A 55021-nucleotide genomic window follows, 5' to 3' on the forward strand; every position below is an offset into this window, starting at 1 on the left:
GGACGCCAACCCGATACAAACAAACTGCCAGATCCTGCCTCAGCACGATTCACTGACTGTTGTTGCGTGATCTCTTCAAGCTGACCGCTCAGCTGTAATTCCATCAGTTTCAGCTTCGCCTCATCGGTAATCCTCCCTCCATTCTTTGAATCCTATTGAGGTACCAAAGCAAGGGGAGAGCTAAGGATCCACATAATAAGGAGATATATTTATTAGATGCGCTCGTACGTCCCCCCCCCCCTCTGTGAAAGGGGCAATGGAAGCGCCTGCGGTAAGATCCCCACGTCACCCAATATCGTAACAAGCGTTTTGGCTAATCCAGAGACGGTCCAAGCCAATTTTTTTGGTGTGGTAAAGGTTTCGCGAGCGTACAGAGTGCGGTGGCAATTAGAAACAAAATATCCCACATCGACAGGTGCGATGATGCCCAATTGAATCACCGATGACCTCAGCAGGATATATCAAGGTTCCTGCCTCAATGAGATCGGCAGCAACAACCCACTTCATCGTATTCTAATGGCCCCAAGGTCATGTGACATATGTACCAATGCTGTGTTCACAGAAAATGATACAAGTTGTATGCATGCTATGCACAAGGCAAGAAGAAGCAAGCAATGTTTGTATGCGTTTGCCTGAGTGAATACAATATTAATCCCCTGAAAATTAGCTCCATCAGGTGATAGCAGTTCTATCTTAGATACGTGGAATATTAGGTGGAAGCTTCTATAGCATCCTCTTCTATGCCCAATAGGAACTATTTGGGAAGTGCAATCAAGGACCTTTATGGAGCAGGGAGTCTCCATAAAGGTCCTTGTAACCCTAGCGACGTGTTTGACTTGAAAGCTGATGGGTCTGTGCAGAGATCAATGCATTCAATGATGCTACGCTTGCCCCGGGTTCCGAAAGCTTGGCCGCGTATTCAGACCGGAACGTGATGGCCATGGATACACCTTCGATGCTGATATCAACGACTTTCCATTCTGATCCGCGCAGGCGAAGGCGCCAAAGAACGACCATAGGCTTTGCGGCCTCTCTTTCGATCTGGCTTTCAACAAAAGCCCCGCCGTCCCCATCGGCTGTAGCCGTGGTGACAACCAGTTTTTGGCCATTGTATTCGTTGAAGCGTTGCGCCCATGTGTAGATGTTGAGTTCCCTGAATTGCTCGATGAAGCGTTTTTGTTCTTCTTCAGGGGCTGTGCGCCAGAAACGTCCCAGAACGAAACGGGAGACTGCCGGCATGTCAAACCATGTGTCGAATAATTTCCGGAACCGCTCTATTTTCTCGTCATAGGAGACGTCGGCCCCTACAACTTCGCTGATTCCGGTGTCGGCAATTTTCTGTACGACTTTCCGGGCACCTTCGAGATCCGGGGCAGCCTGAGCCTGTGAGAATACGAGGCCGATCGCAAGAAGAAGGCCAAAAATGGAGATGGTAAAGGGTATTCTTGATGTCATGTGTTCTGTGTTGCTCTATGGGTTCTACATACCAATTTTACTTGGGTGCAGGGGTGCTCTGCTCTGGTGTATCATTGAAATCAAATGCTTCCCCGTCCACTTCATGCCCAAGCGTCTGGTTCTTGATTTCTGCGGCTCGCCTCTGGCGATAAAGGGTCCGGTAGGACACGTACGTATCCAGAGATGTCTTTTCCACATCATCCAGGACGTCGATTAGTCCGGCACGCGTGTCGATCAGCTGCAAGCCAGTTCTGACGTAGTTGGCTTCTTCCACATTCTTGGCTGCCGTATAGAGCCGGAAGGGATCCATAATCCAGTCAACAACAAGGCCGACGGTATCACGTGGATTGGAAGGACCAAGAATGGGCAAAACCAGATAAGGGCCTTCCTCCACACCGGCGACGGCCAAAGTTTGGCCAAAATCTTCATTATGATAGGTGAAGCCCATTTCGCCGGCGACATCGTGCAGGCCTGCCAAGCCCCATGTGGAGTTGATCAGCAAGCGCATGAACGTTACCCATGCGTTGTCGAATTCTCCCTGCATCAGATCGTTTGCCAGAATCACAGGGCTTTTCAGGTTGCGCAGTCCGTTGCCGATTCTTTCCTGTACCGGGTCGGGTATAACTTCGCGGTAGGTCCAGGCAACAGGCCGTATCACGACAGTATCAACAGCCTTGTTGAAACCGTGTACGGCTCTGTTGACGGGTTCAATCGGATCGTTGGCATCTTCATCGGTATGCGTTGTGCAGGCCGACATGAAAGCGACCGAGGCAACGGCGAGAAATACCCTCATGCGTGGGAAGAACTCAGTTCTCATCAATGCATCCCCGGTTTATTATCTCTGTGTGACGTTGCCAAATCTTTGCCTTTAACTCTACTTGTTTGCTGGATGCGGAGCCATAAGCTGATATACCCGCACACGGCATGATGGAAGTTTGTTGTTGTGTGCCCGTGAACAGCTTAGTAAGGCACTTTATACTTGCACAGCGGTACCACATGGCCCCTGAAAAAGCCAGCCACATTGGGTCAGTTGTACAGATATGGAATACAGCGTGCCGGGATGGACACACGCAACTGTAATCCCTTGTAGACAAACACAGGGGCTGGACACATGGATATATAAATATATCCTTATGTTCTCTTTTGTTTCTGCGGGATGACCTGAAGATGGAGCATATTCTCGCTGGATTACGGGCTGCGGGAGAGGAAACCCGGCTTCGTCTGCTGGTGCTCTGTGCTTATGGTGACCGAACAGTCTCCGATCTTTGCCGGATTCTTGGTCAAAGTCAGCCACGTATTTCCCGTCATTTGAAAATATTGTGTGACAGCGGTCTTCTGGAACGCTTCCGCGAGGGGAGCCGTGTTTTTTGTCGTTTGGCTCCAGATGGGGTTGGTGCGCAGTTGGCTGCACAGATCATCGGTTTGTTGCCCTCCTCGGATAGCGTCCTGATGGCTGACCGTGCGCGGCTGGATCAACTGCGTGATGAACGTCGACGTATCGCAGAAGCATATTTCAGTGCCAATGCCAGTGAATGGAATGCAATTCGTACCTTGCATGTCGATGAAGCCGAGATCGAGGGTACCTTGCTTGACATAGCCCTGCAGAAGCCCTTTACGGACATGATTGATGTGGGAACCGGAACTGGCCGTATCCTGGGGTTACTGGGTCGCCATGCCCGGAGAGCTGTTGGCCTTGACCTCAGTCGGGAAATGCTTGCCTTGGCGCGTAGTGCCTTGGAGGCGGATGAAGCTCTGCGCCACTGTACGGTACGTCTAGGTGATATGTATGCCCTTCCATTTCCTGATCATGCGGCTGATCTGGTTACTGTTCATCAGGTTCTCCATTACGCAGACTCCCCATCCGCTGTCATTGCCGAATCCGCACGTGTTCTGCGCCCAGGGGGGCGTCTGGTCCTTGTTGATTTTGCCCCCCATAATCATGAGGAGTTGTGCTGTGATCACAACCACCTAAGATTGGGCTTCGCGGATCACGAGATACACGCTTGGCTTATAGCGGCAGGATTGGAGCCAGTAAGGTCTGTGTCCCTTCCCGGTACGAAAAGAGAACCCAGGATGTTGACGGTTATGATCTGGCTGGCCGCACGACCAGGCGCGGAAACTTGTTCTTTGTCTGAGTAATACAGGGTGGGGTATATTGGGAATGCATACGGCAACACAGCGTGCGCTTCAGGTCAGTTTTGAGTTTTTTCCGCCGAAAACGGAAAAAATGCAGGAGAGCCTTTGGGGCTGTGTCAAGCGACTGGCTCCTTTGGCGCCATTGTTTGTGTCAGTAACCTATGGGGCTGGGGGATCAACCCGTGAACGCACACACGATACCGTGATCCGCCTTCAGAAAGAGTGGGGCATTCCGGCGGCGGCGCATTTGACCTGTGTGCAGGCCACCCGGGACGATATTGATGCTGTTGCCCGTGATTACCGCGATGCCGGTATCCGGCATATTGTCGCCCTGCGTGGAGATCCACCCGAGGGGTCTGTGGAGTATATGCCTCATCCGGGCGGGTATCCTTTTGCTGTTGATCTGGTTGCCGGGTTGCGGCGGATTGCGGATTTTGAAATTTCCGTTGCGGCCTATCCCGAAGTCCATCCGGCTGCACGTTCAGCCCGTGATGATCTGGAGAATTTGCGCCGCAAGATTGATGCCGGTGCAACCCGGGCCATTACCCAGTACTTCTTCGATGCTGATACGTACCGGCGTTTTGTTGACCGGGCCAGGTCGGCCGGTATTTCGGTCCCTATTGTTCCAGGCATTCTTCCGGTTACCAATTTCTCCCAGGTGGTGAAGTTTTCCCGTGCCTGTGGCACTTCCATTCCGGCGTGGCTGCGGGATCGGTTCGAGGGACTGGATGAAGACCCCCGTACGCGGGAGCTTGTTGCCGCAACAACAGCGATCGAACTGTGTGAGGAATTGCAGCGTGACGGTGTTCGTCATTTCCATTTCTACACCCTGAACCGGGCCGATCTTGTTTTTGCAATTTGCCATACTTTGGGTGTCCGGCCTCCTGCCTTTTCTTCTCCCTGATTCTGTTTGCCGGAGCATGATGTGCCAATGCGTAATTTCCTGAATGCTCTTGAAGAGCGCGTTCTCCTGTGTGACGGGGCTATGGGTAGCTTGGTTCAGGCTATGCCCTTGACTGTGGAAGATGACTACGATGGCCGGGAAAATTGTACCGAGGTTTTGAACCTGACACGTCCTGACGTGGTGCGCTCAATCCACGAGCGGTATTTTGCTGCCGGTGCGGACATGGTGCAGTCCAATACTTTTGGTGCCAGTCCTGTAACCTTGGCAGAGTTTGATCTTCAGGATCGGGCAGAAGAGATAAACAGAAGGGCGGTTGAGATAGCTCGTGAGGCTGCGGAACAGTTTGCCGGTGACGGGCGCAACCGCTTTGTCCTTGGGGGGATTGGGCCTGGTACAAAGCTTCCAAGCCTTGGGCATATTGATTACGACAGTCTGGAAACGGCCTATATCGTGCAGGCCCGTGGCTTGATTGCCGGTGGCTGTGATGCGGTGTTGATTGAAACATGCCAGGACCCCCTTCAGTTCAAGGCCGCTGTGAATGGTGTGAAGGCAGCGCGGGAGGATGCGGGGCGCTACATACCAATTTTGCTGCAGGTGACCGTTGAAACTACGGGGACGCTTCTTGTCGGGACCGATATTGGTGCTGCTGCAACGGTGGCCCATGCATTGGGTGTTGATTGTCTGGGCCTGAACTGTGCGACTGGTCCTGCGGAAATGGCAGAGCATGTGCGCTGGCTGTCAGAGAATTGGCCGGGATACATATCATTGCAGCCCAATGCCGGCCTTCCCGAGTTGAGAGACGGAAAGACGTTTTATCCCCTGACACCGCCGGAACTGGCCAGCTGGCATGAACGTTTTATCAGGGAAGATGGTGTTAATATTGTTGGGTCCTGTTGTGGATCAACGCCAGCGCATACCATGGCTGTTGATACCATGTTGCGGCGTATGGGCGATGCTTCGCTGCGTCCTGCTCCTGTCCGTCGGCAGTTCCACTGGGTGCCGGCTGTTGCCTCGCTTTACAGCCGGGTTGATCTGCGTCAGGAAAATGCGTTCCTGTCGATCGGAGAGCGCTGCAACGCCAATGGATCCAAGAAGTTCCGCCAGCTCCAGGAGGCAGAGGACTGGGACGGTGCGGTGGCCATGGGCCGTGAACAGGTGCGGGAGGGATCCAATACCCTGGATGTTTGCACAGCATTTGTCGGGCGCAATGAAACAGCAGACATGTTGGCGGTTGTCAGCCGGATGCGGGGGACTGTCAACGCGCCCTTGGTGATTGATTCCACGGAAACCCCGGTGATTGAAGCGGCGTTGAAGCTGTATGGCGGCAAGGCCGTTATCAATTCCATCAACTTCGAGGATGGAGAGGGGCATGCAGCAGACCGGGTGCGGCTGGCCCGCCGATTTGGTGCCTCGGTGATTGCCCTGACCATTGATGAGGACGGCATGGCAAAAGATTGTGCCGGCAAGGTCAGGGTTGCCCGGCGTCTCTATGACTTTGCCTGTACGCGCCATGGGTTGCCAGCCTCTGACCTGATGTTTGATCCCCTGACATTTACCATTTGTACCGGAAATGATGATGACCGGCGCTTGGGGATGGAGACCCTGGATGCCATAGAGGACATTGCCCGTATCCTGCCGGAATGCCAGATTATTCTCGGTCTTTCCAATATTTCCTTTGGCTTGAAACCATTGGCACGACAGGTCCTTAATTCGGTTTTCCTGCACCATGCGGTCAAGCGTGGTATGACCGGGGCCATTGTGCACGTGTCCAAGATCATGCCGTTGCACAAACTGGCTCCGGAAGAGGTCAAGTGCGCCGAAGACCTGATCTTTGACCGTCGTGCGCCGGGCTATGATCCCCTGCATGCTTTTATTGCCCTGTTCCGTGACCGGGAGGGGGTGTCCGGCCCAACGGCTGTGGTGGCCACAACCGTGGAAGAACGGTTGCGCCAGCGTATTATCGACGGGGATCGTCAGGGGCTGGAGGTGGACCTGGAAGAGGCGATGAAGGTCCATCCGCCCCTGGACATCATCAATATCTATCTTCTGGATGGCATGAAGGAAGTCGGTGAATTGTTCGGGGCAGGCCAAATGCAGTTGCCGTTTGTCCTGCAATCTGCCGAGACCATGAAAGCTGCGGTATCATGGCTGGAACCCTTTATGGAAAAGACCGATGGCCAGAGCAGGGGAACACTGGTGCTGGCCACCGTGAAGGGCGATGTGCACGATATCGGCAAGAATCTGGTTGATATCATCCTGACCAACAATGGATACCGGGTCATCAACCTTGGCATCAAGCAGCCGGTTTCGGCCATTATTGAGGCTGCCCATGCGCATCATGCGGATGCCATAGGCATGTCTGGCCTGCTGGTCAAATCAACAGTGATCATGAAGGAAAACCTGGAAGAAATGGCCCGGCAGGGACTGTCCATCCCGGTTATGCTGGGTGGGGCAGCCTTGACACGGGCGTTTGTGGAAACAGACTGTTCCGAAGCTTATGCCGCCAACGGGAATAATGGGCTGGTAGCCTATGCGCGGGATGCGTTTGATGGCCTGGACCTGATGGCCAAGGTGGTGGAGGGGCGCTTTGCAGAGCATGTGGAGGCCGCTAGGGTCAAGCGGGCAGGGCGTCCTTCGCGATCCACTCACCCGGCTGCAGAGACCGCAAAAGTCGCTGTGCATACAATGGCGGAACGGCCGGTGGACTGGAACGAAGTCTCCCTGCGTCGGCAGGAACTGGCCGCAACGTCTACTTTGCCGGTACCGCCTTTCTGGGGTGCAGCGTTGGTGGAGCAGGTGCCGATCAAGGCTCTTGTACCTTATCTGAATGAAGTGATGTTGTATCAGTTCCAGTGGGGATTCCGCAAACAGGGACGTGACCGCGCGGAATGGCGGGCATGGACCCGGGACGAGGTGCGCCCCATCCTGCAACGGATGCTTGATATCTGTAATACCGAGACTATCTTGCACCCCAAGGCGGCCTACGGGTACTGGAAGGCAGGTAGTGAAGGGGACACCGTTATCCTTTTCCACGAAGATGGCCTGCGTGAGGCAGCCCGGTTTACATTTCCGCGCCAGCGTTTTAAGGGGGGCCTGTGTCTGGCCGATTTTGTTCGGGAGCTTGATGCCGATGGCCCCCGCGATGTCGTCGCCCTGCAGGTTGTTACGATGGGCAGTCATGTGTCTGATGTGGCGAGACACTGGTTCTCCGAAAACCGATACCAGGATTATTTGTACCTGCATGGCCTTTCAGTGGAAATGGCGGAAGCCATGGCTGAGTACGTGCACAAGCGGATAAGAGCAGAGTTGGGATTTGCTGCCGAAGATGCCCGCGATATTGCCGACCTGCTCAAGCAGGGCTACCGGGGTGCCCGCTATTCCTTTGGGTATCCGGCCTGTCCCAATATGGCCGATCAGGAGAAGCTGCTGGATTTGCTGGGTGCAGGCCGCCTGGGTCTGGAGATGAGTGAAGGGGACCAGCTGCACCCCGAGCAATCCACCAGCGCCATTGTCCTGCATCATCCCCAGGCCAAGTACTTCAAGGTCTAGTATGGATGATCCCGATGGCGTTTTAGGGCTGTTTCGATGAACAGGAACCCCTATAGTGACCGGCATGAATAGCGATCCTTTTGACCTTGCTGATGACAGCAACACTCCCTTCTCCCCTGCTGATGCGGACCAGGAGCCGGTTGCGACACCTTGGCTTGACGGACTTAACCCCGAGCAGTTGCGGGCGGTCACGACGACCGAAGGCCCGCTTCTGGTCCTGTCAGGGGCTGGTACAGGCAAAACCCGGGTGTTGACAGCCCGTCTGACACATATTGCGGGTACGCATCTGGCCCGCCCATGGCAGATTATGGCCGTCACCTTTACCAACCGTGCTGCCCGCGAAATGCGGGAAAGGGTGTCGGCCTTGCTGGGGCCGACAGCGGATCAGGTCTGGCTGGGGACTTTCCATGCCCTGTGTGTGAAGATTCTCCGTCGGCATGGGGAGCAGGTCGGGCTGCGCAGCGGCTTTTCCATACTGGACACCGATGATCAGCAGAGGGTTCTGAAAGCCTTGATGCTGGAGGCTGGTCTTGATCTCAAGAAGTGGCCGGTTCCCATGGTGATGGCCATTCTTCAGCGTTGGAAAGATCGCGGCTGGACGCCGCATGACGTCCCTGCTCTTGAGATTGGTAGTCTGGCTGGCGGGACAGGGAAGGATTTGTACCGGTCCTATCAGGCGCGCCTGATGGAACTCAATGCCTGTGATTTCGGCGATCTTTTGCTGCATGTGTTGTCGCTGTTCCGATCTTGTCCGGATATCTTGCAGGGCTATCAGCAGCAGTTCCGCTATATTCTGGTTGATGAATATCAGGATACCAACGTGGCCCAGTACCTGTGGCTGCGTCTTCTGGCGCAGGGGCACGGTAATATTTGCTGTGTTGGTGATGATGATCAGTCGATCTACTCGTGGCGCGGGGCTGAAGTCGGTAATATCCTGAAATTTGAACACGATTTTCCCGGTGCAACGGTTGTGCGCTTGGAACGTAATTATCGTTCCACTCCGGTTATCCTGGGTGCGGCTTCTGCCTTGATTCGCCATAACAGCAGTCGCCTGGGCAAGGATTTGTACGCGGCAGGTAGTACCGAACGTGGTGAGAAGATAGTGGTGTCTGCTGTGTGGGATGGCTCTGCGGAGGCGCGGACCGTTGTCAGTCAAGTAGAGGATCTGCGCCGACACGGTGAGTCCTTGTCCAGTATGGCGATACTGGTGCGGGCCGGGTTCCAGACCCGTGAATTTGAAGAACGTCTGATTGCGACAGGAACCCCCTACCGGATGGTTGGGGGGCTGCGATTCTACGAGCGTCTGGAAATTCGGGATATCTTGGCCTATTTGCGTTTGATCTGTCAGCCACAAGATGATCTGGCGTTTGAACGGATTATCAATACGCCCAAGCGTGGTTTGGGGGATGCGGCCCTTCAGGTTGTTCACCGCGTGGCCCGTGCCGGAAGCCTGTCTCTTCTGGACGCAGCCCGTTCTGTTATTGGAACCGATGAGATGAAGCCCCGTCCCCGGGCGGTTCTGGCTGATTTTATCGCCCGTCTTGATGAATGGGCGACCTTGCGGCTTTCCTTGCCTCCATCCGAGCTGGCGTCCATGGTTCTGGATGGGTCCGGGTATATGGAGATGTGGAAACGCGACAAGACCCCCGAGGCGCCGGGGCGTGTGGAGAACCTGCAGGAATTTGTCCGTGGGCTGGAGGATTATGAAGCTCTGGAGGAGTTTCTGGAGCATGTAGCCTTGGTTATGGAAAATGACAGCAAGGCCGGAACGGGAGAGAGCGTAACGCTGATGACCCTGCACGCCGCCAAGGGTCTTGAGTTCGATACGGTTTTCCTGCCGGGGTGGGAGGAAGACGTTTTTCCCAATCGTCGGGCCTTGGATGATGGTGGCCAGCAATCCTTGGAAGAAGAGCGCCGGTTGGCTTATGTCGGGTTGACCCGGGCCCGTCGGCGGGTTTTTATCAGCCATGCCTCTCAGCGTCGTATATTTCGTGATTGGCAGCAGTGCCTGCCATCGCGCTTTATCGGGGAATTGCCGCAGGAGTGTGTTGAGGAGCGCTCTGACACCGGTGCGGCGTCCATGGGCTATTACCGCCAGTCGTTTTCTTCCCGGGCTGGTTCTGGTGTGTCATTGTCTTCACGGGCGGCGTCGGCAAAACCTGCTGGTGGCTGGTCCCTTGGGAATCGTGTTTTTCACCAGAAGTTCGGACCGGGTACAATTCTCGCGGTCGAGGGGGACAAGCTGGAAGTTGCGTTCGACAAAGCAGGCGTCAAGCGTGTTCTGGCCAGTTTTGTAAATGCATCCTCGGCAGATGATGGGGGGGATGTTCCCTTCTGACGGGATCTTGCCAATGTCCGGCTCGGATGTGTTTTTCCTGCGGGTTCGCTGGATTATGATACCCTTTCCTGTCTTTTTTCATCCCTTGTATTTTCCGGAGACGAGATCGTGATTCGCCACGTTGTTCTGTTCAGCGCCAAGGATCCAGCGTACCTGCCAGCCATCAAGGAAGGGCTGGAGATTCTGGCTGGTATTCCCGGGGCTCATAATTTCGAGGTTTGCTATAATACGAAACGCGATACGCTGTCCCGTGAGATGGATGTTGTCGTCTATTGCGAGTTTGATTCCCTTGAAGATCTGGATGCCTACAAGAAGCACCCCCTTTATGAGGAATCCATTCGCCGGGTTCGCCCCTTGCGGGACCAGCGCGTAGCGGCTGATTTTGAAAGCACATATGCAACGTGTCCTGCCTAGTTGGGGCAAGGTTGGCCATGACTTTCGTGTTCTGGTCTGCTAGAAGCGGTCGGATCATTCTTCATCTGGATTTCTAAAGTTCCCATGTCCATCAAGAAAGCTGAGGATACGTGGCGTATCCGTCTGGTTGTTCCCCACACAGCACTGGAATTGTATGAAGCTGCGCTTGAGCCATACTTTGATGCGGTTCTGTGTTTTGAAATAGAAGATGGTGGACCGGATCACGGGAAATGGGTTGTTGATGCCTATTCAGATGGCCCATATGACAAGCCGGCTGTTTCTGTGTCCTTGTCTTTGGCGGCTGAGGCGGCCGGGATTGAAGAGCCTGCGGTGACAGTTGAGCATGAGCCACCACGCAACTGGCTGGCTGAGAACCTGTTGGCTTTTCCTCCGATTCAAGCGGGGCGCTTTTTTGTGCATGGCTCCCATTGGGCCGAGCCGCCACCGGAAGGAACGATTGCCCTGCAGGTTGATGCCTCTACGGCCTTTGGGTCCGGTGAGCACCAAAGCACATACGGTTGCTTGTTGGCTCTGGATCGTATGGCTGCTGCCGGGGAGGTTCTGGGCCAAGGGCAGGGACGGGCGCTGGATATGGGCTGTGGCTCCGGTATTCTTGGCTTGGCGTTAGCACGCTGCTGGGGAATTCCGGTGGTTGCGACAGATATTGATGAGGAAAGTACCCGGGTGGCCCAGCTGAATGCGGAGCGGAACCGGGTTTCCGGCCTGATGACCGTTTTTCCGGGGGATGGCTTCACAAATGCCGGTGTACAGGATCCGGCTCCTTATAACGTGATCTGTGCCAATATTCTGGCACGCCCTCTTTGTGAGATGGCCTCTGACATGGCCAAGGTTTTGGCCCCCGGTGGGCGCGTCATCTTGGCCGGGCTTCTGATCAACCAAGAAAATATGGTTCTGGATGCCTATCGGGCATCGGGCCTGTGCCTGCGCGAACGCATCGAGCTGGATCCTTGGGTGACCCTTGTTCTTGAGGCGCAGCAAAATATTCCGTCCTGAAGGTGGCGTGTTGCCATCTTTCGGGAGTGCTGTTCAGCCTCAGGATTCCGGGTGCGTCCCCCCGCGGGACACCGGGTGCTGGCGACGTGCCTGCGCTTTCCTTCGGTCAAGATACGTGCCGGCAATAATTTGCTCCACGTCTCCGCGTGACAGGCCAAGATCCATCAGCTCACGGTCACTCATGGACCTGAGGAGATCGGCCTCCCGCGTGCGGTCGCGCCAAGAGCGGAACTGCTCGATAAGGCTTCCGAAGACTGTGCTTGCGCTCATGTTAATGCTCCGAGACCGGGCAGGGGTTTCTGAAGACAACCGACATCCTGTATGACCGACACACCAAGGGGGATTCGGAAAAATCCGTCCCCGTACAGACACCAAACACCGTATCGACGACGCAAAACCGTTGCCAACTGGGATGATTCCAAACTCAGGACACTGTAATTCGGACTCTTGCAGACCAATATACGCTTCTTTCGCGATGCAGTAATGCATCCAGTGCATGGTTCTGACAATAAAGCATAGCTCTCTATTCATGAAAGAGAATCATTTTTTCTGTAAAGCCATAGGAAAAGGCATGCGATAGTATGCCGATACTGCCTGTTGGCAGACATAATTTCAGCCAACGGATTTAATAGAATGGGAGGCTTCATGAACCGGGAACAGCAGGCCAGCCGTTTGGCCCGTGTGCGTGATGCTCTTTCGAATCAAGGGATTGATGGCTTTTTGATCCCGCGACAGGATGAATATCAGGGGGAGTATGTTCCCCCTGCCAGCGAGCGTCTTGCCTGGTTGACTGGTTTCACGGGCTCTGCCGGAATTGCTGTTGTGCTGCCGGATCAGGCCGGTCTGTTTGTCGATGGCCGGTATACAATCCAGGCCCGGGAGGAAACCGATGGTGGTTTGTATCACCATTGCCATCTGACTGATTTTCCTCCGTCAAAGTGGCTGGAAAGTCATATTCGTCCGGGGCAGCTCATAGGGTTTGACCCATGGTTGCATACTGCGGGTTCTCTTGAGAAAATACGTTCTGTCCTGGAGAAGGTTGGGGCACGTCTGGTCCCTCTGGGTCCAAACCCTGTTGATGTGATCTGGGGAAATCGTCCGGCCTTGCCCGATGCACCGGCTGTTCCGCATCCGTTGAAATATGCCGGTGTTTCTGCCAGCGAAAAAATCTTGCAGATTTCTGGTCTTTTATCGGCATCCGGGGTTCATGCTGCCGTTCTGGGGGTGCCGGAAAGCGTGTGCTGGCTTTTGAATATCAGGGGGAGTGATGTTCCATGTACGCCCCTTGTCTTGTGCTATGCGCTTGTTCATGCCAATGCCACGGTGGATCTTTATATCGATCCGGTCAAGGTTACGGCGGAGGTGCGTGATCACCTTGCAGATATGGCCAGCCCGGTTTCTGTGCGTTTGCATGACAGGGCTTTGTTTGTCGACGGGTTGCGTGCGCTGTCAGGGCAAAAGGTCCGTGTTGATCGGCAGACAGGGACCGTTGCCATCACGGATATCCTTTCTTCCTCTGGCGCTGTGGTGTGTGTGGGCGATGATCCTTGCGCCTTGCCGCGAGCCTGCAAGAATAGCATTGAGCTGCGTGGGGCCCGGGCTGCCCATCACCGTGATGCCATCGCCATGATCCGTTTCCTGGGTTGGCTTGACCGAACGCTGCAAGCGGGGGAGGCGCCCGGAGAATACCAGGTTGCAGAGACGCTGCAGGGTTTTCGCCGTGATCTGGAGCATTTTCGGGGGCCAAGCTTCGAGACTATTTCTGCTGCCGGGCATCATGGTGCTATCTGTCATTACCGCGTTTCACGGGAATCAGATATTCCGGTTACATCCGGGCCATTATATCTGGTTGATAGTGGCGGTCAGTTTCTGGATGGCACAACCGATGTGACCAGAACTGTTGTCAGTGGTGTTGTGGAGCCAGAGCACCGACGCCGTTATACCCAGGTTCTGAAGGGCCATATTGCCTTGGCCACTGTGCGTTTCCCCGAAGGAACGACCGGGAGTCAGCTGGATGTGCTGGCGCGCCGCTTTTTATGGGATGATGGTCTGGATTATGATCATGGTACCGGGCATGGTGTTGGCAGTTATCTGTCTGTTCATGAAGGGCCGCAGCGTATATCCAAGCTTCCTGCCTCTGTGCCCCTGTGTCCCGGTATGATCCTGTCCAATGAACCCGGCTATTACAAGGACGGGGCGTACGGGATCCGGATCGAGATGTTGCAGGTTGTTATCGAGCTGTTTCCCCAGCCCCCTGATGCTACACGGACCATGCTGGGTTTTGAAACCCTGACCTTGGTTCCGTTGGATCATCGTCTGATTGACCATTCCTTGCTGACAGATGACGAGCGTGCATGGATTGACGCCTACCACCATCGTATTCTCAGGGATGTCGGCTCGTTTCTGAAAGAAGAGGACAGGGTGTGGCTGGAGCAGGTGACGCGGCCTCTCTGTGATCCATGCCAAGGATGATGGCCACAGGGCTTTTACCAGTTACGCAGCATGGAATCGATATCGTCTTGGGATACGCCCTTGCCATCGGCTTGCGGCCCATGGAGGAGGTGTTTGTCCGGGCGGTTGTCGTCGGGGCGGTTGCGCACATTTTCTGCCTTGGCAAGCCCTTCCTCAATTTCCCACAGCTCGACCAGTCGTTTTAGTTCGGCTTCCACGTGCATCAGAGTGTTGACCGTTGCGGATATTCTTTGCCCGGTCAGATCCTGGAAGCTGCAGGCTGTCATGATCTGAATCGATTGTTCGCCCAGCTTCTGGTACAGACCGGTATCCAGATCACCGGCGGTGTGTGCTTGGTCGATGATGGCCTGTATGGCTTCTGTTGCGGTCAAAATGGTTTGGGTCGCTTGCTCGGTTGCATCAACAACTGACTTTAATTCCGATGTTGCCGCCAGAATTTGGTCACCTTCGCCTGCTGCCGGGGTTAGCGCCGATACATGGTCGCGGGTCATTTCGATCCGTTCGACCAGTTCCTGCAATCCATCCCGTACCAGGCTGAAGTTTCCATCGTGGAGAGAGCGCGGGCGGTTTGCCTCAGGTTGTTCGGGGGTAATCGGCTTGATCAGAACACCATCTGCAGCCATGCGGTTGATTTCATCGCGTATGGCTTTGACCACAGCGCCCTGAATCTCCCGGGACATGGCCGTAACGGCTGCGGCAAGATTCCCAAACTCGCGCCCCAGGACTGCTTCTGGCTCGTCTGACTGCTTGGTCATCAGAACTCCACCTGCATTGTCGTGCATGCACAAAGCGAGCCATGGACCAGAAGCTTGCACGCTGTGGTCCACGCCAAGGCCCTGATGATCGGGCAGGGGGTGCCGGGGGTCAAGGCAGGCAAAGTGACTAGGGTATGTGCCCGGGTTGTGCCCGGGCGGGGCCGGGAACGCGGGGCGTTTGATCAGGGTTCCTTTGTTTTCGGTGCGTTGAACCTTGGGCACTTCGTAAAAGTGTTGCCGGCAGGCTATAGATCACCATAACGGTTGGCCTAGCTGGCTATCGTCGTTAACAGCCCGTATTTCTGTTGCGACACACAAGAGGTCGGCATAGAGAAGGTTATGTCACCAGAAACCTTTTTTCGGGCACGTCCTACGTTTTGCTTCTGACAAGAAGACGTTCAAGGGCATTCAGAAAAGCCTGCCGGTCACGGGATGAATAAGGGCGTGGTCCTCCCGTGATTTCGCCACTGTCACGCAGGTTGGTCATCAAGTCACGAACAGCCAAGGCCATACCTGCCGAGGCTGCATCCAGGATACGCCCGGATGGAGAGAGGGCCGTTGCACCTGCCTCTACACAACGGGCGGCCAGCGGGATGTCGTTTGTAATGCAGATATCGCCATTTCCAATCTCGGCGGCAATCCAGTGGTCTGCGGCATCTGGCTCTACCGGTACCACAACCTGTCGGATGTGTGCTCCCTCCAGCGAGCGGATCCACTGGTTCCCGACCAGCACCACGGCAATGCCATGACGATGTGCTGCCCGGACAGCATCTTCTTTGACCGGGCAGGCATCTGAATCAATGTAAAGCACAACGTCCTTATGCAAAAGCATCTTCCCAGCTGCCGCGTGTGGCCGCCTTTGAGTACTCTGTTGCCCGGTTTTCGAAGAAGTTGGTGTGCTCGACCCCGTTCAGGATTGCATCCAGCCAAGGCAGTGGGTTGCGGTCAATGTGGTAAGCGGGATCCAGGCCAAGCTGGGTCAGCCGCAGGTCTGCGATGTAGCGGATATAGTCCTTGATGTCGTGTGCTGTCAGGCCTTCTACCGGACCGGCTTCAAAGGCCAGATCGATGAATGCATCTTCCAGTCCTACAATGGTCTGGCACGCTTGTCTCAGGTCTTGTGCCAAGGCCGCTTGGTCAATATCCGGGTTTTCCCCCAAGAATGTCTTGTAAAGACGGATGATAGAGTTGCAGTGCAGGGTTTCATCGCGCACAGACCATGTCACAATCTGTCCCATACCCTTCATTTTGTTGAAGCGCGGGAAGTTGAGCAGGATGGCAAAGCTGGCAAACAGCTGGAGACCTTCGGTAAAAGCACCAAAGACGGCCAGTGTACGGGCAATGTCTGCGGGTGTTTCAACGCCCCACAGCTGCATATAGTCGTACTTGTCCTTCATTTCCTTGTAGTGGAGGAAGGCGGCATATTCTGTTTCGGGCATCCCGATGGTGTCCAGAAGATGGGCATACGCGGCAATATGAATGGTTTCCATATTGGAAAAGGCCGCAAGCATCATCTGCACTTCGGTTGGTTGGAACACACGCGTGTAGTTGCGCATGTAGCAGTTGTTCACCTCGATGTCAGACTGGGTGAAGAAGCGGAAAATCTGGGTCAGGAGATGTTGCTCGCCTTCACTCAGCTTATGGCGCCAGTCCTTGACATCTTCGGCCAAGGGCACTTCTTCCGGTAGCCAGTGGAGCTGTTGCTGGATCAGCCAGGCATCGTAGCACCAAGGATAGCGAAATGGCTTGTAGACGTGATTCGTGGGGGTCAGCAGTGACATGGCAATGATACCGTCCAGATAGAGTACAGAACGAGAGCGGGGCCTGGTAAGCGGTTTACTGGCAGGCCAAGCATTCCTCGTAGTTGGTTGGGGTAATGCCTGCATTGTCCTGTTCAACAGGGAGCGTGTTGCTGGCAACCCGATCACGGGCCGATACTACCTCTGCCCTTTGCAAGGACTTGGAGCGACAATAGTACAGGCTTTTGACACCTTTCTTCCACGCCAGCATGTGGATCTGGTGCAGGTCCCGCTTGTGTACGTCTGCGGGCAGGAAAATGTTCAGAGACTGGGCCTGGTCAACCAGCGGTGCCCTGTCCGCGGCATGTTCGATAATCCAGCGCTGGTCCAGCTCAAAAGCTGTCTTGAAAACATCTTTCTCGTCTTGGGTCAGGAAATCCAGGTGCTGCACGGAACCTTCATTGACTGTAATCGAGGTCCACGTTTCCTCGTCGTTGCGCCCTTTATCAGCCAGAACCTTTTCCAGGGCGCGATTGCGTACCAGGAAACTTCCGGAAAGCGTTTTGTGGGTAAAGGCGTTTGCGGCAATCGGTTCAATGCCCGGGCTGGTTCCACCGCAGATAATGGAAATGGATGCGGTCGGTGCAATCGCTGTTTTATTGGAGAAGCGCTCCATGATTCCATAATCAGCAGCATCAGGGCATGGCCCCCGCTCGGCAGCCAGGGTGCGGGATGCAGCATCAGCCTGTGTCTTGATGTGCCGGAAAATCGTTCTGTTCCAGACCTTTGCCATGACAGACTCGAACGGAATCATGTTGTTCTGAAGAAACGAATGGTATCCCATCACCCCCAGACCAACAGAGCGCTCGCGCATGGCAGAGTATTTTGCCTTGGCCATGCTGTCTGGTGCCCGATCGATAAAGTCTTGCAGTACGTTATCAAGAAAACGCATGACGTCTTCGATAAAGCGGGGCTCGTCTTTCCATTCCATATAGGTTTCAAGATTCAGGGACGACAGGCAGCACACCGCTGTGCGGTCATGTCCAAGATGATCCCGCCCCGTCGGCAAGGTAATTTCGGCGCACAAGTTGGATGTGCGTACGCTCAGCCCGGCCATTTTCTGATGTTCGGGGAGGGCACGGTTCACTGTATCGGAGTAGATAATGTATGGTTCCCCGGTTTCAACCCGGGCCAGCATGATGCGGATCCATAGGGCGCGAGCCTTGACCTGTCGCATGACCTGGCCATCCCGCGGGCTGATCAGGGCCCAGTCACCGTCTTTTTCCACAGCGTCCATAAACGCGTCAGACAGCAAAATGCCATGATGCAGGTTCAGGGCTTTGCGGTTGGGATCACCCCCTGTCGGGCGGCGCAGCTCTATAAATTCCTCGATTTCCGGATGCCAGACCGGCAGATACACCGCAGCGGAACCGCGCCGCAGTGACCCTTGGGAAATGGCCAGGGTCAGGCTGTCCATAACCCGGATAAAGGGGACAACACCCGATGTTTTTCCAACCGTTCCAACCTTTTCACCGATTGAGCGCAGGTTCCCCCAATAGCTGCCAATTCCTCCCCCCCGAGCAGCCAGCCATACATTTTCAGTCCATAGGTCAACGATACCAGCAAGGGAATCGTCCGCTTCGTTCAGGAAGCAGGATATGGGAAGACCGCGGCTTGATCCGCCATTGGACAGAACCGGCGTTGCCGGCATGAACCACAGCTTGGAAATATAATCATACAGACGGCAGGCATGCTCGTCGTTGTCCGCGTAGGCACTGGCGACCCGGGCAAAAAGATCTTGATAGCTTTCGTCAGGGAGCAGGTAACGATCCGCAAGAACTGCTTTTCCAAAATTGGTCAGCAGGTCATCGTGCGCGGTATTGATCTGGATCTGAGGGGGGGGGGCAAGCTGTACGGCATTAAGCACGACGATATCTCCCGGGGGGTCTTTGCAGGACATGGTCAGGGCACTGAACAGTGCGGTGATGGCAAAGTGGTGCCTTTTTCAGGCATGCGGCGGCTCTTTTCAGCTCCTTATCCATGGGGTCCAGATACATTCAAGCAGTGCGACGTCAACCGGATGAGAGCAGCCCACTACGGACACCGTAGCCCCCGTCTTTACGGTAGGCCCTGTTTGGCAGCGTGATTACCATCGCGTCTATATATAGTAAATGTATTTTGATTTGCGTCAATATCTTGCGTTTTTCGGCAAATCGTGGCAGGGGGGCTTGCGCCGTCGGGGGCACACCATATCGACCTTTTTTGCTTGGGGCAATCTGCAAGAAAAAGGCATGCCTGCTATCTTGTGCGTCCCCCCTGACAGGAGTGCAGAATTCTTTGCTGCAGAATACTATTCTTGCGATAGTTTTTGTGGCTGACCTCATGCGTGCATTCGGTCTCTTCTTACTTCCTTTCTTTGTTTTTTCGACAATTCAGGTGCTGCAGTGCGGTTGGGTTGGTAGAGCCTACGAATGGTGTGACCTGTTAAATTTTACAGGTTGCACGACGTTCTTTTTGTTGGCTCCCATCCTGATGAACATAGCTAATGCAATGTAATATAATAATATTTTATCAAGCGTTCACATATTGCTTATACTTTGGCTGTATAATGTTTGCAACCATAGGCTTTCTTTTTCTTTGCCATCATACCGATAACTCTGTATCACGGTGCATGAAGGGAAAACCGGTGCGGGCGAGGACACCGGTCCCGAACGTAACAGTGTGGGGTAATAAAGAGATGTATGAAGACGTCCTGACGCTGACAAAAGACCATGCTTCCGAAGTTCCGGATCACCATCAGAGAAACGTCCGGGTCGATGAGAGTCCCGCTCCAGTTGTGCTGGAAGAGCAGATCGGGCATTTGCTTCGTAAAGCCAATCAGCGGGCTACGGCCATTTTCCAGTCCCAGCTGGGAAGTGCGGAATTCACATTACCGCAGTTCTCTGCTCTAGTTAAGTTGCTGGAAAAAGGCACTGTTTCCCAGAACTCCCTTGGCCGCCTGATCGGTATGGATGCTGCAACCATGCAGGGTGTGGTGAGGCGGCTTAGTGAAAGAGGCATGATAGAGCGTTGCGCTGACGAGCGGGACCGCAGGCGCGTCAAGTTGACGGCCACGTCGGATGGGCGTCGGATGGTTTCTTCTGCTGTACAGGCTGTTGCCAGGGCTGCAGAACAGACGCTGGCCCCGCTGACGCCGCGGGAACAACAGACTTTCCTGCGTCTTCTGCGTCGACTGACCTGATCTTTTTTCTTGATTGTGTATCATTATGCAGCCGGACATGTCATGTCCGGCTGCAGTGTTTTCAAGCTCCGCAATACGGTGTTCAGCACAGTGCATCAATATCCACGGGTGTCAGGAATCCGGGAATGATTGTAACTGGAACGGGCAGGGATGTTGCTGTAGCAGCCTGTATCAGAGGGGCCATCCCCTCCCCATGTGGCTTGGATGCCGTGACCATAATGGTAATGTCCCGGTATTCGTCCAGGACAGACAGAACCTCTTGCAGTGGATCACCTTCCCGCAGGATCAGTTGGGAAAAGACTCCGCTGATCCGGTGTATCTCAGCGGCTGCTCGTTGCAGACGTTCTTCGGCCTGTTGTACGGAATCATCACGCATTCTGGAGCCGACCAAGATCCAGTCCGTTTGTTCAGAGGAAGGAGCAATGCTCAGCAGGGTTATACGGGCTGATTCATTATAGGCCCTCCAGGCGACATAGCGTATGACGGCCTGAATCTCCGGCGTTTCGTCAATCAGTACCAAGAAACCACGTAGACCATTTTCGCCCCTTATGGTGCATGCTGATGGATCTGAAGGCTGGGGAGGATCCGAGGCGAGCCGAGGAGTGGGGGCTACCCCCATCAGGCGCTTTATCAATGCCAGAAACGAGGTCATGGGTTTGTCCCCTTAGAGGGAGGCTCAACGGCCAAGATTCTATCGCAGGGACATGCCTGTTGGTCTCATGATGTCCTGTGACGGGCAGATTGCAACCTGTGATCCCTGATTATGCAGAAACAGGGCCATGCAGCCAAATGGCCCTGTTCCGAAATTGGGGTTATGGGCCACTGCGTCGGGTCTTGCCGCCCCTTTGCACCCAGTTCAGAATCCCTCCTTCCATACGGAACAGGTCCTGTGAGAATCCTGCTGCGGCCAGAATGCCAGAAGCGACGCCGCACCGTTGTCCGCTGCGGCAGTGGAGAACCAGTTTTTTACCGGTTGTATCCGGAACGTCTGAGGGGTCAAAGCGGCTGAGGGGTATTAAAATAGAGCCCGGGATGTGTTCCGCGTGATATTCGTGCTCTTCCCGCACATCGATCAGGATGGCCTCCCCGCGTTCCAGCCACATCATGATGGTTTCCGGGGTTTCAATCTGGATACGGGGTTTGTTGTTGTCTTCTGTGTGTGAAGCGTGCATGGCGGATTTCCACAAGACATGAAACGGATCTGTATTCATACTACCCTGATGCTGTAAGTGCATCTCTATGTTCATATTTGCAGGGAGCGGGGTTTTGAGTCGTGTGCCATGTCATGAACTGGATTGTCGTGGTATGTCCTGCCCGCTGCCTGTCTTGAGGACTCTTCGTGCTATCGCAGATCTTCATCCTGGCGAGAGCTTGAGGGTTATTTGTGATGACCGCATTGATGAACGTGACTTTCGCGCACTGTGTCAGAAAGCTGGCGTGATGCTGGTATCTAGTGATAAAGGCACGGGACAGCTGATCATGCTGATCAGCTGTCCCGATTCTGCCAACGGAGGAATAACCGGCTGCTGCTAGTCAACCATCGCCTTGTATGCATGCCATGATGCATGTGCAATCAGGGGCAGGGTCACAATAAGGCCAATAAAGAACGTGCCGATTCCGACGCCTGTAATCAGGACAATGGCCGCAGCCCAGCCAAACATGGCGTGTTTGTTGCCGTATACGGCGCGGACGCTGGTAATCATGGCGGCGTAGGCAGATATGTTGCGGTCAATCACCATAGGCAGGCTGATTGCCGATATGGCAAAAACACCGGCGGCGATAAAGCCGCCAATCAGGGTGCCCAGTGCCAGAAAGGGGGGTGCCTGCGGCGATGCCAGCAGTGAACCGATGAAGTTGCTCATATTTGGCGGCGCACTGCTGAAAAAGATCGCAAACAGCACCAGTGACACAACAAACCACAGCATCATGGCAACCATCAAGGTCATGCCAATCATGCCAAGTTGCATGGAATTGCGTTTATAGACCCTGAGAGTATCCGAAAACGTCACAGGCTGGTTTTCAGCGTGCAAGCGGCTGATTTCATAAAGACCAACGGCGGCAAACGGGGCAATCAGCATGAAGCCGGCAACCAGCGGGACCAGAAGGGACTCCATACCAACGGAAAAAAGACCGGAAGCCATAAGCCAGGCAATAACGGAAAAAATAGCCCCGTAGCCCAAGCTGATTGTGGGGGCTGTCATCAGGTCATCCCATCCTCGGGCCAGCCAGCGCGTTGTCTGGTCAACGCTGACACTGCGTATTCCCGGCCACGAGGTGCTTCCATACCATAGGCTGGCGGCTGCCTCGGGAGAGACGGCTTGTTCTGGATGCGCATTGCGATGGTATTCTTCGGACGTCTCTGTTGACATGACCAGTCTCCGCGTCTTGGATCCACATGCACTGTACTATACGGGGAAGGAAGTTCATCCGGAAGGCTGTTTGATAATAAGGTTTTTATCTATGACAGTAAATGATGGTCATATATGTGTTATGACGAATGAGTGTGTAGATGCATTGACAATAATACATCTTCCAGATTGATGATGAAGTGTATAAAGTCCCCTCCGATCATTTCAATATATGATCATTTTGTGTTGATTCAGGGGGATCGGTAAGGGGGAAGTATGATCGATATAACAGGGGTTGCTGTTGATATAGCGCAGAAGCGTTCTTCACGTTTGTTCTGGCGGAACGTTCTTCTTGGGGTATTTCTTACGGTTCTGGCCTTGGGCTTTTATGTTGGCATTATCGTCAAGATAGGACTTGTTGGCCTCTAGGGGTATTGCCATGAAGGGCAGAACCGTTTTCCGGTCTATGATCCCGGTGCCTGGAAGCCTACGCTCCGAAACGCGGTACTGGGTTTTGCTGTCGCTGTCTTCTCTTGCTCTTGCCGGTGGGCTTGCCCTGTTGCTTGCCCTGTCGCGTACGCCGGGTGTGCAGGAGTATTTGCCAGTTCATTTTTTCCGGGCGGCACTGGTTACGCACGTTATTTTCAGTGTTGTCATATGGTATTTGGGTATGGCGGCATCTGTATGTACCTATCTTGTTGCAGCGCGTAGCAGTCCCTACTTTTCAGAAGAACGGACTGATCTCTTCCGTTTTGCCCCGTCCTTGGCGACCGGGGGAATGGTGCTCCTTCTGGTTCCATTTTCTCTTGGCCTTGGGGAGCCATCCCTGAACAATTATGTGCCGGTTATTGGCCACCCGGTTTTCGGGCTTGGTCTGGTGTTGCTTGGCATTGCATTCAGTGCTCCTTTTTATCGTATTTTGATGTGGCCCGATGGCCGGGATTCCGGAGCTTGTTTGTTCTGCGCCCGTGGGTTGGCGGCAGTATGGTTTCTGGCGCTGTTATGTTGTGTTCTTGCCGCGCTGACCATGCCGTCCGGGCTTCAGTCCGTTCCTTTCAACGAAACCTTGTTCTGGGGAACGGGTCATCTGTTGCAGTTCCTGAATTTCCTGATGATGGTGCTGATCTGGCAGGATGTTGGGCGTCGCCTGCACGGGGAATATCCGCTGTCTTCCGGTTTGCTGCGCACCATTGTTGTTCTTGTCGTATCTGTGGCCTTGCTTGGTCCGTTTCTTTATTTGTTTCTGGATCCACGTGATGCGCGTTTGTTCTCGCACTTTACCCTGCTGTATCAGCTGGGGTTGATTGGTCAGCCCTTTCTTGCTGTCGCAGGGCTTGTGGGCGCCCTGTTGTGCAGGGGGTTGAAGCCAGGAACGGTGCAGGGAGCAGGGCTTGGATTATCGTGTTTGCTGTTTGTGGTTGGTGGTTTGTTTGGCTATGCCCTGGGAGGAGGGGACACGCGCACGCCGGCTCATTATCACCTTGTGATTGGTGGAGTGATGCTGGCCCTGATGGTTTTTCTCGCCACGGTGTTGTTGCCATGGCTGGGTTATTCCTTGGCTCGTATGCGCTCCGTCCTGAGATGTCTGGGGCTGTATGGAGCCGGGCAGCTCTTGCACGCCGGAGGGTTGTTTGTTGCCGGTAGTTCCGGTGTTGCGCGCAAGACCGCCGGGGGAAGCCAAGGGCTGGATACGCCTCTCGAGATCGTGTCGATGCTGGCAATGGGTTGTGGAGCCTTTATTGCTGTTATCGGGGGTGCATCCTTTGTCTGGATTATTGGATCCCGGTTACTGGGGCGGCCATCTGTCTTGTCTGAATCCTTGACGGAGAGTGAAGGCAGGTATTTGGCAAAAACCTGAGCGGTCTGTTTTGGGGTGATGATCCAAGGGGTTTGGAGGGAAGGGGAGTCCTATGAATTTTTCTGGTTATCTGGAGCTGTGCAAGCCCAGAATTGGTGTCATGATTGCGCTGACTGCAGCCGTCGGGTATGCGGCCGTTGCCGAAAGCTTGGATCCGGCTGCCTTGGTGGTTCTGGTCTTGGCCATGCTTCTCGGGTCGGCGGGTTCGTCCGTCTTCAATCATTTCTATGATCGTGACATTGATCGCCGGATGAAGCGCACGGCCGGTCGTCCTTTGGCTGCTGGCCTGATCAGCAAGCCGGTACATGCCTTGTGGTTTTCGGGGCTTCTTCTTATGGCGGGCCTGTGGCTGGCCTTGGGTGCTTTTAACTGGGCCGTGGCGTTGCACCTTTTTTTGGGGGCGTTTATTTATGCCATTGTCTATACGGTCTGGCTCAAGCGTCGCACATGGCTGAATATTGTTATTGGCGGAGCTGCGGGCAGTTTTGCTGTTCTGGCGGGTGCCGCGGCCTTTGATCCCGGTGTTTGGTTGTTGCCCGTACTTATGGCGACTACCTTGTTTCTCTGGACGCCCTCCCACTTCTGGGCCTTGGCTATCCTGCTCAAGGATGATTATGCAGGTGTTGGTGTTCCCATGTTGCCGGTTCTGGTTGGGGAGGCCCGTTGTTCACGGTGGATTCTGGGCAACACCATTCTTCTTGTTATTTCTGCAGGAGTTCCTTGGGTGATGGGACTTCTTGGGCCGGTGTATGGTGCTGTCTCGACAGGGGCTGCGTTGCTGTTCCTTTGGCAGAATATACAGCTGGTTCGTGCCCCGGGTCGATCAGAGGCACGGCAGGTCTTCCTGGGATCGATGCAGTATCTGTCCCTTGTCTTCTTGGCTGTTGTTCTGGACCGACACCTGCCAGTCTTATGGTAGGGATCAGGGTTTGCGCGGTTTGGCGCGTACGGCCCCATAGCCGCAGTCGCACTTCTGCCCTGGTGTCATCAGCTTGAGTGTCAGCGGTGCTCCCTGCTGGTCGGCTCCGGGGTGTTCCCACCGGAACAGGGCGCCGCATTTTTGACATACCTTCTCATCGGGGGCTGTCCGTGGTGTCTTTGATCCCCGTAATCCGAGTGCTTTTGCGGTGGGGGTGGCAGGCCGACCCGGCAAGGGAAGGCCCGGACCTTCGCCGCGTCGAACCGGTGGCGGCAAGGGACGATCCTGACGGGGAGGGAGTGTCATTCCGGTGGCTCCGGTGGTGGTGGCATGGGGATGGCATCTTCAACAATGTCGACGTAGCCGACCTCTATGGCGTGTTCCAGTGCGACAAGGCCTTCACGTGCTTCTTCATACATGGTGCGCAGGCGCCCGATATCCCGGATGCCTGTCTCCGAGGCGCGTTGCCAATCCATGGTTGTGACAGCAAGCAGATAGCTGGCCCGCAGGCGTGCAACGGAAACAGCGACGCGAAAAAAGGAGTCCCTTGTAAAGCGGGGAACCTTTTCGTGAATAATTTCGCGGTTTGCCGATCTGATGGAGATCTCGACCTCGTCCAGGAACCTGCGCCGTTGCTGCAGGCCTTCGGTGTCATCAGTCAGGAAAACAGAGGGGCGGGTCATGGCAGCACGCTTCAAAGCCCGTTGGTGACACAGGCTAACACAGTCACGGGTTGCCAGGAATAGTTCTGTCCTGGCCTTCTATGGACAGGTCTCCATGAAGGGCACCCAAGCTTTCGCAGGCGAGGTAGTGTTGGAGAACAGCTGGATTGCGGGCGGTGATAGCAGGCTTCCAGCGTGATGCGGATTGACCGGCAACGTGGCGGGTAAAGTGCATGGCTTGGTCCCATTCCATGGACAGGGATGCGATCAGGGTTGCCGTTACGCCAACGTCGGTGCCGATTTGCCCTATCTGTTCGGCTGTTTTCCGGTTGCGACTCGCCATTGACAAGGCGCGGTAGAAGCCGGCGCATTCAGCAAAGGCCACGGAGATTTGCATGATGCTTTCATCGGCTCCGGTCTCGGGGGATCCCGAGGCGGGGCGTGGTGGCAGACAGAGCATCAGGGCAACAACCAAGATGCCTGGATACAGAAACGTTGGTGTTGTATGTGGCGAATCTGCCATACGCAGAATCCTGCTGTGCCCCTGTTGCGCCACAACAGCCAGAGTCAGTTGTATGTGTGCGCATCTCTCCCACCACTCTTACCCCGGGGGTGCCCGGCGTCCACATGCATGCATGTGATCACGCATTTTTCTGTCGATAGTCCTGTGCAGGAACATCGGAAGAGTGTGTATCATGCTGATTCTAAGGCATTTATGTTGTGGCTTGAATGACCGATCATGCGTTTCTGGCGAGACGAAACTGGCTTGCTCCAAACCGGATGGGGTTGGAACAGACAAGATCCCCGGACTTTTGGCGATGTCCGGGGATCTTGTGATATCTGGTGCCCCCAGCAGGACTTGAACCCGCGACCCCCTGATTACAAATCAGGTGCTCTACCAGCTGAGCTATAGGGGCATGATCTGGCTGCGGCACTAAATAAACTGCTGCTCGCCAGAGGGAAACCCCTTTTTTGTGTCTGACAGTATGTTTTTTATACTGTTCTTGCTGTTTGTGTCCGGAAAAGCTCGTACAAGGCCACGGCAGCAGCATTGGAAACGTTCAGACTCTCGACGGCCCCGCTCATCGGCAGGGCTGTGAGAATGTCGCAGTTTTCGCGGGTCAGCCGACGCAGGCCGCTTCCCTCTGATCCAAGTGTCAGCGCTACTTTTCCGGATAGCCGTGCTTCTGGAAGGGTGGAGGGGGCATCTGCGGTCAATCCAGCAATCCAGAAACCGCCGTCCTTGAGAACAGACATTGCCCGTACCAGGTTGGAAACGCGTATCAGGGGCATGCGTTCCAAGGCGCCGGATGCGGATTTGGCCAGTGTTCCTGTTTCTTCCGGTGAATGCCGGTCCTGTATGATAACGGCCAATGCTCCGAAAGCGGCGGCTGACCGGATGATCGCTCCGACATTGTGTGGGTCTGTCACCTGATCCAAGATCAGCACGGTTGCTGAATCCATGTTGTGGGCTCTGGCAACAACATCTTCGGGGCCTATGGCGGGCAAGGCTCTGACCTGCAGGGCAAGGCCCTGGTGCACGCTGCCAGGTGGCAGAAGCAGATCCAGTTCTTCCCGGTCCATAATCGTAGCGGGAATCTGGCGGAGTGTCTGCCTGGCGGTTGTGTCCAGTGTGTCCAGTGCATCCCGTGTAGCCATCAGCTGTACACACGGGCGATCCGGGTTGAGCAGTGCCGCTTCCACGGGGTGCTTTCCGTACAGCCAGATGCCTGTTCCCGCATCGGGATGCCGGGTACGCTCTTCGCGCTGGTGGCCTGCTGCACGGGAGCGTGGGGTGTCGCGTCGTCCGGAGGTTTGGGAACGCGGCTTGCGGGACATGGGGGACTCCTGAAAAGTAAGGGTGCCGGAATAGGTTGGCGTGCAGAGTAGGGCTTATTTTCCCGTTGACAAGGGGGGCTGTGTCCTAGTAAACCCGGGCCTCCCGCCGATGCGGGTTATCGCGGTACCCATGGAGGGGTGGCCGAGTGGTTAATGGCAGCAGACTGTAAATCTGCCGACGGATGTCTACGTAGGTTCGAATCCTACCCCCTCCACCATACAGCAGCGTCATACAGATTTTTACGCTGCCTGTATCATAGGGTACATGTGTGCGGGTGTAGCTTAATGGTAAAGCTCCAGCCTTCCAAGCTGGCTACGTGGGTTCGATTCCCATCACCCGCTCCAATGCACTGAACATTCTCTGGTGTTGTGCCGGGGGCGGCCTTGGCGCACGTCAACCCCCTAACAGGTAGCATTCAGAAGGCATGTGCTGAAATGAGCAAGGCAAAATTTGAGCGGACGAAGCCGCACTGCAACGTTGGCACGATTGGCCACGTTGACCATGGGAAGACGTCATTGACGGCGGCGATCACGAAGGTTCTGGCCGAGACAGGTGGTGCTACGTTTTCTGCGTATGACCAGATTGACAAGGCTCCCGAAGAACGCGCCCGCGGTATTACGATCTCGACGGCCCACGTTGAGTATGAAACGACAAACCGCCATTACGCACACGTTGACTGCCCGGGTCACGCTGACTATGTGAAGAACATGATCACCGGTGCCGCGCAGATGGATGGTGCCATTCTGGTTGTTTCTGCCGCGGATGGCCCGATGCCGCAGACCCGCGAACACATTCTGCTGGCTCGCCAGGTTGGTGTTCCGGCCCTGGTTGTGTTCCTGAACAAGGTTGACCAGGTTGACGATCCAGAGCTTCTGGAGCTGGTTGAGCTGGAAATCCGCGAGCTTCTGTCCTCGTATGACTTCCCCGGGGATGATATTCCTATCATCAAGGGTTCCGCGTTGGCCGTTCTGGAAGACAGTGACCCGAAGATCGGCAAGGAAGCAATTCTGGAGCTGATGCGTGCTGTTGATGAATACATCCCGCAGCCGGATCGTCCGAAAGATCTGCCGTTCCTGATGCCGATCGAAGACGTGTTCACGATTTCGGGTCGTGGTACTGTTGCAACCGGTCGTGTGGAGCGCGGTATCCTGAAGGTCAACGACGAAGTCGAGATCATTGGCCTGAAAGATACCACCAAGACCACCTGTACCGGTGTGGAAATGTTCCGCAAGCTTCTGGATCAGGGTGAGGCCGGTGACAACATCGGTGCGCTGCTGCGTGGCGTAAAGCGTGACGACGTGGTGCGTGGCCAGGTTCTGGCCAAGCCAGGTTCGATTACGCCGCATACCGATTTTGAATCGGAATGCTATATCCTGTCCAAGGATGAAGGCGGCCGTCATACGCCGTTCTTCTCCAATTACCGTCCGCAGTTCTACTTCCGTACTACCGACGTGACCGGAACAATCGAGCTGCCGGAAGGTACCGAGATGGTCATGCCCGGAGACAATATCCGTATCAGCGTTCGCCTGATTGCCCCCATTGCCATGGATGAAGGTCTCCGCTTCGCCATCCGTGAAGGCGGCAGAACCGTCGGCGCCGGCGTCGTCTCCAAAATTAACAAGTAACAATCCAAAATCGAAGTCGTTCCGGAAGGTTTGAATGAAATCTTCCGGAAAAGGCTTGATCTTTCCGGGGTGTCCGGTTATACCCTGCCGCTCCGGTCATTTCGGAGAAAAGCCAAGGCAAAATTTGCAGTGTAATGCGCATCTTGTGCTTTTTGGTTCGGTCTAGGCGTCCTGAAGGGGTGTAGCTCAACTGGTAGAGCACCGGTCTCCAAAACCGGGGGTTGCAGGTTCGATCCCTGTCGCCCCTGCCAAGGATTTCTGAAAGACCGTGCCCGGCCAATGCCGGGCGCTGTCGTATCGTGTTGGTGTCTGTGTGTGGTTCCTGCACAAGTTGGTCCGGAGCCTCCTTGTTGTGTCGTTTCCTGTGTTTGATGTTGTGCAGTTTTCCGGTGGGTGTTGAGTAGAGCCATGGCAAAAACCAATCTTGGTCAGTTTGTGCGGCAGGTCCGCCAAGAGGTTGCGCGTGTTGTGTGGCCAACCCGCAAGGAGGCCGCGGTATCTACCGTCATGGTCTTTGTGATGGTTGTTCTCGCAGCGCTTTTTTTCTTGATGGTGGACCAGGTTCTTGCTTGGGGCGTGAAGCTGATTTTTGGCCTGGGAGGCTGATCTATGGAAGCGCGTTGGTACGTTCTGCACGTTTATTCCGGGTTTGAGAACAAGGTTGCCCAGTCCATTCGCGAGCAGGCTGTTCGCAAGGGGCTGGATGTGCAGTTTGAGGAAATTATGGTGCCGACCGAGGAAGTGGTGGAAATCCGCCGTGGCTCCAAGGTTCATGCTGATCGCAAGTTTTTCCCCGGTTATGTTCTTCTCAAGATGCAGATGACGGACGAGAGTTGGCATTTGGTGAAGGATACGCCGAAGGTCACTGGGTTTCTGGGTGGTCGCGGGCGTCCTGTTCCGATTACTCAGCAAGAGGCTGAGCGCATTATCAATCAGGTGCGTGAAGGTGTTGAGCATCCAAAATCTTCTGTTACGTTCGAGGTGGGTGAGCAAATTCGTGTTGCGGATGGCCCGTTTGCCTCGTTCAATGGAATGGTTGAGGAAGTTGACGAAGAGCGCGCCCGTCTGAAGGTTTCTGTGTCTATCTTCGGTCGTGCAACGCCCGTGGATCTTGAGTTCTCCCAAGTCGAAAAGGTCTAGGGGGGTATTTCTGCTTCTGCGGCTATGCTTTGCGCTGAGCAGTGGTTTTTGTGTGGAAGGCCTGTGCCGGGCTGTACCACAGCCTTTCTTTGTGATGAGGTAAAAAATGGCAAAAAAAGTAGTTGGTTATGTCAAGCTGCAGGTGCCGGCGGGCAAGGCTAATCCGTCTCCGCCGATTGGTCCGGCGCTTGGTCAGCGTGGCCTGAATATCATGGAGTTCTGTAAAGGCTTCAACGCTGCAACCCAAGGGATTGAGCCGGGTACGCCAATTCCGGTTGTCATCACAGCCTATGGTGATCGTACGTTCTCTTTTGTTCTCAAGACGCCGCCTGTCAGCTACTTCTTGAAGAAGGAAGCTAGTGTCGCCAAGGGATCTACAACGCCGGGTCGCGGTGCCAGCGTTGGTCGGGTCACATCGGCGCAGATTCACAAGATTGCTCAGGTCAAGATGGTTGACCTTAACTGCGATACAGTTGAATCGGCCGCTGAGATGATCAGGGGTTCTGCCCGTTCCATGGGTCTGGTGGTTGAGGAGTAAGGGACGATGGCAAAGCTTGGCAAGCGTCTGTCCGCAGCTTATGAAAGCGTTAATCGCGAGAAGCTGTACACATTGGTTGAGGCAGTTGGTCTTGTGAAGGAAGGCTCCCGGGCCAAGTTCGACGAGACGATCGAGGTTGCGGTTAATCTGGGTGTTGATCCCCGGCACGCTGACCAGATGGTTCGTGGTGTCGTAGAGTTGCCGCACGGAACAGGCAAGGCTGTTCGGGTTGCTGTGTTTGCAAAGGCCGGCAAGGCTGATGAAGCAAAGGCTGCCGGGGCTGATATTGTCGGTGCCGAAGAGCTTCTGGAAACAATCCAGCAGGGCAAGATCGACTTTGATCGCTGCATTGCATCACCTGACATGATGGGTCTGGTTGGGCGTGTTGCAAAAATCCTTGGTCCTCGTGGTCTGATGCCCAACCCAAAGCTGGGTACCGTGACGGTTGATGTCGTCTCTGCTGTCAAGGCAGCCAAGGCAGGTCAGGTTCAGTTCCGTGTCGAAAAAGCCGGTATTGTTCACGCAGGTATTGGTAAGGCTTCCTTTGATGAGGGTAAGCTGGTAGAGAATGTCCGGGCCTTTGTTGATGCTCTTCAGAAGGCGAAGCCGTCTGGGGCGAAGGGGTCCTATATGCAGAAAGTTTCGCTCAGCTCCACCATGGGGCCGGGTGTTAAGGTCAGCATTCCTTCCATTGCGGGGTAATGCTGTTGTCTGTCAGGGCGGTTTTTATGCCGCCTTGGCGGAAGCTCTGGTTGATCCGGGGTTTATGACCTGTCCAAGACTACGGGTACCTTGCGTGGGCAAGGTTCTAAGAGGGGAGCGCCCCGCCTGTACAGACGGGAGTTGAAGAGTTTGTCAGTCGGTTTTCCTGATGCCTGTGTGTCAGAGTTCCGTTGTCGAGTTTCAGCTTCCGGGGCAGATGATACCCTCCGTACTTTTTGTATTGGAGGACGTCGCAACCAATCCTGTCCGGTATGTTTGCCGGGTCAGGGTGAAGAAGCGGAGACGCACCGTGAACCGTGAACAGAAACAGGAGTTGGTGTCCGAACTCCACGGTCTGTTCGGAGAAGTATCCACCGTTGTGGTTGCCCATTATTCCGGGCTGACCGTGGCGGATCTGGAATCTCTTCGTAAACAGATGCGCGCAGTAGGCGCCAGTTTCCGTGTAACCAAGAATCGGCTCACGCGTATTGCTCTTGAGGGTACGAAGTTTGATGGCCTTTCCAGCCTTCTTACCGGACCGACCGGCATGGCCGTGTCGGCTGACCCGGTAGCTGCTGCGAAGGCCATGGTCGAGTTTGCCAAGACGAATCCAAAGTTGATTATTCTTGGCGGTGTCATGGATGGAAATGCCCTGAACGTCGATGGCGTCAAGGCCTTGGCATCCTTGCCCAGCCTCGATGAACTTCGTGCCAAGCTGGTTGGCATGCTGCAAACTCCGGCCACGCGTGTGGCGACCGTGCTGTCTCAGCCCGGCGCCATCGTGGCTCGCGTTCTCAATGCCTATGCAACCAAGGGCGAAGTCGCCTGAGTCGTTATTTTTCCCGTGGTAAGCGGGGAAAGAAAACCATTTGCCGGGCTGTCTGATGTCTGTTTAGTCCGGCTGACATACGGAGTAAGAAAATGGCTGATGTTGCCAATAAGCTTGTTGCTGAACTGTCCTCTCTGACTGTTCTTGAAGCCGCTGAGTTGTGCAAGATGCTGGAAGAGAAGTGGGGCGTTTCCGCTGCCGCTCCGGTGGCTGTCGCAGCTGCTGCCCCTGGCGCTGCTGCCCCGGCCGCTGAAGAAAAGACAGAATTTGATGTTGTTCTCGCTTCCGTCGATCAGAGCGTAAAGATTGCCGTAATCAAGGAAGTTCGCGTTATAGATCCCAAATTGGATCTGAAACAAGCGAAGGAGATCGTTGAAAGCGCGCCGAAAGTTGTGAAGGCAGCTGTTTCCAAGGAAGAGGCTCAAAAGATCAAGGAGCAGTTGGAGAAAGTTGGCGCTAAGGCTGAGCTGAAGTAATTTCCGTTCTGCTGTCCCAGTTTTGCCGGGGGTCACAAATGCGACCCCCGGCACGCTGTCGTTCTTATATCCTGAATTGCAGGATGAGGCGTGTGGTGTTAGAAAAGCGGAGCTTGCTGCGTGGCAGCGTATTTTAATAGTTCAGGGTTCCTCCCCAGAATCTGGCTGTTCTAGGTTTTGCGGAGGTCAGTCCGGACGCCGTATGACAGGGCACATGCGGGCAGTAGGACTGAGCCACCTTGTATTTGGGAATGGCGGTTTGGTGCATGCTCTGGCGCCTTCTGCCACGGCCTTCTTCTGTAGATTTCAGGAGTGGGCCGCGTTCAGTCTGCAAGATCTTCAAAGATCCACGCGGGCATGTCACAGACTAAGGAGCGACAATGGCTAGGTCCTTTACAGGTCGGAAACGGGTACGTAAGAGTTTTGGGCGCATCCGCACGGTGGCCCCCATGCCGAACCTGATTGAGGTTCAGAAAAACTCCTACGATCAGTTCCTTCAGACAGGAATCCCTGCGGATAAAAGAACCCCTTCGGGTTTGCAGGAAGTGTTCAAGTCAGTTTTTCCGATCAAGGATTTTGCCGGGAAGGGCGAGCTTGAGTTTGTCCGTTATGAGCTGGAAGATCCCAAGTATGACGTTGACGAGTGCCAGCAGCGTGGAATGACCTTTGCGGCTCCGCTGAAGGTAACGCTTCGTTTGGTCGTCTGGGACATTGATGAAGATACGGGTGCCCGTTCTGTTCGCGATATCAAGGAGCAGGATGTGTACATGGGGGATATGCCCCTGATGACCCGTAATGGTACCTTTATTGTGAATGGTACCGAGCGTGTTATCGTTTCCCAGATGCACCGTTCTCCTGGTGTGTTTTTTGATCATGACAAGGGCAAGACCCATTCGTCGGGCAAATACCTCTTTGCCGCGCGCGTGATTCCCTACCGTGGCTCGTGGCTGGATTTTGAGTTTGATGCAAAGGACATGGTCTATGTCCGTATCGACCGTCGCCGCAAGCTGCCGGTCAGCACCCTGTTGTATGCGCTTGATTCCAAGGCTGCAGAGGCTTTGCGTGTGGAGCGCGCCCGTGCCCGCCAGCCACTGGATCCTGCTGAGCTGACCGGGCTGTGTGCCGAAGATATTCTGAACTATTTCTACGACCGTATCGTCTATACGGCCGATGCTCGTGGGTGGAAGACGGCTTTTGTTCCCGAACGTCTGAAGGGCGTGAAGCTTCCCTATGATTTGATTGATGCTGCTACGGGTGAGCTGAAAGCGGAAGCCGGTACCAAGGTTAGCCCACGTCTTGGCAAGAAGCTGATCGATGATGGACTTTCGGAGATGCGTGTCCCTGTCGAGGACCTCGTCGGGCGCTATGTTGCCGAAGACATCATTAATCCGGCGACAGGGGAAGTGTTCCTTGAAGCGGGTCAGGAAATTACCGAGTCAAGCTTGGCGGAGCTTGACAGGAACGGTATTGACGAGTTGCCAACCCTGCATATTGATCATGTTCAGGTTGGGCCGTATATCCGTAATACGTTGTTCGCGGACAAGAATGCCTGCCGTGAAGAAGCGCTAATCGATATTTACCGTGTTATGCGCCCGGGTGAGCCGCCAACACTTGAGGCAGCTGAACTGCTGTTCCGTGGCTTGTTCTTCGATCCGGAGCGTTACGACCTTTCGGCCGTTGGTCGCGTGAAGATGAACTCCCGCTTGAGTCTGTCGATGGATGAGGCGCCGGATACGGTTCGTGTTCTCCGTCGGGATGACATCCTGCGTATTATCAAGGTTCTGGTAGAGTTGAAGGACGGGCGTGGGGAGATCGATGATATCGATCACTTGGGTAACCGTCGTGTTCGCTCTGTCGGCGAATTGATGGAAAACCAGTACCGTGTTGGCTTGCTGCGTATGGAGCGCGCAATCCGCGAGCGTATGTCCAGCGTGGATATTGATACGGTCATGCCTCATGATCTTGTCAATGCCAAGCCTGCTGCTGCTGCTGTGCGCGAGTTCTTTGGGTCTTCCCAGCTTTCGCAGTTCATGGACCAGACCAACCCACTGTCGGAAGTGACGCACAAGCGGCGTTTGTCGGCCTTGGGTCCAGGTGGTCTGACGCGTGAGCGTGCCGGGTTCGAGGTTCGAGACGTTCACCCGACCCACTACGGTCGTATCTGCCCGATTGAAACGCCGGAAGGGCCGAACATTGGTCTGATCAACAGCTTGGCAACGTATGCTCGTGTCAATCAGTACGGGTTTATCGAGGCTCCTTATCGCAAGGTTGTCGACGGGCGTGTGACCGATGAAGTCATCTACATGTCCGCAATGGAAGAGGGTCGCTACACAGTGGCCCAGGCTAATGCCGAACTGGATGCAGAGGGTCGTTTTGTCGGCGATCTGGTGTCCTGTCGGGCGGCTAGTGACTACGTTATGGTGCCGCCTTCGGACATTGACTATGCCGACGTGTCGCCCAAGCAGCTGGTCTCTGTGGCTGCAGCCCTGATTCCGTTCCTGGAAAATGACGATGCCAACCGCGCCCTCATGGGATCGAACATGCAGCGCCAGGCTGTGCCTCTGATCCGTGCCGAAGCACCTTTTGTCGGTACTGGTATGGAAGGTGTCGTGGCCCGTGATTCCGGGGCGGCCATTTCAGCTGGCCGGACCGGTATTGTCCAGCAGGTTGACGCAACGCGTATCGTGATTCGGGCAACCGAAGATGTAGATGCGGCGCGTTCTGGTGTGGATATCTATCGTTTGGCCAAGTTCCAGCGTTCAAACCAGAGCACTTGTATTACCCAGCGTCCTTTGGTCAAGGTGGGTGATATCGTCCGCAAGGGTGATATTATTGCCGATGGTCCATCGACGGACTTGGGTGAACTGGCTCTTGGACGTAACGTGCTGGTCGCCTTCATGCCATGGAATGGCTTCAACTATGAAGATTCGATCCTGATTTCTGAACGGATCGTGCGCGATGACGTGTTCACCTCGATTCATATCGAAGAATTTGAAGTCATGGCACGTGATACCAAGCTGGGTCAGGAAGAAATCAGCCGCGACATTCCCAATGTTGGTGAGGATGCCCTGCGCAATCTTGATGAAGCCGGCATTGTTTACATCGGTGCTGAGGTCAAGGCCGGGGATATTCTGGTCGGCAAGGTAACGCCAAAGGGCGAAAGCCCCGTGACACCGGAAGAAAAGCTTCTGCGTGCCATTTTCGGTGAGAAGGCTTCTGATGTCCGTGATACATCGCTGCGCTTGCCGCCGGGTGTTCAGGGTACTGTGGTCGAAGTGCGTGTTTTCAACCGCCGCGGTGTGGAAAAAGACGAGCGTACCTTGGCGATTGAGCGTGCCGAGATCGAGGCCTTGGCCAAGGATCGTGATGACGAACGGGCTATCCTGGACGGTTCTTTCAGCAATCGCCTGAAGGAGAAGCTGCTGGGGCAGAAGGCTGTGGCCGGCCCACGTGGTTTCCGTGTTGGAGCCGTGCTGTCAGATGAAGTGCTGAAGGAATATACTCCGGGGCAGTGGCGTCAGTTTGCTCTTGAAGCGGATGATGTCATGGCCGAGATCGAGGGGATGAAGAAGACCCACGAGGAGGCTATTGCCCAGCTTCAGGCTCGCTTTGAAAGCAAGGTGGAGAAGCTGCAGCGTGGTGACGAGCTGCCTCCGGGCGTTTTGAAGATGGTCAAGGTTTTCGTGGCTGTGAAGCGCAAGTTGCAGCCCGGAGACAAGATGGCCGGACGCCATGGGAACAAGGGTGTTATCTCCCGCATTGTTCCGATTGAGGACATGCCCTACCTTGCTGATGGAACGCAGGTGGATATCGTGCTCAATCCGTTGGGCGTGCCTTCCCGTATGAACGTCGGACAGATTCTGGAGACCCATCTGGGCTGGGCCTGCCGTGGTCTTGGCAAGCAGGTTGGTGAGTATCTGGATGCCGTGCGGTATAACAACCGGACCATGGATGATCTGCGTGACAAGCTGAAAGCTGTCTATGGGCCAGAAGCCTACAAAGCCGAGGTGGCCGATCTGGGTGACGAGGAAGTGCGTGAGCTGGCTTCCAACCTGAGAAATGGCATCCCCATTGCCACGCCTGTGTTCGATGGTGCGCGTGAAAGCGACATCGCTGAGCATCTGGCCATGGCCGGCCTGCAGACATCTGGTCAAGTGATGCTGTATGATGGCCGGACGGGTGAACCGTTCGACCGGGAAGTTACTGTGGGCTATATCTACATGCTCAAGCTTCACCACTTGGTTGATGACAAGATACACGCCCGTTCCATCGGCCCCTATTCGCTTGTGACCCAGCAGCCTCTGGGCGGTAAGGCCCAGTTTGGTGGACAGCGCTTCGGGGAAATGGAAGTGTGGGCCTTGGAGGCGTATGGGGCAGCCTATACCCTGCAGGAAATGTTGACGGTCAAGTCGGACGATGTTTCCGGTCGTACGAAGGTCTATGAGGCGATCGTGCGCGGTGACGATACGTTCGAGGCAGGTATCCCTGAATCGTTCAACGTTCTGGTGAAAGAGATGCGGTCGTTGGGTCTGGATGTGGAGCTTTTGCAGAGCGACAGCTAGGCAATCCCTGTCCATATCGAACAGCCCCTGACGTAACCATTTTTAAAGGAAGAGCGCGGACAGCGGGATGAAAACCAAAGAGCGGTTTCATCCCTTCCCGCGACAGGAGAGCAGGCATGAATGACCTCATGAAGATCTTCGGTCAGGCCAGCGGCAGCCAGTCGTTTGACCAGATCAAGATTTCCATCGCCAGCCCTGAGAAGATCCGTTCCTGGTCTTTTGGCGAGATCAAAAAGCCGGAAACGATAAACTATCGTACCTTCAAGCCAGAGCGTGACGGGCTTTTCTGCGCCCGCACCTTTGGGCCGGTGAAGGACTATGAGTGCTTGTGCGGCAAGTACAAGCGCATGAAGTTCCGCGGCATTATCTGCGAAAAGTGCGGTGTTGAAGTCACCCTTTCCAAAGTCCGCCGCGAGCGTATGGGCCATATCGAGCTTGCTGCTCCCGTGGCTCATATCTGGTTTCTGAAGTCGTTGCCCAGCCGCATCGGTTTGTTGCTGGACATGACGCTGAAGGATCTGGAACGCCTTCTGTATTTTGAAAACTACTTGGTTATCGAACCTGGGCTGACCCCTCTGAAGCAGTATGAGCTGCTGACAGAAGAGCAGTACCAGCGTGCCCAGGAAGAATATGGCGAGGACAGCTTTACGGCCGGAATTGGTGCCGAGGCGATTCGCGATATGCTGATGGCCTTGGATCTTGAGGAGCTCAAGGTTCAGATTCGCACTGAGATGCGTGAGACGTCTTCGGAAGCCAAGCGCAAGAAGTTGGTCAAGCGCTTGAAGCTTGTTGAGGCTTTCCTGGAATCCAGCTGTCGTCCGGAGTGGATGATTCTGGAAGTTATTCCAGTTATCCCGCCTGAATTGCGCCCGCTGGTGCCTCTTGACGGTGGTCGTTTCGCCACGTCGGACCTCAATGATCTGTACCGGCGTGTGATCAACCGTAACAACCGCCTCAAGCGTTTGATCGAATTGCGTTGTCCGGAAATCATTATCCGCAACGAAAAGCGTATGCTGCAGGAATCTGTAGATGCCCTGTTCGACAACGGTCGTCGTGGTCGTGCGATTACCGGGGCCAACAAGCGTCCGCTGAAGTCTTTGGCTGACATGCTCAAGGGCAAGCAGGGTCGCTTCCGTCAGAACCTGCTTGGCAAGCGCGTCGATTATTCCGGTCGTTCGGTCATCGTGGTTGGTCCGGAGTTGAAGCTGCACCAGTGCGGTTTGCCGAAGAAGATGGCGCTGGAACTCTTCAAGCCCTTTATTTACTCCAAGCTTGAACTGTACGGTTTGGCCACGACCATCAAGGCGGCCAAGCGTATGGTCGAGAAGGAGCGTCCCGAGGTTTGGGATATTCTGGAAGAGGTCATCCGCGAGCATCCCGTGATGCTCAACCGTGCTCCGACATTGCACCGCCTGGGGATCCAGGCGTTTGAGCCGGTTCTGGTTGAAGGTAAGGCGATTAACCTGCATCCGTTGGTGTGTACGGCATTCAACGCCGACTTTGACGGTGACCAGATGGCCGTACACGTTCCGCTGTCCCTTGAGGCACAGCTGGAAGCCCGTGTGTTGATGATGTCAACCAACAACATCCTTAGCCCGGCGAACGGAAAGCCCATTATTGTGCCAACCCAGGACATGGTTCTTGGGCTGTACTACATGAGTCTCGAACGCGAAGGCGAGAAGGGCGGTGTCGCCAAGGTCATGGTTGGTGGCGTTGAGCATGAGCGCTGGACTACGTTCGGCGATCTGGCTGAAATCGAGCATGCCTTGAATGCCGGCACTGTTTCTCTGCATGCCCGGGTGAAGGCCCGGTTGAAAACCGTGGATGCAGAAGGTCAGCCTGTTGTGCGTACGGTGGTTACAACCCCGGGCCGGATGATCTTGGCCAGTGTATTGCCGCACCACGCCAAGGTGCCTTTCGAACTGATCAACCGCTTGCTGCGCAAGAAGGATATCCAGGACGTTATTGATACGGTTTACCGTCACTGCGGTCAGAAAGAGACCGTGATTTTCTGTGATCGCATCATGGCTCTGGGCTTCCGTCAGGCTGCAAAGGCCGGTATTTCCTTCGGCAAGGACGACATGGTCATCCCAGCCACCAAGGAAAAGCTGGTGCTGGAGACCGAGACCCAGGTCAAGGAGTTCGAGCAGCAGTACCAGGAAGGCCTGATTACCCAGGGCGAAAAGTACAACAAGGTTGTTGATGCTTGGTCGCAGTGTACGGATCGTGTTGCCGACGAGATGATGAAGGAAATCTCGCGCATCGAGCCGGGCAAGCCGATCAACTCAGTTTACATGATGGCACACTCCGGTGCGCGTGGATCAGCTGCCCAGATGAAGCAGCTGGCCGGGATGCGTGGCCTTATGGCCAAGCCGGACGGTTCTATCATCGAGACGCCTATTCTGTCGAACTTCAAGGAAGGTTTGACGGTTCTTGAGTACTTCAACTCTACTCACGGTGCCCGTAAGGGGCTGGCGGATACCGCTCTGAAAACAGCAAATTCCGGATATCTGACCCGCCGTCTGGTCGATGTGGCCCAGGATGCCATCATCACCGAAGAAGACTGCGGAACAGAGCGCGGCTTAACCGCTGTTCCGGTGATGGACGGTGGTGAGCTGGTTGTTTCCCTTGCTGAACGTATTCTGGGTCGGACGGCTGCGGAAGATGCGCTGAACCCTTCCACGGGTGAAGTCGTTTTCCCCAAAGGTGAGATTATTACCGAAGCCGATGTAGAGCGGATTGAGGCAGCCGGGATTGAATCCTTGCTTATTCGGTCAGTTCTGACATGCGAAACGCAGACAGGAACCTGTGCGAAGTGCTACGGTCGCGACTTGGCACGTGGAACGCCGGTAAATATCGGTGAGGCTGTTGGTGTGATTGCCGCGCAGTCCATTGGTGAGCCGGGCACGCAGTTGACCATGCGTACGTTCCACATCGGTGGTGCGGCCCAGCGTGGTGCGGAGCAGTCCAGTATCGAGGCATCGTTCGACTCCCGCGTGAAGCTGGAAAATCTTGGTATTGTCCGCAATTCCGAAGGCATCAATATCGTCTTGTCGCGCAACTGCGAAGTTGTCCTGCTGGATGCTTCGGGTCGTGAGCGCGCCCGTCATCGGGTTCCATACGGCGCAAAGCTGTATGTAACGGATGGTCAGAATGTAACCCGTGCGACCAAGATGGCCGAGTGGGATCCGTATACGCTGCCCATCATTACTGAAAAAGAAGGTACGGTTCACTTCATGGATCTCGTCGAAGGCGTGTCCATGCGTGAGCAGATGGACGAAGCGACCGGTATTTCCTCGCGTGTGGTCGTGGACTGGAAATCGCAGCCGCGTGGTGCGGATCTGCGCCCCAGAATTACTCTGCGTGATGAGGCCGGTGAGCTGATCATGCTGCCGAGCGGGGTTGAAGCACGTTATTACATGTCTGTCGACTCGATCCTTTCTGTCGAGCCGGGGCAGCGTGTCAGTGCGGGTGACGTTTTGGCTCGTATTCCGCGCGAAAGCTCCAAAACACGCGACATCACCGGTGGTCTGCCCCGGGTTGCGGAGTTGTTTGAAGCACGGAAGCCGAAAGATCACGCGATTATCGCCGAGATCGATGGTCGGGTTGAGTTCGGTAAGGACTACAAGAACAAGCGTCGTGTTCTGGTCGTTCCCATCACAGAAGATGGTCCGGGCGAGCCGATGGAATACTTGGTTCCCAAGGGTAAGCACCTGGCCGTCCAGGAAGGTGATTATGTCAAGAGAGGCGATCCGTTGATGGATGGAAACCCCGTCCCGCATGATATCTTGCGGGTCATGGGAGTTGAGGCTTTGGCTGACTATTTGATCAAGGAGATCCAGGACGTTTATCGTCTTCAGGGCGTCAAGATCAATGACAAGCACATTGAGGTCATTGTTCGTCAGATGCTCCAGAAGGTTGAAATCTCCGAGGCTGGCGACACCACCTTCCTAGTTGGTGAGCAGGTCGATCGTATCGACTTCCAGAACGAAAACGAGAAGACCATTCGTGAAGGTGGCCGTGAGGCTGTGGGTGTTCCTGTTCTTCAGGGTATCACCAAGGCATCTTTGCAGACCCACTCTTTCGTTTCTGCGGCTTCGTTCCAGGAGACGACCCGGGTTCTGACCGAAGCATCTACTTCTGGAAAGGTGGATGCTCTGGTAGGCCTGAAGGAAAATGTGATCGTCGGTCGCCTGATTCCAGCCGGAACGGGTGCTGCGATGAACAAGTACCGTCAGGTTGCGGCACGTCGCGATCGCGAGCTTGCGGCTGTCCAAGAGGCCGCAGCCGAGTCGGTACCTGTTATCTCGTCATTATCAGCGGCTGGAGTCGTTCCTCCTGCTGAGTAATTTTGTGCAGGATTTGGTATTTTGCCGTTGATTTAACATGTTTTGCCAAGATGGCCCGGGTCATGATTATTTTTGTGACCCGGGCCTTTTTCGTGCCAGTGCTCGTCAGAAATCCTGTTCAAAAGCTTTTTCTTGACGCTGGCAGGGGCTGATCATAGTATGCGCGCCTCGATTGCCCGGTTTTATCGTGTGCCATGATTATGTGGCGGTTTTTCTGAAGCCAGCCTCTTTCGTGCATAAGAGCCGAATCGCCTTCGGGTCTCTGTAGGGTGTTTTGTGCTCGTCTGTTCTATGGAACTTATCGTGGAGCAGCTTTGGGTCGGGGGTGTGTGAGCAGGCGTCTTTTGACGTCGGCCGTGCGGAATAGTGGCGCCATTCAAGGTGTCGAAAAAGGCAACGCGCAAGCGTAAGTAAAGAAGGAACGGCAATGCCGACAATCAATCAGCTGGTCCGTCAAGGCCGCCAGCCGGCTGTAAAACGGAACAAGGCCCCGGCGATGCAGGGTTGCCCACAGAAGCGTGGCGTTTGTACCCGTGTTTATACGACGACCCCAAAGAAGCCGAACTCGGCGCTTCGTAAGGTGGCGCGTCTTCGTCTGACCAATGGTTTTGAGGTGACGGCCTATATTCCTGGTGAGGGTCATAATCTTCAGGAGCACTCTGTCGTTCTGGCTCGCGGTGGGCGTGTGCCTGACTTGCCGGGTGTGCGTTACCATATCATCCGCGGTACCCTGGATACCCAGGGCGTGAAGGATCGCAAGCAGCGTCGCTCGAAGTATGGCGCGAAGCGTCCGAAGTAAGTCCTCAGGTTCCAGGGAAATATAACCCATGTCTCGTCGTCATAGAGCTGAAAAGCGCGAAATTCTGCCCGATGCGAAATTTGGTGATCTTGTAATCGCCAAGTTCATCAACTCCATCATGCTGGATGGCAAGAAGGCCGTTGCTGAGAAGATTGTCTACGGTGCTCTGGATAAGATTGGTGCCAAGTCAGGCTCTGATCCTGTGCAGCTGTTCCATGGTGCGGTTGATAATATAAAGCCTTCAGTTGAGGTGCGTTCCCGCCGTGTTGGCGGTGCGACCTACCAGGTTCCTGTGGAGGTGCGTCCTGAGCGTCGTCAGGCGCTGGCCTTCCGTTGGTTGGCAGACTTTGCGCGCAAGCGTTCTGAGTCCACGATGATTGATCGTCTTTCCGGCGAGCTTCTGGATGCTGCCAACAATCGTGGTGGCGCTGTCAAGAAGCGTGAGGATACCCATCGTATGGCAGAGGCCAACAAGGCCTTCTCTCATTACCGCTGGTAACGTGAATAGAGGGTGCAAGGTCTCATTATGAAGCGCGAAACTCCGCTTGAGAGATATCGTAATATTGGCATCATGGCGCACATTGATGCCGGTAAAACGACGACAACTGAACGTATCCTGTATTACACAGGAAAGTCGCACAAGATTGGCGAAGTCCATGAGGGTGCTGCGACCATGGACTGGATGGAGCAAGAGCAGGAGCGTGGTATTACGATTACCTCTGCTGCTACCACCTGCTTCTGGAAAGACCATCGTATCAATATTATTGATACGCCAGGCCACGTTGATTTCACGATTGAAGTTGAGCGTTCGCTGCGCGTTCTGGACGGCGCGGTGACCGTTTTTGACTCTGTGGCCGGTGTCGAGCCGCAGTCAGAAACTGTCTGGCGTCAGGCTGACAAGTACGGCGTTCCGCGCATGTGCTTTGTCAATAAAATGGACCGTATGGGCGCGAACTTCTATCGTTGTGTCGACATGATTGTTGACCGGCTGGGGGCTGTGCCTTTGGTTGTCAATCTTCCGATTGGTGCGGAGTCAGATTTCGCTGGCATTGTTGATCTCGTCAAGATGCAGGCTGTTGTCTGGAAAGGTGACGACCTTGGTGCGGCGTATGAATACGTTGATATACCGGGTGAACTCAAGGACAAGGCTGCGGAATACCGTGAAAAGCTGCTGGAGACAGCAGTTGAGGTTGATGATGCTGTGATGGAGGCGTATCTGGAGGGCAAAGAGCCTGATGAAGCTACGCTGAAAGCCTGTATTCGCAAAGGGACGATCGATCGTCGCTTTGTCCCTGTTCTGTGCGGCTCTGCTTTCAAGAACAAAGGTGTCCAGACTATGCTGGATGCTGTCATTGATTTCCTTCCTGCCCCTGTTGATGTACCGGCTATCAAGGGAGTTCTGGTTGATGGGGAAACGGAGGTTACGCGTCAGTCCTCTGATGCTGAGCCCTTCTCTGCTCTTGCATTCAAGATTATGAATGATCCGTTTGTTGGTTCGCTGACATTTGTTCGCATTTACTCCGGTATCCTTGAGTCTGGGTCGTATGTTATGAATACGGTCAAGGAAAAGCGTGAGCGTATCGGTCGCATGCTTTTGATGCATGCAAATAACCGTGAAGAAATAAAAGTCGCCTCTGCCGGGGATATCGTCGCTGTTGTTGGGTTGAAAGATACAACGACCGGCGATACGCTTTGCGACCCAGTTAAGCCGGTAATTCTGGAGCGCATGGAGTTCCCCGAGCCGGTTATCGAGGTTGCTGTTGAGCCCAAGACCAAGGCGGATATGGAGAAAATGGGGATGGCTTTGGCGCGCTTGGCTGCCGAAGACCCTTCTTTCCGTGTATCCAGTGACCAAGAATCAGGTCAGACCGTGATCAAGGGGATGGGCGAACTTCATCTCGAGATTATAGTCGATCGTATGCGTCGCGAGTTCAAGGTTGATGCAAACGTGGGTGCGCCACAGGTTGCGTATCGCGAAACAATCTCAAAGGCGTACGTTTGCGACTATACACACAAAAAACAATCTGGTGGGACAGGGCAATTTGCCAAGATCCAGTTGAGGTTTGAGCCGTTGGAGCCTGGTTCAGGGTTTGTTTTTGAAAGCGCCATTGTTGGTGGTGCTGTTCCAAGAGAATATATCCCTGGTGTGGAAAAAGGCCTGCGTTCCGCTATGGATACGGGGACAATTGTCGGTTTCCCTGTTACGGACTTCAAGGTTACGTTGACTGACGGCGGGTTCCATGACGTTGACTCCAGTGTGCTTGCCTTCGAGATTGCGGCTCGTGCTGCTTTCCGTGAAGCTATGCCAAATGCGGGGCCTCGTTTGCTTGAGCCCGTGATGAAGGTTGAGGTTGTCACCCCTGACGAGTATCTTGGCGATATAATTGGGGATCTCAACTCTCGTCGTGGTCAGATTAGTGGTATGGATCAGCGTGGCAATGCCCGTGTTATTGATGCATCTGTTCCCTTGGCGAATATGTTTGGGTATGTAAATACTCTGCGCGGGATGTCCCAAGGGCGTGCCCAGTACAGCATGGTGTTTGATAAGTACGCTGAAGTGCCCAATAACGTTTCTGAAGAAATCAAGGCCAAATTGGCTGGTTGATGAAAACGTGGCCTTACGGCCTGATGGAGTAGACAATGAGCAAGGCAAAATTTGAGCGGACGAAGCCGCACTGCAACGTTGGCACGATTGGCCACGTTGACCATGGGAAGACGTCATTGACGGCGGCGATCACGAAGGTTCTGGCCGAGACAGGTGGTGCTACGTTTTCTGCGTATGACCAGATTGACAAGGCTCCCGAAGAACGCGCCCGCGGTATTACGATCTCGACGGCCCACGTTGAGTATGAAACGACAAACCGCCATTACGCACACGTTGACTGCCCGGGTCACGCTGACTATGTGAAGAACATGATCACCGGTGCCGCGCAGATGGATGGTGCCATTCTGGTTGTTTCTGCCGCGGATGGCCCGATGCCGCAGACCCGCGAACACATTCTGCTGGCTCGCCAGGTTGGTGTTCCGGCCCTGGTTGTGTTCCTGAACAAGGTTGACCAGGTTGACGATCCAGAGCTTCTGGAGCTGGTTGAGCTGGAAATCCGCGAGCTTCTGTCCTCGTATGACTTCCCCGGGGATGATATTCCTATCATCAAGGGTTCCGCGTTGGCCGTTCTGGAAGACAGTGACCCGAAGATCGGCAAGGAAGCAATTCTGGAGCTGATGCGTGCTGTTGATGAATACATCCCGCAGCCGGATCGTCCGAAAGATCTGCCGTTCCTGATGCCGATCGAAGACGTGTTCACGATTTCGGGTCGTGGTACTGTTGCAACCGGTCGTGTGGAGCGCGGTATCCTGAAGGTCAACGACGAAGTCGAGATCATTGGCCTGAAAGATACCACCAAGACCACCTGTACCGGTGTGGAAATGTTCCGCAAGCTTCTGGATCAGGGTGAGGCCGGTGACAACATCGGTGCGCTGCTGCGTGGCGTAAAGCGTGACGACGTGGTGCGTGGCCAGGTTCTGGCCAAGCCAGGTTCGATTACGCCGCATACCGATTTTGAATCGGAATGCTATATCCTGTCCAAGGATGAAGGCGGCCGTCATACGCCGTTCTTCTCCAATTACCGTCCGCAGTTCTACTTCCGTACTACCGACGTGACCGGAACAATCGAGCTGCCGGAAGGTACCGAGATGGTCATGCCCGGAGACAATATCCGTATCAGCGTTCGCCTGATTGCCCCCATTGCCATGGATGAAGGTCTCCGCTTCGCCATCCGTGAAGGCGGCAGAACCGTCGGCGCCGGCGTCGTCTCCAAAATTAACAAGTAACAATCCAAAATCGAAGTCGTTCCACAACTTCGCTGTTTGACAAAAAAAAGGTGGGCGCCCGGATAAAGATGCGGTATAAGCCGTTCTTTCCCGGGCGCCGGGTTGTCACACCACTGAAGAAAGAGTTCGGGTCAGGCCACTATGGAAAGCCAGAATATCCGTATCCGCCTCAAGGCGTTTGATCACCGTGTGCTGGATCAAAGTGCTTATGAGATAGTTAATACCGCCAAGCGTACTGGCGCCCAGGTGCGGGGGCCCATTCCCTTGCCGACCCGGATTGAAAAATTTACTGTGAATCGTTCTCCTCATATTGACAAAAAGTCGAGAGAGCAGTTCGAGATCCGTACCTATAAGCGTGTGTTGGATATTCTCAATCCAACTCCGCAGACCGTCGACGCGCTCATGAAGCTTGATCTAGCCGCCGGTGTGGATGTCCAGATTAAGTTGTGAGCGTGATAAACAATGCAAGGAACGAAATAATGCGCTCCGGTCTTATCGCCCAGAAAGTCGGTATGACCCGGCTGTTTACCGCGGAAGGTGAGCATGTTCCGGTTACGGTGCTGAAGGTTGATGGCTGTCATGTCGTCGCTGTTCGCACGCAGGATCGGGATGGTTACACAGCGGTCCAGCTTGGTGTTGGTACTGCCAAGGTTAAAAATGTGTCCAAGGCTATGCGTGGTCATTTTGCTGCTGCAAAAGTGGAGCCGCGTAAGAAGGTTGCGGAGTTTCGAGTCAGTCCCGAGTGTCTTCTTGATTCAGGGGTTGAGTTGTCTGCTGATCATTTTGTTGTTGGTCAGCTGGTTGATGTTGTTGGCACCTCTATCGGCAAGGGCTTTGCCGGTGGAATGAAGCGTCATAATTTCCGTGGTCTTGAGGCGACGCATGGCGTCTCTGTGTCCCATAGGTCCCACGGGTCAACCGGTAATCGTCAGGATCCTGGTCGTGTGTTCAAGGGCAAGAAGATGGCGGGCCATCTCGGCGCTGAGCGCGTGACATTGCAGAACTTGAAAATTGTCTCTACGGATTCCGAGCGGGGCCTTCTTCTGGTGAGGGGCGCTGTTCCTGGTTCCGAGGGGAGTTGGGTCCTGGTTCGTGATGCGGTCAAGAAAGGAATACCTGAAGGGGCTCCCTTGCCGGCCGGTATCAAGGTTTCTTCTGGTGTCTCTTCTTCCGAGGATTCCGCCGGAAGTGAGAGCAAGGAATAGGCTGTCATGAAGCTGGACGTTATTAGCCTTGAGAATAAGGCAGTGGGAACTATAGAGTTGCCGGATGATATTTTCGGCCTTGATGTTCGTTCCGATATTTTGCAGCGCGTTGTGCGTTGGCAGCTTGCACGGCGTCAGTCTGGTACGCATCAGACCAAGACTATTTCCATGGTATCTGGGACAACTCGCAAGCCTTTCAAGCAGAAGGGGACCGGTCGTGCCCGTCAAGGGTCGGTGCGTGCTACCCAGTTTAGGGGTGGTGGTGTTGCCTTCGGTCCTGTTGTGCGATCTCATGCGCATGACCTGAACAAGAAGTTCAGGAAGCTTGGTTTGAAGACTGCTTTGTCCGCAAAAGCTCGTGAGGGTAAACTGGTTGTTGCTGACTTTGCGGGTGTAACTGGAAAGACCAAGGACTTGGCTCTTCAGGTCAAGGCTTTGGGCTGGTCGTCTGTGCTGGTTGTTGATGGTGCTGAGGTCGATGCTCTGTTTGCTCGCGCAGCTTCAAATATTCCAGGGCTGTCATTTTTGCCAACCCAGGGTGCCAATGTTTACGACATCTTGCGTCGGGATACACTTGTCCTGACTCGCGCGGCTGTTGAAAAGCTGGGGGAGCGCCTGAAATGAAGTGCCGTGCAGTCAAAGTTTCGAAAGAGCGCATGTACGACATCATAAAAAGTCCGGTTATTACCGAAAAGGCTACTATGGCGTCCGAGTACGGTCAGGTTACCTTCCGTGTGCCTTTGGATGCCTCAAAGCCTGAAATCAAGGCTTCTGTTGAGGGTGTTTTTGGTGTGAAGGTTCGGGCGGTTAATGTCTCGATCACGAAGGGCAAGCTCAAGCGTTTCCGTGGTACAATCGGGCGGCGTTCCGATGTGAAGAAGGCCATGGTCAGGCTTGTTGAAGGTCAGTCGATCGATGTGATGACGGGAGTCTGAGGTCTATGGCACTGAAAACATTCAACCCAGTTACGCCAAGTACGCGCCAGCTTGTTCTGGTGGATCGTTCCGGATTGTGGAAGGGGAAGCCTGTCAAGTCCCTGACAGAGGGTCTGACAAAGTCCGGCGGTCGTAATAATACAGGGCGTATTACTTCGTGGCAGCGCGGTGGCGGTCACAAGCGTCGTTACCGGATTGTCGATTTCAAGCGTAATGAAAAGCTCGGTATGAGCGCTACTGTTGAGCGTTTGGAGTATGATCCAAATCGTACGGCTTTTATTGCTCTCGTTACGTATGAAGACGGGAAACAGGCATATATCCTTGCTCCACAGCGTTTGAAAGCGGGTGATGTTGTTGTCGCTGCTGAGAAAGCAGACATCAAGCCCGGTAATGCTATGCCTCTGAAGAATATGCCTGTTGGCACAATTGTGCATAACGTGGAGATGAGGCAGGGCAAGGGTGGGCAGATAGCGCGCTCCGCTGGGTCCTATGTCCAGTTGGTTGGCAAAGATGCTGGGTATGCTCAGCTGCGTCTCTCGTCTGGTGAAGTGCGCTTGGTGCGTGGCGAGTGCATGGCTACCGTTGGTGCCGTGTCCAACCCTGATCATCAGAACATAAATTTGGGGAAAGCTGGCAGAAGTCGTTGGCTTGGTCGGCGTCCGCATGTGCGTGGCGTTGCAATGAACCCTGTTGATCACCCGCATGGTGGTGGTGAAGGCCGTACTTCCGGTGGTCGCCATCCGGTTACCCCGTGGGGCAAGCCTACGAAGGGTAAGAAAACCCGCAGCAACAAGGCTACTGATAGACTGATCATGCGGTCACGTCATCAGGCCAAGAAGAAGTAACGGAGAACGGACGTGGCTCGCTCTGTTTTGAAGGGACCGTTCGTCGACGGTTATATGCTGAAGAAAGCCGATGCTGTGCGCAGCTCCGGCCGGAATGAGGTGGTGAAGACTTGGTCTCGGCGCTCGACCATTCTGCCGCAGTTTGTCGGTATTACGTTTGGTGTCCACAATGGGCACAAGTTTGTCCCTGTTCTGGTGACTGAAAATATGGTTGGTCACAAGTTCGGTGAATTTGCGCCAACCCGTACTTATTACGGGCATGCTGCGGACAAGAAGGCGAAGAGGAAATAACATGGGTAAGCCTAATGCCCCGCGTGCGTTGGCAGATAATGAGGCCCGTGCCTTTGCTGCCACTATACGGACTAGTCCGCAGAAGCTGAATGTCGTTGCATCGTCTATTCGTGGGTTGAGTGCTGAGAAGGCATTGACTTCCCTGATGTTTAATGCGCGCCGTGTTTCCGGCGAGGTTCGTAGGGTTTTGCAGTCTGCAATTGCCAATGCGGAGAACAACCACCAGCTTGATGTCGACCGTCTGGTTGTGGCTGAAGCTTTTGTTGGTAAGGCGATGGTGATGAAGCGTTGGCGTGCCCGTGCTCGTGGACGTACTGGAAAGATCCTGAAGCCGTTCTCGAACCTTACAATCGTGGTGCGTGAACGCGAGGAGTCTGAATAATGGGTCAGAAAGTAAATCCGATCGGCTTGCGTCTTGGTATTAACAGGACTTGGGATAGCCGCTGGTTTGCGGAGGGTGACTATGCAGATCTTTTGCATGCTGATTTGCGCATTCGCAAGTACCTGAAGAAGCGTCTGCATCAGGCAGGCATTTCCCGTATTGTTATTGAGCGTCCTGCAAAAAAGGCGCGTATTACAATACACACAGCTCGTCCCGGTGTTGTTATCGGGAAGAAGGGGTCTGATATCGAGGTGCTCCGTAGCGATCTGTCGAAGATGACGGGAAGCGAAGTTCATCTGAATATTGTAGAGATTCGCAAGCCAGAGACAGATGCGCAGTTGATTGCGGAAAGTATTACCAGTCAGCTGGAACGGCGCGTAGCGTTTCGCCGTGCGATGAAGCGTGCGATCCAGTCCGCGATGCGTCTTGGTGTCGAGGGAATTCGTATCAACAGCTCTGGGCGTTTGGGTGGGGCTGAAATTGCTCGTACCGAATGGTATAGGGAAGGACGAGTTCCTCTTCATACCCTGAGAGCAGATCTGGACTACGGCCAAGCTACAGCATTTACTACCTACGGGGCTTGTGGTGTGAAGGTTTGGGTCTATAAGGGTGAGATTCTTGAGCACGATCCTATGGCTCAAGAGCGGCGTGCCCAGGAGCAGACGACAGCTCGTTGAGCTGTCGTCTCTGCTGTGAACTGAAGGATATATACAATGCTTTCGCCGAAACGTACAAAGTTCCGCAAGGCGCATAAAGGCAGAATCCATGGAAATGCCAAGGGTGGGTTTAGCCTGAACTTCGGACAGTTTGGTCTGAAGGCTCTCGAGCCGGAGCGTATTACGGCACGCCAGATTGAGGCTGCACGTCGTGCTGTGACCCGTGCTATGAAGCGCCAAGGTCGTGTCTGGATCAGAATTTTTCCTGACCTCCCTGTTTCTAGGAAGCCTGCCGAGGTCCGTATGGGATCAGGAAAAGGTGCCCCTGAATACTGGGTGGCTCGCGTTCATCCTGGGCGCGTTATGTTTGAGATTGATGGCGTATCGGAAGATGTGGCTCGGCTCGCTCTTGAACTGGCTGATGCAAAGCTTCCGATCAAGACGAAGTTTGTTACCCGTTTGGGTGGAGAGGCGTGATCATGAGCATTGCAAAAGAATTGCGTGACCAGTCGCCCAAGCAATTGGTTGATCATCTGGTTGGCTTGAAGAAAGAACAGTTTAATCTGCGTTTCCAGAAGGCTACTGGACAGCTTCAGAATACCTCCCGTCAGCGGCAGGTTAAAAAAGATATAGCCCGGGTTAAAACAGTGCTTCACCAACGTAAGGCTGCTGTGTAATATCGCCGGCTTGTCGCTATAAGGAGCGAAAAGTAAGACTATGCCCAAGCGTATCCTACAGGGCGTGGTGGTGAGTGATGCTATGGATAAGACCATTGTGGTTAAAGTCGAGCGTCGCTTCATGCACACGCTGTATAAAAAGTTCATCAAGCGGTCCAAAAAATATGCCGCTCATGATGAAGCCAATCACGCAAAGGTTGGTGACGTCGTTCGTATCCGCGAATGTCGTCCTGTTTCCAAGCGTAAATGCTGGGAGCTGGTTGCGGACTCTGCCGATTAAGGTCATGGGTTCCGGTTTGATTTGACTTTTAAGGATTTAAATCATGATTCAGATGCAGACCAGCCTGGATGTCGCTGATAACAGCGGCGCACGTCGGGTGCGGTGCATCAAGGTTTTGGGCGGTTCCAAGCGTAAGGCTGCCGGCGTCGGCGATGTGATCCGGGTCTCCGTAACAGGAGCAATACCCCGCGGTCGTGTCAAGAAAGGCTCTGTGGAGCTTGCCGTTGTGGTGCGCGTTGCGGCCCCCGTTCGCCGTGCGGACGGAACCATGATTCGCTTTGATCGCAATGCTGCTGTGCTTATCAATAAGCAGGGTGAGCCGGTAGGAACTCGTATTTTTGGTCCAGTTGTTCGTGAGCTGCGTGCCAAGAAGTACATGAAAATCATATCGCTTGCCCCGGAGGTGCTGTAATTATGCAGAAGATCCGCAAGGGTGACACTGTCATCGTTCTTGCTGGCAAAGATGCGGGCAAGAAGGGCGAGGTGGTTTGTGCTATTCCTTCCGAGGGTCGTGTTGTGGTCAAGGGCGTTAACGTAGTGAAACGTCACTTGCGTCCAACGCAGACGAGTCAAGGGGGTATTCTTGAGAAAGAAGCCTCTATTCACGTTTCCAACGTGGCTCATGTTGATCCCAAGGACGGAAAGGCGACGCGAGTTGGTTTTCGTGTCCTCGATGATGGCTCGAAGGTTCGCTTTTCAAAGCGATCCGGCGAAGTCATAGCGAATTGAGGAGAATGTCTATGGCTGCGCGTCTTCGTGAGCAGTATGACACGGTTATTCGTAAGGCTCTTCAGGATAGGTTTGGTTATGCCAACCCCATGGAGATTCCTAAGCTGACCAAGGTGGTCGTTAATATGGGGGTTGGCGAAGCCTCGCAGGACCGGAAAAAAATTGAAGGTGCAATTTCCGATCTCACCGCCATTTCGGGTCAGAAGCCCGTTCCTACGCGTTCGAAAAAGTCGATTGCAGGCTTTAAGCTTCGCGAAGGTATGGTGATCGGCTGCAAAGTTACTTTGCGTTCTGATCGAATGTATGAGTTTCTTGATCGCCTTATTACGATTGCCCTTCCTCGTGTCCGTGACTTCCGTGGTTTGAACGGGAAAGCCTTTGATGGTCGTGGGAATTATAATATGGGTCTGAAAGAGCAGATTATTTTCCCTGAGATCAGCTATGATCAGGTCGACAAGGTGCGTGGTATGGATATCACCATCTGCACGACCGCCAAAACTGATGACGAGGCCCGGGTTCTGCTTGAGCAGTTCCAGGTTCCGTTCGTCAAGGCGTAAGGGCGGGGAGTAGGTTTTATGGCGAAAGTTAGCTCTGTTGAGAAAAACAAAAGACGTGCGCGTATGCTAAAGCAGTATGCTGATCGTCGTGCTGCGTTGAAAGTGCTGATCTCAGGCAAGGATACCTCTCCTGAGGAGCGTATGGCTGCTGTTCTGAAGCTCAGTTCTTTGCCCCGCAACTCGTCTTCGACACGTTACCGTAATCGTTGTGAGGTTACGGGGCGCCCGCGTGGTGTTTACCGTAAATTCCGAATGGGTCGTGTTATTTTGCGCGATCTTGCGTCCCAGGGTCAAATCCCTGGCATGGTCAAGTCAAGCTGGTAAGGAGGGCAGACCATGTCAATGACTGATCCCGTGGGTGATATGATCACCCGTATCCGTAACGGTCAACGTGCAGGAAAATCGAGCGTTGTTTCTCCGGCTTCCGGTCTGCGTGCCGGGGTTCTGGAGGTTCTTGTGCGCGAGGGCTATATTCGCGGCTATGAACGCTACGTTGTTCGTCCTGGTGTTGAGGAGCTACGTGTTGAGCTCAAGTATCACGAGGGAAAGCCTGTCATTCAGGAAATAAGCCGTGTTTCGACGCCTGGTCGGCGCCGTTACTCCAAGATCAAGGATCTTCCCAAGGTCTATAACGGTCTCGGTATCTCTATTCTCTCAACCCCGCGTGGGTTGATGAGCGACCATGAGGCTCGCCTTGCCAATGTTGGCGGTGAAGTCCTGTGTCGCGTATTCTGAGGAGGGTACTTGGATGTCTCGCGTAGGAAAGTATCCGGTCGAAGTTCCTCAGGGTGTTTCTGTGACCATTGCCAATGGCGTTGTATCGGCCAAAGGAAAGCTTGGTGAGTTGAGTTTCTCTATTTCGCCAGACTTGGTGGATGCAAAGCTGCAGGACGGTAAGATTGTTGTGTCTCCTGTCGGTGATTCCAAGAATTCCCGTATGATGTGGGGAACAACCCGCGCCCGTGTTGCTAACTTGGTGAAGGGTGTTTCAGAGGGCTTCCGGAAAAATCTGGAAGTGGTCGGTGTTGGTTACAAGGTTGCTGTGCAGGGTAAAAATCTTCAGCTTGCTCTTGGTTTTTCGCATGATGTGATCTTCCCGATTCCGGATAATGTCGTAATTAAGGCCCCGCAGCCAACTCAGATCGAGATCAGTGGTATGGACAAACAAGTTGTTGGCCAAGTTGCCGCTGAGATTCGCGCGTACCGTCCGCCAGAGCCCTATAAGGGTAAGGGCGTCAAGTATGTTGACGAGCAGATTCTGCGTAAGGAAGGCAAGAAGAAGTAAAGGCGAACGGAAATGGCGAAAAATTTGTCTCTTTTCGAGCGCCGCCGCGATCGCGTGCGGTATCAGCTCAGGAAGAAGGCCGCCGGGCGTTTGCGCCTTTCGGTTTTCCGCTCATCGAAGCATATCTATGCTCAGGTTATTGATGATTCCAAGGGATGTACCCTTGTTGCTGCCTCGACCTTGGATAGAGGATTGCGTGAGCATTTGAAAACTGGTGCCGATAAAGCAGCCGCTGCTGCTGTTGGCAAACTGGTGGCCGAGCGGGCTCTTGAAGCCGGCGTTAAGGATGTCGTGTTCGATCGTGGGGGCTATGTGTTCCACGGCCGGGTGAAAGCTCTGGCGGATGCGGCGCGTGAAGGCGGACTTTCGTTCTAAAGGATAGTCGAGATGGCACGTACCCCCACTGCTGAACGCTCCTCACAGGAGCGTCGTGATCGTCGTGATCGCGATCGTGCTCCGGAGCGTGAGCGCGAAGATGAGTTCACCGACAAACTTGTATCTATTAATCGTGTTGCCAAAGTGGTCAAAGGTGGCCGTCGCTTTGGATTCGCTGCTGTCGTTGTTGTTGGTGACAGTAAAGGCCGTGTCGGGTTTGGCACGGGAAAGGCCCGTGAAGTTCCCGAGGCCATTCGCAAGGCCAGTGAAAGGGCGAAGCGCGGCTTGGTTCGCGTTCCCTTGCGTGAA

Annotated in this window: 58 protein-coding genes and 4 tRNA genes (1 of these 62 cut by a window edge); 47 read left to right on the forward strand and 15 right to left on the reverse strand. The window is 54.4% G+C overall.

The window, feature by feature from the left end; genetic code table 11:
- Window positions 1–819 precede the first annotated feature (819 nt).
- Window positions 820–1455 (reverse strand): phospholipid-binding protein MlaC, encoded by a 636-nt coding sequence (locus HEQ72_RS08840; RefSeq protein ID WP_168023147.1) that lies wholly within the window; start codon window positions 1453–1455, stop codon window positions 820–822.
- A 37-nt stretch (window positions 1456–1492) separates the two neighbouring features.
- Entirely contained in the window at window positions 1493–2272 is a 780-nt protein-coding gene (locus HEQ72_RS08845) for a VacJ family lipoprotein (protein ID WP_168020030.1), read from the reverse strand.
- A gap of 350 nt (window positions 2273–2622) precedes the next feature.
- Here HEQ72_RS08845 and HEQ72_RS08850 point away from each other — a divergent pair, with 350 nt between their 5' ends.
- From HEQ72_RS08850 to HEQ72_RS08875, 6 genes are all read left to right on the forward strand, one after another.
- Window positions 2623–3594 (forward strand): ArsR/SmtB family transcription factor, encoded by a 972-nt coding sequence (locus HEQ72_RS08850; protein ID WP_168023148.1) that lies wholly within the window; start codon window positions 2623–2625, stop codon window positions 3592–3594.
- A 22-nt stretch (window positions 3595–3616) separates the two neighbouring features.
- Window positions 3617–4495 (forward strand): methylenetetrahydrofolate reductase, encoded by an 879-nt coding sequence (gene metF / locus HEQ72_RS08855; protein WP_168023149.1) that lies wholly within the window; start codon window positions 3617–3619, stop codon window positions 4493–4495.
- Between the two features lie 27 nt (window positions 4496–4522).
- On the forward strand, window positions 4523–8044 hold the full coding sequence (gene metH, locus HEQ72_RS08860; RefSeq protein WP_168020052.1) for a methionine synthase: 3522 nt from the start codon (window positions 4523–4525) through the stop codon (window positions 8042–8044).
- Window positions 8045–8108: 64 nt separating this feature from the next.
- A complete protein-coding gene (locus HEQ72_RS08865) occupies window positions 8109–10382 on the forward strand; it encodes an ATP-dependent helicase (protein ID WP_168023188.1) in 2274 nt (757 codons plus the stop codon).
- A 108-nt stretch (window positions 10383–10490) separates the two neighbouring features.
- Window positions 10491–10796, forward strand: coding sequence for a Dabb family protein (locus HEQ72_RS08870; protein WP_168020027.1), 306 nt, complete (start codon window positions 10491–10493; stop codon window positions 10794–10796).
- An 84-nt stretch (window positions 10797–10880) separates the two neighbouring features.
- Window positions 10881–11810 carry a 50S ribosomal protein L11 methyltransferase gene (locus HEQ72_RS08875; RefSeq protein WP_168020026.1) on the forward strand — a complete coding sequence of 310 codons (930 nt, stop codon included), beginning with the start codon at window positions 10881–10883 and terminating at the stop codon, window positions 11808–11810.
- 39 nt (window positions 11811–11849) lie between these two features.
- On the opposite strand, the gene HEQ72_RS08880 is transcribed toward HEQ72_RS08875, so the two are convergent.
- A complete protein-coding gene (locus tag HEQ72_RS08880) occupies window positions 11850–12080 on the reverse strand; it encodes a DUF1127 domain-containing protein (RefSeq protein WP_168020025.1) in 231 nt (76 codons plus the stop codon).
- A gap of 363 nt (window positions 12081–12443) precedes the next feature.
- Here HEQ72_RS08880 and HEQ72_RS08885 point away from each other — a divergent pair, with 363 nt between their 5' ends.
- Window positions 12444–14282, forward strand: coding sequence for an aminopeptidase P family protein (locus tag HEQ72_RS08885; RefSeq protein ID WP_245184290.1), 1839 nt, complete (start codon window positions 12444–12446; stop codon window positions 14280–14282).
- Window positions 14283–14296: 14 nt separating this feature from the next.
- On the opposite strand, the gene HEQ72_RS08890 is transcribed toward HEQ72_RS08885, so the two are convergent.
- The 4 genes from HEQ72_RS08890 to HEQ72_RS08905 all read right to left on the reverse strand — a co-directional run bounded on the left by HEQ72_RS08890 (window position 14297) and on the right by HEQ72_RS08905 (window position 18703).
- Window positions 14297–15037, reverse strand: a complete 741-nt coding sequence (locus tag HEQ72_RS08890) for a protein phosphatase CheZ (protein ID WP_245184292.1) — start codon at window positions 15035–15037, stop codon at window positions 14297–14299.
- Between the two features lie 370 nt (window positions 15038–15407).
- Window positions 15408–15869 carry a YaiI/YqxD family protein gene (locus tag HEQ72_RS08895; protein WP_209316227.1) on the reverse strand — a complete coding sequence of 154 codons (462 nt, stop codon included), beginning with the start codon at window positions 15867–15869 and terminating at the stop codon, window positions 15408–15410.
- Window positions 15856–16818, reverse strand: a complete 963-nt coding sequence (locus HEQ72_RS08900; protein WP_168020024.1) for a ribonucleotide-diphosphate reductase subunit beta — start codon at window positions 16816–16818, stop codon at window positions 15856–15858. The genes HEQ72_RS08895 and HEQ72_RS08900 overlap by 14 nt, the downstream gene beginning before the upstream one ends.
- Window positions 16819–16873: 55 nt before the next feature.
- Window positions 16874–18703 carry a ribonucleoside-diphosphate reductase subunit alpha gene (locus HEQ72_RS08905; RefSeq protein ID WP_322099504.1) on the reverse strand — a complete coding sequence of 610 codons (1830 nt, stop codon included), beginning with the start codon at window positions 18701–18703 and terminating at the stop codon, window positions 16874–16876.
- Between the two features lie 810 nt (window positions 18704–19513).
- Between HEQ72_RS08905 and HEQ72_RS08910 the strand changes: the two genes are divergently transcribed.
- On the forward strand, window positions 19514–20017 hold the full coding sequence (locus HEQ72_RS08910) for a MarR family winged helix-turn-helix transcriptional regulator (protein WP_168020022.1): 504 nt from the start codon (window positions 19514–19516) through the stop codon (window positions 20015–20017).
- Between the two features lie 82 nt (window positions 20018–20099).
- On the opposite strand, the gene HEQ72_RS08915 is transcribed toward HEQ72_RS08910, so the two are convergent.
- Both HEQ72_RS08915 and HEQ72_RS08920 read right to left on the reverse strand, forming a co-directional pair.
- A complete protein-coding gene (locus HEQ72_RS08915; RefSeq protein ID WP_168020020.1) occupies window positions 20100–20669 on the reverse strand; it encodes a universal stress protein in 570 nt (189 codons plus the stop codon).
- A 160-nt stretch (window positions 20670–20829) separates the two neighbouring features.
- Window positions 20830–21189 (reverse strand): rhodanese-like domain-containing protein, encoded by a 360-nt coding sequence (locus tag HEQ72_RS08920; RefSeq protein WP_168020019.1) that lies wholly within the window; start codon window positions 21187–21189, stop codon window positions 20830–20832.
- 103 nt (window positions 21190–21292) lie between these two features.
- Here HEQ72_RS08920 and HEQ72_RS08925 point away from each other — a divergent pair, with 103 nt between their 5' ends.
- Window positions 21293–21550, forward strand: a complete 258-nt coding sequence (locus HEQ72_RS08925; protein WP_322099507.1) for a sulfurtransferase TusA family protein — start codon at window positions 21293–21295, stop codon at window positions 21548–21550.
- On the opposite strand, the gene HEQ72_RS08930 is transcribed toward HEQ72_RS08925, so the two are convergent.
- Complete coding sequence (locus HEQ72_RS08930) at window positions 21547–22386, reverse strand: DUF2189 domain-containing protein (RefSeq protein WP_168020017.1); 840 nt, start codon at window positions 22384–22386, stop codon at window positions 21547–21549. The two genes, HEQ72_RS08925 and HEQ72_RS08930, sit on opposite strands and share 4 nt — an antisense overlap.
- Window positions 22387–22641: 255 nt before the next feature.
- Between HEQ72_RS08930 and HEQ72_RS08935 the strand changes: the two genes are divergently transcribed.
- The 3 genes from HEQ72_RS08935 to cyoE are packed head-to-tail and all read left to right on the forward strand — an operon-like array spanning window position 22642 to window position 25142.
- Window positions 22642–22794, forward strand: coding sequence for a hypothetical protein (locus HEQ72_RS08935; protein WP_168019837.1), 153 nt, complete (start codon window positions 22642–22644; stop codon window positions 22792–22794).
- 10 nt (window positions 22795–22804) lie between these two features.
- Window positions 22805–24223 carry a cbb3-type cytochrome c oxidase subunit I gene (locus tag HEQ72_RS08940; protein WP_168023153.1) on the forward strand — a complete coding sequence of 473 codons (1419 nt, stop codon included), beginning with the start codon at window positions 22805–22807 and terminating at the stop codon, window positions 24221–24223.
- Between the two features lie 52 nt (window positions 24224–24275).
- Window positions 24276–25142, forward strand: a complete 867-nt coding sequence (gene cyoE / locus HEQ72_RS08945; protein ID WP_168020015.1) for a heme o synthase — start codon at window positions 24276–24278, stop codon at window positions 25140–25142.
- A 3-nt stretch (window positions 25143–25145) separates the two neighbouring features.
- On the opposite strand, the gene HEQ72_RS08950 is transcribed toward cyoE, so the two are convergent.
- The 5 genes from HEQ72_RS08950 to rlmB all read right to left on the reverse strand — a co-directional run bounded on the left by HEQ72_RS08950 (window position 25146) and on the right by rlmB (window position 27643).
- The gene (locus HEQ72_RS08950; RefSeq protein ID WP_168023154.1) at window positions 25146–25448 is read right to left on the reverse strand and encodes a hypothetical protein; all 303 of its coding nucleotides are present in this window, start codon (window positions 25446–25448) and stop codon (window positions 25146–25148) included.
- Window positions 25445–25825 (reverse strand): hypothetical protein, encoded by a 381-nt coding sequence (locus HEQ72_RS08955; protein WP_168023155.1) that lies wholly within the window; start codon window positions 25823–25825, stop codon window positions 25445–25447. Before HEQ72_RS08955 ends, HEQ72_RS08950 begins: the two co-directional genes overlap by 4 nt.
- Before the next feature lie 43 nt (window positions 25826–25868).
- On the reverse strand, window positions 25869–26327 hold the full coding sequence (locus tag HEQ72_RS08960; protein WP_168020012.1) for a hypothetical protein: 459 nt from the start codon (window positions 26325–26327) through the stop codon (window positions 25869–25871).
- 318 nt (window positions 26328–26645) lie between these two features.
- Window positions 26646–26721 (reverse strand) — tRNA-Thr (locus HEQ72_RS08965).
- Window positions 26722–26797: 76 nt separating this feature from the next.
- Window positions 26798–27643, reverse strand: a complete 846-nt coding sequence (gene rlmB / locus HEQ72_RS08970; protein ID WP_168023156.1) for a 23S rRNA (guanosine(2251)-2'-O)-methyltransferase RlmB — start codon at window positions 27641–27643, stop codon at window positions 26798–26800.
- A gap of 132 nt (window positions 27644–27775) precedes the next feature.
- Here rlmB and HEQ72_RS08975 point away from each other — a divergent pair.
- The 35 genes from HEQ72_RS08975 to rpsE all read left to right on the forward strand — a co-directional run.
- Window positions 27776–27861 (forward strand) — tRNA-Tyr (locus HEQ72_RS08975).
- Between the two features lie 53 nt (window positions 27862–27914).
- Window positions 27915–27988 (forward strand) — tRNA-Gly (locus tag HEQ72_RS08980).
- A gap of 90 nt (window positions 27989–28078) precedes the next feature.
- Window positions 28079–29269, forward strand: a complete 1191-nt coding sequence (gene tuf / locus HEQ72_RS08985; RefSeq protein ID WP_168019992.1) for an elongation factor Tu — start codon at window positions 28079–28081, stop codon at window positions 29267–29269.
- A gap of 175 nt (window positions 29270–29444) precedes the next feature.
- Window positions 29445–29520: transfer RNA gene (locus HEQ72_RS08990), tRNA-Trp, on the forward strand.
- 157 nt (window positions 29521–29677) lie between these two features.
- The gene (secE, locus tag HEQ72_RS08995; protein ID WP_168020008.1) at window positions 29678–29875 is read left to right on the forward strand and encodes a preprotein translocase subunit SecE; all 198 of its coding nucleotides are present in this window, start codon (window positions 29678–29680) and stop codon (window positions 29873–29875) included.
- A 3-nt stretch (window positions 29876–29878) separates the two neighbouring features.
- Window positions 29879–30409: a transcription termination/antitermination protein NusG gene (gene nusG / locus HEQ72_RS09000; protein WP_168023157.1), complete on the forward strand. Its 531-nt coding sequence runs from the start codon at window positions 29879–29881 to the stop codon at window positions 30407–30409.
- Between the two features lie 106 nt (window positions 30410–30515).
- Entirely contained in the window at window positions 30516–30947 is a 432-nt protein-coding gene (rplK, locus tag HEQ72_RS09005; RefSeq protein WP_168023158.1) for a 50S ribosomal protein L11, read from the forward strand.
- A 6-nt stretch (window positions 30948–30953) separates the two neighbouring features.
- Window positions 30954–31649 carry a 50S ribosomal protein L1 gene (rplA, locus tag HEQ72_RS09010; RefSeq protein WP_168023159.1) on the forward strand — a complete coding sequence of 232 codons (696 nt, stop codon included), beginning with the start codon at window positions 30954–30956 and terminating at the stop codon, window positions 31647–31649.
- Window positions 31650–31959: 310 nt separating this feature from the next.
- On the forward strand, window positions 31960–32478 hold the full coding sequence (gene rplJ / locus HEQ72_RS09015) for a 50S ribosomal protein L10 (protein ID WP_168023160.1): 519 nt from the start codon (window positions 31960–31962) through the stop codon (window positions 32476–32478).
- Window positions 32479–32570: 92 nt separating this feature from the next.
- Window positions 32571–32954 carry a 50S ribosomal protein L7/L12 gene (gene rplL, locus HEQ72_RS09020; RefSeq protein WP_168023161.1) on the forward strand — a complete coding sequence of 128 codons (384 nt, stop codon included), beginning with the start codon at window positions 32571–32573 and terminating at the stop codon, window positions 32952–32954.
- Window positions 32955–33334: 380 nt separating this feature from the next.
- A complete protein-coding gene (gene rpoB / locus HEQ72_RS09025; RefSeq protein ID WP_168023162.1) occupies window positions 33335–37516 on the forward strand; it encodes a DNA-directed RNA polymerase subunit beta in 4182 nt (1393 codons plus the stop codon).
- A 116-nt stretch (window positions 37517–37632) separates the two neighbouring features.
- The gene (rpoC, locus tag HEQ72_RS09030; RefSeq protein WP_168023163.1) at window positions 37633–41865 is read left to right on the forward strand and encodes a DNA-directed RNA polymerase subunit beta'; all 4233 of its coding nucleotides are present in this window, start codon (window positions 37633–37635) and stop codon (window positions 41863–41865) included.
- 427 nt (window positions 41866–42292) lie between these two features.
- On the forward strand, window positions 42293–42664 hold the full coding sequence (gene rpsL / locus HEQ72_RS09035; protein WP_066132254.1) for a 30S ribosomal protein S12: 372 nt from the start codon (window positions 42293–42295) through the stop codon (window positions 42662–42664).
- A 28-nt stretch (window positions 42665–42692) separates the two neighbouring features.
- Window positions 42693–43163: a 30S ribosomal protein S7 gene (rpsG, locus tag HEQ72_RS09040; RefSeq protein WP_066132251.1), complete on the forward strand. Its 471-nt coding sequence runs from the start codon at window positions 42693–42695 to the stop codon at window positions 43161–43163.
- A 27-nt stretch (window positions 43164–43190) separates the two neighbouring features.
- Window positions 43191–45269, forward strand: a complete 2079-nt coding sequence (gene fusA / locus HEQ72_RS09045) for an elongation factor G (RefSeq protein ID WP_168019994.1) — start codon at window positions 43191–43193, stop codon at window positions 45267–45269.
- Between the two features lie 35 nt (window positions 45270–45304).
- Window positions 45305–46495 (forward strand): elongation factor Tu, encoded by a 1191-nt coding sequence (gene tuf / locus HEQ72_RS09050; RefSeq protein WP_168019992.1) that lies wholly within the window; start codon window positions 45305–45307, stop codon window positions 46493–46495.
- A 141-nt stretch (window positions 46496–46636) separates the two neighbouring features.
- Window positions 46637–46945, forward strand: coding sequence for a 30S ribosomal protein S10 (gene rpsJ, locus HEQ72_RS09055; protein ID WP_066132242.1), 309 nt, complete (start codon window positions 46637–46639; stop codon window positions 46943–46945).
- Window positions 46946–46974: 29 nt separating this feature from the next.
- On the forward strand, window positions 46975–47700 hold the full coding sequence (rplC, locus tag HEQ72_RS09060) for a 50S ribosomal protein L3 (protein WP_168023164.1): 726 nt from the start codon (window positions 46975–46977) through the stop codon (window positions 47698–47700).
- Window positions 47701–47706: 6 nt separating this feature from the next.
- Window positions 47707–48324, forward strand: coding sequence for a 50S ribosomal protein L4 (gene rplD / locus HEQ72_RS09065; RefSeq protein WP_168023165.1), 618 nt, complete (start codon window positions 47707–47709; stop codon window positions 48322–48324).
- Window positions 48321–48635 (forward strand): 50S ribosomal protein L23, encoded by a 315-nt coding sequence (locus tag HEQ72_RS09070; protein WP_168023166.1) that lies wholly within the window; start codon window positions 48321–48323, stop codon window positions 48633–48635. The genes rplD and HEQ72_RS09070 overlap by 4 nt, the downstream gene beginning before the upstream one ends.
- A gap of 5 nt (window positions 48636–48640) precedes the next feature.
- Window positions 48641–49480 carry a 50S ribosomal protein L2 gene (gene rplB / locus HEQ72_RS09075; RefSeq protein WP_168023167.1) on the forward strand — a complete coding sequence of 280 codons (840 nt, stop codon included), beginning with the start codon at window positions 48641–48643 and terminating at the stop codon, window positions 49478–49480.
- Window positions 49481–49492: 12 nt separating this feature from the next.
- Entirely contained in the window at window positions 49493–49771 is a 279-nt protein-coding gene (gene rpsS, locus HEQ72_RS09080; protein WP_066132228.1) for a 30S ribosomal protein S19, read from the forward strand.
- Between the two features lies 1 nt (window position 49772).
- Entirely contained in the window at window positions 49773–50153 is a 381-nt protein-coding gene (gene rplV, locus HEQ72_RS09085; protein WP_168019982.1) for a 50S ribosomal protein L22, read from the forward strand.
- Window positions 50153–50830, forward strand: coding sequence for a 30S ribosomal protein S3 (rpsC, locus tag HEQ72_RS09090; RefSeq protein WP_168019979.1), 678 nt, complete (start codon window positions 50153–50155; stop codon window positions 50828–50830). Before rplV ends, rpsC begins: the two co-directional genes overlap by 1 nt.
- Window positions 50831–50866: 36 nt before the next feature.
- On the forward strand, window positions 50867–51286 hold the full coding sequence (gene rplP / locus HEQ72_RS09095; RefSeq protein WP_168019977.1) for a 50S ribosomal protein L16: 420 nt from the start codon (window positions 50867–50869) through the stop codon (window positions 51284–51286).
- Between the two features lie 2 nt (window positions 51287–51288).
- Window positions 51289–51486 carry a 50S ribosomal protein L29 gene (gene rpmC, locus HEQ72_RS09100; protein WP_168019975.1) on the forward strand — a complete coding sequence of 66 codons (198 nt, stop codon included), beginning with the start codon at window positions 51289–51291 and terminating at the stop codon, window positions 51484–51486.
- 40 nt (window positions 51487–51526) lie between these two features.
- Entirely contained in the window at window positions 51527–51766 is a 240-nt protein-coding gene (gene rpsQ, locus HEQ72_RS09105) for a 30S ribosomal protein S17 (protein ID WP_168019973.1), read from the forward strand.
- Between the two features lie 43 nt (window positions 51767–51809).
- The gene (gene rplN, locus HEQ72_RS09110) at window positions 51810–52178 is read left to right on the forward strand and encodes a 50S ribosomal protein L14 (protein ID WP_168019971.1); all 369 of its coding nucleotides are present in this window, start codon (window positions 51810–51812) and stop codon (window positions 52176–52178) included.
- 2 nt (window positions 52179–52180) lie between these two features.
- Window positions 52181–52495 carry a 50S ribosomal protein L24 gene (rplX, locus tag HEQ72_RS09115; RefSeq protein ID WP_168019969.1) on the forward strand — a complete coding sequence of 105 codons (315 nt, stop codon included), beginning with the start codon at window positions 52181–52183 and terminating at the stop codon, window positions 52493–52495.
- Window positions 52496–52506: 11 nt separating this feature from the next.
- Window positions 52507–53052 carry a 50S ribosomal protein L5 gene (gene rplE, locus HEQ72_RS09120; RefSeq protein WP_168019967.1) on the forward strand — a complete coding sequence of 182 codons (546 nt, stop codon included), beginning with the start codon at window positions 52507–52509 and terminating at the stop codon, window positions 53050–53052.
- A gap of 18 nt (window positions 53053–53070) precedes the next feature.
- Window positions 53071–53376, forward strand: a complete 306-nt coding sequence (gene rpsN / locus HEQ72_RS09125) for a 30S ribosomal protein S14 (protein WP_168023168.1) — start codon at window positions 53071–53073, stop codon at window positions 53374–53376.
- 12 nt (window positions 53377–53388) lie between these two features.
- Window positions 53389–53787 (forward strand): 30S ribosomal protein S8, encoded by a 399-nt coding sequence (rpsH, locus tag HEQ72_RS09130; RefSeq protein ID WP_168019963.1) that lies wholly within the window; start codon window positions 53389–53391, stop codon window positions 53785–53787.
- Window positions 53788–53800: 13 nt separating this feature from the next.
- Complete coding sequence (rplF, locus tag HEQ72_RS09135) at window positions 53801–54337, forward strand: 50S ribosomal protein L6 (RefSeq protein ID WP_168019961.1); 537 nt, start codon at window positions 53801–53803, stop codon at window positions 54335–54337.
- Window positions 54338–54349: 12 nt separating this feature from the next.
- A complete protein-coding gene (gene rplR, locus HEQ72_RS09140) occupies window positions 54350–54712 on the forward strand; it encodes a 50S ribosomal protein L18 (protein WP_168019960.1) in 363 nt (120 codons plus the stop codon).
- Between the two features lie 12 nt (window positions 54713–54724).
- Window positions 54725–55021, forward strand: the beginning of a protein-coding gene (gene rpsE / locus HEQ72_RS09145; RefSeq protein WP_066132189.1) for a 30S ribosomal protein S5. It continues 318 nt past the right edge of the window; only the first 297 of its 615 coding nucleotides appear in the window; its start codon is at window positions 54725–54727; its stop codon lies beyond the right edge, outside the window.

The sequence above is a fragment of the Haematospirillum sp. 15-248 genome (genome assembly GCF_012102665.1).
Taxonomy (GTDB): Bacteria; Pseudomonadota; Alphaproteobacteria; order Rhodospirillales; family Rhodospirillaceae; genus Haematospirillum.

What these genes read in the sequence shown, in the direction of transcription:
- HEQ72_RS08840 (WP_168023147.1), bottom strand. Translation starts at nt 1,455, where the DNA reads ATGACATCAAGAATACCCTTTACCATCTCCATTTTTGGCCTTCTTCTT.
- HEQ72_RS08845 (WP_168020030.1), bottom strand. Translation starts at nt 2,272, where the DNA reads ATGAGAACTGAGTTCTTCCCACGCATGAGGGTATTTCTCGCCGTTGCC.
- HEQ72_RS08850 (WP_168023148.1), top strand. Translation starts at nt 2,623, where the DNA reads ATGGAGCATATTCTCGCTGGATTACGGGCTGCGGGAGAGGAAACCCGG.
- metF (WP_168023149.1), top strand. Translation starts at nt 3,617, where the DNA reads ATGCATACGGCAACACAGCGTGCGCTTCAGGTCAGTTTTGAGTTTTTT.
- metH (WP_168020052.1), top strand. Translation starts at nt 4,523, where the DNA reads ATGCGTAATTTCCTGAATGCTCTTGAAGAGCGCGTTCTCCTGTGTGAC.
- HEQ72_RS08865 (WP_168023188.1), top strand. Translation starts at nt 8,109, where the DNA reads ATGAATAGCGATCCTTTTGACCTTGCTGATGACAGCAACACTCCCTTC.
- HEQ72_RS08875 (WP_168020026.1), top strand. Translation starts at nt 10,881, where the DNA reads ATGTCCATCAAGAAAGCTGAGGATACGTGGCGTATCCGTCTGGTTGTT.
- HEQ72_RS08880 (WP_168020025.1), bottom strand. Translation starts at nt 12,080, where the DNA reads ATGAGCGCAAGCACAGTCTTCGGAAGCCTTATCGAGCAGTTCCGCTCT.
- HEQ72_RS08885 (WP_245184290.1), top strand. Translation starts at nt 12,444, where the DNA reads ATGGGAGGCTTCATGAACCGGGAACAGCAGGCCAGCCGTTTGGCCCGT.
- HEQ72_RS08890 (WP_245184292.1), bottom strand. Translation starts at nt 15,037, where the DNA reads ATGACCAAGCAGTCAGACGAGCCAGAAGCAGTCCTGGGGCGCGAGTTT.
- HEQ72_RS08895 (WP_209316227.1), bottom strand. Translation starts at nt 15,869, where the DNA reads ATGCTTTTGCATAAGGACGTTGTGCTTTACATTGATTCAGATGCCTGC.
- HEQ72_RS08900 (WP_168020024.1), bottom strand. Translation starts at nt 16,818, where the DNA reads ATGTCACTGCTGACCCCCACGAATCACGTCTACAAGCCATTTCGCTAT.
- HEQ72_RS08910 (WP_168020022.1), top strand. Translation starts at nt 19,514, where the DNA reads ATGTATGAAGACGTCCTGACGCTGACAAAAGACCATGCTTCCGAAGTT.
- HEQ72_RS08915 (WP_168020020.1), bottom strand. Translation starts at nt 20,669, where the DNA reads ATGACCTCGTTTCTGGCATTGATAAAGCGCCTGATGGGGGTAGCCCCC.
- HEQ72_RS08920 (WP_168020019.1), bottom strand. Translation starts at nt 21,189, where the DNA reads ATGCACGCTTCACACACAGAAGACAACAACAAACCCCGTATCCAGATT.
- HEQ72_RS08930 (WP_168020017.1), bottom strand. Translation starts at nt 22,386, where the DNA reads ATGTCAACAGAGACGTCCGAAGAATACCATCGCAATGCGCATCCAGAA.
- HEQ72_RS08935 (WP_168019837.1), top strand. Translation starts at nt 22,642, where the DNA reads ATGATCGATATAACAGGGGTTGCTGTTGATATAGCGCAGAAGCGTTCT.
- HEQ72_RS08940 (WP_168023153.1), top strand. Translation starts at nt 22,805, where the DNA reads ATGAAGGGCAGAACCGTTTTCCGGTCTATGATCCCGGTGCCTGGAAGC.
- cyoE (WP_168020015.1), top strand. Translation starts at nt 24,276, where the DNA reads ATGAATTTTTCTGGTTATCTGGAGCTGTGCAAGCCCAGAATTGGTGTC.
- HEQ72_RS08950 (WP_168023154.1), bottom strand. Translation starts at nt 25,448, where the DNA reads ATGACACTCCCTCCCCGTCAGGATCGTCCCTTGCCGCCACCGGTTCGA.
- HEQ72_RS08955 (WP_168023155.1), bottom strand. Translation starts at nt 25,825, where the DNA reads ATGACCCGCCCCTCTGTTTTCCTGACTGATGACACCGAAGGCCTGCAG.
- HEQ72_RS08960 (WP_168020012.1), bottom strand. Translation starts at nt 26,327, where the DNA reads ATGGCAGATTCGCCACATACAACACCAACGTTTCTGTATCCAGGCATC.
- rlmB (WP_168023156.1), bottom strand. Translation starts at nt 27,643, where the DNA reads ATGTCCCGCAAGCCGCGTTCCCAAACCTCCGGACGACGCGACACCCCA.
- tuf (WP_168019992.1), top strand. Translation starts at nt 28,079, where the DNA reads ATGAGCAAGGCAAAATTTGAGCGGACGAAGCCGCACTGCAACGTTGGC.
- secE (WP_168020008.1), top strand. Translation starts at nt 29,678, where the DNA reads ATGGCAAAAACCAATCTTGGTCAGTTTGTGCGGCAGGTCCGCCAAGAG.
- nusG (WP_168023157.1), top strand. Translation starts at nt 29,879, where the DNA reads ATGGAAGCGCGTTGGTACGTTCTGCACGTTTATTCCGGGTTTGAGAAC.
- rplK (WP_168023158.1), top strand. Translation starts at nt 30,516, where the DNA reads ATGGCAAAAAAAGTAGTTGGTTATGTCAAGCTGCAGGTGCCGGCGGGC.
- rplA (WP_168023159.1), top strand. Translation starts at nt 30,954, where the DNA reads ATGGCAAAGCTTGGCAAGCGTCTGTCCGCAGCTTATGAAAGCGTTAAT.
- rplL (WP_168023161.1), top strand. Translation starts at nt 32,571, where the DNA reads ATGGCTGATGTTGCCAATAAGCTTGTTGCTGAACTGTCCTCTCTGACT.
- rpoB (WP_168023162.1), top strand. Translation starts at nt 33,335, where the DNA reads ATGGCTAGGTCCTTTACAGGTCGGAAACGGGTACGTAAGAGTTTTGGG.
- rpoC (WP_168023163.1), top strand. Translation starts at nt 37,633, where the DNA reads ATGAATGACCTCATGAAGATCTTCGGTCAGGCCAGCGGCAGCCAGTCG.
- rpsL (WP_066132254.1), top strand. Translation starts at nt 42,293, where the DNA reads ATGCCGACAATCAATCAGCTGGTCCGTCAAGGCCGCCAGCCGGCTGTA.
- rpsG (WP_066132251.1), top strand. Translation starts at nt 42,693, where the DNA reads ATGTCTCGTCGTCATAGAGCTGAAAAGCGCGAAATTCTGCCCGATGCG.
- fusA (WP_168019994.1), top strand. Translation starts at nt 43,191, where the DNA reads ATGAAGCGCGAAACTCCGCTTGAGAGATATCGTAATATTGGCATCATG.
- tuf (WP_168019992.1), top strand. Translation starts at nt 45,305, where the DNA reads ATGAGCAAGGCAAAATTTGAGCGGACGAAGCCGCACTGCAACGTTGGC.
- rpsJ (WP_066132242.1), top strand. Translation starts at nt 46,637, where the DNA reads ATGGAAAGCCAGAATATCCGTATCCGCCTCAAGGCGTTTGATCACCGT.
- rplC (WP_168023164.1), top strand. Translation starts at nt 46,975, where the DNA reads ATGCGCTCCGGTCTTATCGCCCAGAAAGTCGGTATGACCCGGCTGTTT.
- rplD (WP_168023165.1), top strand. Translation starts at nt 47,707, where the DNA reads ATGAAGCTGGACGTTATTAGCCTTGAGAATAAGGCAGTGGGAACTATA.
- HEQ72_RS09070 (WP_168023166.1), top strand. Translation starts at nt 48,321, where the DNA reads ATGAAGTGCCGTGCAGTCAAAGTTTCGAAAGAGCGCATGTACGACATC.
- rplB (WP_168023167.1), top strand. Translation starts at nt 48,641, where the DNA reads ATGGCACTGAAAACATTCAACCCAGTTACGCCAAGTACGCGCCAGCTT.
- rplV (WP_168019982.1), top strand. Translation starts at nt 49,773, where the DNA reads ATGGGTAAGCCTAATGCCCCGCGTGCGTTGGCAGATAATGAGGCCCGT.
- rpsC (WP_168019979.1), top strand. Translation starts at nt 50,153, where the DNA reads ATGGGTCAGAAAGTAAATCCGATCGGCTTGCGTCTTGGTATTAACAGG.
- rplP (WP_168019977.1), top strand. Translation starts at nt 50,867, where the DNA reads ATGCTTTCGCCGAAACGTACAAAGTTCCGCAAGGCGCATAAAGGCAGA.
- rpmC (WP_168019975.1), top strand. Translation starts at nt 51,289, where the DNA reads ATGAGCATTGCAAAAGAATTGCGTGACCAGTCGCCCAAGCAATTGGTT.
- rpsQ (WP_168019973.1), top strand. Translation starts at nt 51,527, where the DNA reads ATGCCCAAGCGTATCCTACAGGGCGTGGTGGTGAGTGATGCTATGGAT.
- rplN (WP_168019971.1), top strand. Translation starts at nt 51,810, where the DNA reads ATGATTCAGATGCAGACCAGCCTGGATGTCGCTGATAACAGCGGCGCA.
- rplX (WP_168019969.1), top strand. Translation starts at nt 52,181, where the DNA reads ATGCAGAAGATCCGCAAGGGTGACACTGTCATCGTTCTTGCTGGCAAA.
- rplE (WP_168019967.1), top strand. Translation starts at nt 52,507, where the DNA reads ATGGCTGCGCGTCTTCGTGAGCAGTATGACACGGTTATTCGTAAGGCT.
- rpsN (WP_168023168.1), top strand. Translation starts at nt 53,071, where the DNA reads ATGGCGAAAGTTAGCTCTGTTGAGAAAAACAAAAGACGTGCGCGTATG.
- rpsH (WP_168019963.1), top strand. Translation starts at nt 53,389, where the DNA reads ATGTCAATGACTGATCCCGTGGGTGATATGATCACCCGTATCCGTAAC.
- rplF (WP_168019961.1), top strand. Translation starts at nt 53,801, where the DNA reads ATGTCTCGCGTAGGAAAGTATCCGGTCGAAGTTCCTCAGGGTGTTTCT.
- rplR (WP_168019960.1), top strand. Translation starts at nt 54,350, where the DNA reads ATGGCGAAAAATTTGTCTCTTTTCGAGCGCCGCCGCGATCGCGTGCGG.